General features: G+C 48.1%; 33 protein-coding genes. 15 read left to right on the plus strand and 18 right to left on the minus strand.

All coding sequences use genetic code 11. The features are described from left to right. Positions 1–104: 104 nt before the first annotated feature. The 3 genes from G459_RS0121950 to G459_RS0121960 form a co-directional block, all read right to left on the minus strand. Entirely contained in the window at positions 105–1,676 is a 1,572-nt protein-coding gene (locus G459_RS0121950) for an Rne/Rng family ribonuclease (protein ID WP_026969547.1), read from the minus strand. Positions 1,677–1,863: 187 nt separating this feature from the next. Beyond that, positions 1,864–2,691 carry a tetratricopeptide repeat protein gene (locus G459_RS0121955; RefSeq protein WP_026969548.1) on the minus strand — a complete coding sequence of 276 codons (828 nt, stop codon included), beginning with the start codon at positions 2,689–2,691 and terminating at the stop codon, positions 1,864–1,866. A 17-nt stretch (positions 2,692–2,708) separates the two neighbouring features. Next, complete coding sequence (locus G459_RS0121960) at positions 2,709–3,017, minus strand: HU family DNA-binding protein (protein ID WP_026969549.1); 309 nt, start codon at positions 3,015–3,017, stop codon at positions 2,709–2,711. A 145-nt stretch (positions 3,018–3,162) separates the two neighbouring features. Between G459_RS0121960 and mutY the strand changes: the two genes are divergently transcribed. From mutY to G459_RS0122005, 8 genes are all read left to right on the plus strand, one after another. Next, a complete protein-coding gene (gene mutY / locus G459_RS0121965) occupies positions 3,163–4,218 on the plus strand; it encodes an A/G-specific adenine glycosylase (RefSeq protein ID WP_026969550.1) in 1,056 nt (351 codons plus the stop codon). 44 nt (positions 4,219–4,262) lie between these two features. Continuing rightward, positions 4,263–4,727: a single-stranded DNA-binding protein gene (locus G459_RS0121970; RefSeq protein WP_026969551.1), complete on the plus strand. Its 465-nt coding sequence runs from the start codon at positions 4,263–4,265 to the stop codon at positions 4,725–4,727. A gap of 74 nt (positions 4,728–4,801) precedes the next feature. Further along, on the plus strand, positions 4,802–6,151 hold the full coding sequence (gldE, locus tag G459_RS0121975) for a gliding motility-associated protein GldE (RefSeq protein WP_026969552.1): 1,350 nt from the start codon (positions 4,802–4,804) through the stop codon (positions 6,149–6,151). A 395-nt stretch (positions 6,152–6,546) separates the two neighbouring features. Further along, positions 6,547–11,037 carry a glutamate synthase large subunit gene (gltB, locus tag G459_RS0121985; protein ID WP_026969553.1) on the plus strand — a complete coding sequence of 1,497 codons (4,491 nt, stop codon included), beginning with the start codon at positions 6,547–6,549 and terminating at the stop codon, positions 11,035–11,037. Between the two features lies 1 nt (position 11,038). Next, entirely contained in the window at positions 11,039–12,511 is a 1,473-nt protein-coding gene (locus G459_RS0121990) for a glutamate synthase subunit beta (RefSeq protein WP_026969554.1), read from the plus strand. Between the two features lie 424 nt (positions 12,512–12,935). Beyond that, entirely contained in the window at positions 12,936–16,370 is a 3,435-nt protein-coding gene (locus tag G459_RS0121995; protein ID WP_035456660.1) for a PVC-type heme-binding CxxCH protein, read from the plus strand. 2 nt (positions 16,371–16,372) lie between these two features. Further along, positions 16,373–17,233 carry a sugar phosphate isomerase/epimerase family protein gene (locus tag G459_RS0122000; RefSeq protein WP_026969556.1) on the plus strand — a complete coding sequence of 287 codons (861 nt, stop codon included), beginning with the start codon at positions 16,373–16,375 and terminating at the stop codon, positions 17,231–17,233. A gap of 90 nt (positions 17,234–17,323) precedes the next feature. Beyond that, positions 17,324–18,442, plus strand: coding sequence for a Gfo/Idh/MocA family protein (locus G459_RS0122005; protein ID WP_026969557.1), 1,119 nt, complete (start codon positions 17,324–17,326; stop codon positions 18,440–18,442). A gap of 74 nt (positions 18,443–18,516) precedes the next feature. On the opposite strand, the gene G459_RS28235 is transcribed toward G459_RS0122005, so the two are convergent. Next, complete coding sequence (locus G459_RS28235) at positions 18,517–18,918, minus strand: DUF4890 domain-containing protein (protein ID WP_051315364.1); 402 nt, start codon at positions 18,916–18,918, stop codon at positions 18,517–18,519. A gap of 85 nt (positions 18,919–19,003) precedes the next feature. After that, the gene (locus G459_RS0122015; RefSeq protein WP_026969558.1) at positions 19,004–20,347 is read right to left on the minus strand and encodes an NAD(P)/FAD-dependent oxidoreductase; all 1,344 of its coding nucleotides are present in this window, start codon (positions 20,345–20,347) and stop codon (positions 19,004–19,006) included. Between the two features lie 147 nt (positions 20,348–20,494). On the opposite strand from G459_RS0122015, the gene G459_RS0122020 reads away from it, so the two are divergent. Both G459_RS0122020 and yjjX read left to right on the plus strand, forming a co-directional pair. Further along, the gene (locus G459_RS0122020) at positions 20,495–21,202 is read left to right on the plus strand and encodes a YebC/PmpR family DNA-binding transcriptional regulator (protein WP_026969559.1); all 708 of its coding nucleotides are present in this window, start codon (positions 20,495–20,497) and stop codon (positions 21,200–21,202) included. A gap of 11 nt (positions 21,203–21,213) precedes the next feature. Then, entirely contained in the window at positions 21,214–21,780 is a 567-nt protein-coding gene (gene yjjX, locus G459_RS0122025) for an inosine/xanthosine triphosphatase (protein ID WP_026969560.1), read from the plus strand. Between the two features lie 201 nt (positions 21,781–21,981). Here the strand turns inward: yjjX and G459_RS0122030 are convergent, their stop codons facing one another. Continuing rightward, a complete protein-coding gene (locus G459_RS0122030; RefSeq protein ID WP_026969561.1) occupies positions 21,982–22,968 on the minus strand; it encodes a hypothetical protein in 987 nt (328 codons plus the stop codon). 69 nt (positions 22,969–23,037) lie between these two features. Between G459_RS0122030 and G459_RS0122035 the strand changes: the two genes are divergently transcribed. Further along, a complete protein-coding gene (locus G459_RS0122035) occupies positions 23,038–23,982 on the plus strand; it encodes a M28 family peptidase (protein ID WP_026969562.1) in 945 nt (314 codons plus the stop codon). Positions 23,983–24,093: 111 nt separating this feature from the next. After that, positions 24,094–25,803, plus strand: coding sequence for a chloride channel protein (locus G459_RS0122040; RefSeq protein ID WP_084454630.1), 1,710 nt, complete (start codon positions 24,094–24,096; stop codon positions 25,801–25,803). Between the two features lie 419 nt (positions 25,804–26,222). On the opposite strand, the gene mtgA is transcribed toward G459_RS0122040, so the two are convergent. Further along, a complete protein-coding gene (gene mtgA, locus G459_RS0122050) occupies positions 26,223–26,918 on the minus strand; it encodes a monofunctional biosynthetic peptidoglycan transglycosylase (protein WP_026969564.1) in 696 nt (231 codons plus the stop codon). A gap of 6 nt (positions 26,919–26,924) precedes the next feature. Further along, positions 26,925–27,719 (minus strand): class I SAM-dependent methyltransferase, encoded by a 795-nt coding sequence (locus tag G459_RS0122055; RefSeq protein WP_026969565.1) that lies wholly within the window; start codon positions 27,717–27,719, stop codon positions 26,925–26,927. Positions 27,720–28,003: 284 nt separating this feature from the next. Here G459_RS0122055 and G459_RS0122060 point away from each other — a divergent pair, with 284 nt between their 5' ends. Further along, positions 28,004–28,468 (plus strand): MaoC family dehydratase, encoded by a 465-nt coding sequence (locus tag G459_RS0122060; RefSeq protein WP_026969566.1) that lies wholly within the window; start codon positions 28,004–28,006, stop codon positions 28,466–28,468. A 143-nt stretch (positions 28,469–28,611) separates the two neighbouring features. On the opposite strand, the gene G459_RS0122065 is transcribed toward G459_RS0122060, so the two are convergent. From G459_RS0122065 to G459_RS0122080, 4 genes are all read right to left on the minus strand, one after another. Next, positions 28,612–31,050 (minus strand): outer membrane beta-barrel protein, encoded by a 2,439-nt coding sequence (locus G459_RS0122065; RefSeq protein WP_026969567.1) that lies wholly within the window; start codon positions 31,048–31,050, stop codon positions 28,612–28,614. Between the two features lie 213 nt (positions 31,051–31,263). Continuing rightward, complete coding sequence (locus G459_RS0122070) at positions 31,264–31,866, minus strand: superoxide dismutase (RefSeq protein ID WP_026969568.1); 603 nt, start codon at positions 31,864–31,866, stop codon at positions 31,264–31,266. A gap of 103 nt (positions 31,867–31,969) precedes the next feature. Beyond that, positions 31,970–32,413: a nucleoside deaminase gene (locus G459_RS0122075; protein ID WP_026969569.1), complete on the minus strand. Its 444-nt coding sequence runs from the start codon at positions 32,411–32,413 to the stop codon at positions 31,970–31,972. Between the two features lie 12 nt (positions 32,414–32,425). Continuing rightward, entirely contained in the window at positions 32,426–33,562 is a 1,137-nt protein-coding gene (locus G459_RS0122080; protein WP_026969570.1) for a hypothetical protein, read from the minus strand. 274 nt (positions 33,563–33,836) lie between these two features. Between G459_RS0122080 and G459_RS0122085 the strand changes: the two genes are divergently transcribed. Beyond that, positions 33,837–34,919, plus strand: coding sequence for a Na/Pi symporter (locus G459_RS0122085; RefSeq protein ID WP_245588228.1), 1,083 nt, complete (start codon positions 33,837–33,839; stop codon positions 34,917–34,919). Here the strand turns inward: G459_RS0122085 and deoC are convergent. From deoC to G459_RS0122120, 6 genes are all read right to left on the minus strand, one after another. Next, positions 34,916–35,584 (minus strand): deoxyribose-phosphate aldolase, encoded by a 669-nt coding sequence (deoC, locus tag G459_RS0122090; protein ID WP_035456658.1) that lies wholly within the window; start codon positions 35,582–35,584, stop codon positions 34,916–34,918. The two genes, G459_RS0122085 and deoC, sit on opposite strands and share 4 nt — an antisense overlap. Beyond that, on the minus strand, positions 35,577–36,800 hold the full coding sequence (locus tag G459_RS0122095) for an NAD(P)-dependent oxidoreductase (protein ID WP_026969573.1): 1,224 nt from the start codon (positions 36,798–36,800) through the stop codon (positions 35,577–35,579). Before G459_RS0122095 ends, deoC begins: the two co-directional genes overlap by 8 nt. A gap of 285 nt (positions 36,801–37,085) precedes the next feature. Further along, complete coding sequence (locus G459_RS0122105) at positions 37,086–37,634, minus strand: FKBP-type peptidyl-prolyl cis-trans isomerase (protein WP_026969574.1); 549 nt, start codon at positions 37,632–37,634, stop codon at positions 37,086–37,088. 2 nt (positions 37,635–37,636) lie between these two features. Further along, the gene (locus tag G459_RS0122110; RefSeq protein ID WP_026969575.1) at positions 37,637–38,203 is read right to left on the minus strand and encodes an FKBP-type peptidyl-prolyl cis-trans isomerase; all 567 of its coding nucleotides are present in this window, start codon (positions 38,201–38,203) and stop codon (positions 37,637–37,639) included. A 117-nt stretch (positions 38,204–38,320) separates the two neighbouring features. Then, positions 38,321–39,247 carry an FKBP-type peptidyl-prolyl cis-trans isomerase gene (locus tag G459_RS0122115; RefSeq protein WP_026969576.1) on the minus strand — a complete coding sequence of 309 codons (927 nt, stop codon included), beginning with the start codon at positions 39,245–39,247 and terminating at the stop codon, positions 38,321–38,323. 248 nt (positions 39,248–39,495) lie between these two features. Next, positions 39,496–40,533 (minus strand): DHH family phosphoesterase, encoded by a 1,038-nt coding sequence (locus tag G459_RS0122120; protein WP_026969577.1) that lies wholly within the window; start codon positions 40,531–40,533, stop codon positions 39,496–39,498. 186 nt (positions 40,534–40,719) lie between these two features. On the opposite strand from G459_RS0122120, the gene G459_RS0122125 reads away from it, so the two are divergent. Continuing rightward, positions 40,720–41,142 carry a nucleoside-diphosphate kinase gene (locus G459_RS0122125; RefSeq protein WP_026969578.1) on the plus strand — a complete coding sequence of 141 codons (423 nt, stop codon included), beginning with the start codon at positions 40,720–40,722 and terminating at the stop codon, positions 41,140–41,142. The last annotated feature ends 407 nt before the right edge of the window (positions 41,143–41,549 follow it).

The following is a 41,549-nucleotide window of genomic DNA, read 5'->3' on the forward strand; positions in this document are numbered from 1 at the left end:
ACGTAGAAAAAACTTTTCTCTAAAGAAAAAACTTAGCCAAAACTGATGTCCTGGAACAACTATGGGGTAAGCTAACCAGACTTTCAGAAAAAAAAAAGCGAGACTTACTCAGTCTCGCTTTTTACTTGTAGTTCGATTTCTTCACCAGATTCATCTAGAAATCTGTATTCCGTCACGGGTAGGGAAGAATCTCTGATCAGTTTTATCCATTTGTAATATTTGAAAAACCACCTCATCCGCTGGCTAATCAGGCCTTGGGTGAAGTATGCGTGCAGATAGGGATGCAGCCCAATTTGTATTTTCGCCACGTTCTGAATGGTGGCAATGTGCTGGAGATCGTGCTCCAACTTGTCGGCGATCAGGATCGAAGCCTGGATCTTGCCGGTACCGTTGCACGATGGGCAGGTTTCCTTGGTCACAATGTTGACCTCTGGTCTTACCCGCTGCCGGGTGATCTGCATGAGCCCAAATTTGCTCAGAGGCAATACGGTATGCTTGGACCTGTCAGTTTTCATCTCCTGCATCATCACTTCGTAGATCGCCTTTTTGTTTTCGGCCTTCTTCATGTCAATGAAGTCTACGACGATGATTCCCCCCATATCCCGGAGGCGGAGCTGTCTGGCAATTTCTTTAGCAGCGACCATGTTGGTTTTGAGTGCTGTAGATTCCTGGTCGCTTTCTTGGTTGGACTTATTGCCACTGTTTACGTCGATGACGTGCAGGGCCTCGGTATGTTCGATGATGACATAGCCGCCCTGAGGCAAGCTTACCGTCTGTCCAAACAGGCTTTTGATTTGCTTTTCGATTCCAAAGCTTTCAAACAGCTTCACTTTTCCGTGGTGCAGTTTGACAATTTTTTCTTTTTCAGGGGCTATTGACCTGATGTAGGATCTGATCTGATCGTAGGTAGATTCTTCTTCTACGGTGATTGCGTCGAATGATTCGTTGAGCAGGTCCCTGATTAGTGAGGAGGCCATGCTCATCTCTCCGATGATTTTATCCCGGCTTTTGGCCTTCAGCAATTTTTTCATCCCGCCTTCCCATGAATCGAGAAGGTTTCGAAGGTCTTTGTCAAGTTCCGTCACGGACTGTCCTTCGGCCACTGTTCGGATGATTACTCCGAAATTGGCAGGCTTGATTGAATTGATGAGTCTGAGAAGCCTTTTGCGTTCTTCGTTGCTGCGTATTTTCTTGGATACATTGACTGTATCGGAGAAAGGTACCAGCACCAAGTAACGTCCGGGCAGAGAGAGCTCGCAGGATAGTCGGGGGCCTTTGGTTGAAATGGGTTCTTTGACGACCTGTACCAACACTTGGTTGGTCTTGGATAGGACTTTCTCGATCTTGCCGATCTTGTCTATCTCAGGTTCGTTTTCGAATCCTTTCAGCAGATAATTCTGGTAGTTGTTGTTGCGCACCATCTTGGTGAACTTCAACATGGAATTGACATTTGGGCCAAGGTCCTGGTAGTGAAGAAAGGCGTCTTTCTCATAACCTACATCAATGAACGCAGCATTGAGTCCATTGACGATCTTGCGGACCGTGCCCAGATAGATGTCACCTACCTTAAACTGGTTGTCCATCCCTTCGGAATGAAGCTCAAGCAGTTGCTTATCTTGCAGCAGGGCAATCCGACTTCCGTTTTGAGCAGAATCGATTAACAATTCCGTACTCAAAATTTCGTCATGTAATAATATGTAAATGAACGTTTGTTGTTAAAAACAGGAAAAGAAGAAGTGTATTACTTCTTCTTATGTCTGTTTTTTCTAAGTCTCTTCTTACGCTTGTGCGTAGCGATCTTATGTCTCTTTCTTTTCTTACCGCAAGGCATAGTTTTTAGAATTTAAGTTGTGTAATACTGATTTATAGCTTGTCAAGGTAGGTTTGAACACTCTCCAAGATTACCGAATCCTGGGTCATCTTCTTCACTTCCTCAAACTGCGCTTTCGCTTTGTTTTTCTCTTTCGACTCGAAATAACTTACCGCCAGATAAAACTGCCCCTGCAGATTATCCGGATGGTACTTCACCAATTCTTCAAATCGTTCAGCCGCACGCTTGTACTGTCCTGACTGCATGGAGAGGACTCCCATGTTGAACAGCCCATCCTCATTTTGTGGATCTGCCTCGAGAATTTCTCTCATCATGGCAATTCCCTGCATTGGGTTGGCCGAAGATACATAAGTCATCGCCACTTTGGTCTTCAAATCCAATCGGCTCGGATCTTTTTCCAAAACCTGATTGAGATAAGTCCTGGTCTTTTCGGCTAGATTCTCCACTTTGGCTTTGTCCAAAGCAAAAGAATAAGCCTCATAGTAGGCCTTACCCGCTTCCTCGATCAACTCAAGATTTGTTGGATTTAGCACGACTACCTCCTCCAGGATGTAGGCTGCGCTGTCAAACATTCCCTCTTTCTGATAGATCGCCGCCAGAGATTTTCCAGCTGCACTTATCTCAGAAGGATCCTTGGCCGAGGCCAAAGTTGCTCTCAACTGATCCGCTTCTGAGCGATTTTCGGAAGAAAGCTCATTCTCATGCATTCCGGCGACGTCTGAGGCTGAGGTTTCCGGTGCGCTGGAATCTTCAACAGATGTCGTGCCCGCCTCATTGTCTACTACCACCTTTGGCAAGGCGTATAATCCGACAATGGTACAAACTCCTACAACGATGAGAATGAGCTGTGATTTTTTCATGTCAATCTGCCTAAGACTTAGTCTTGAGGAGCCAATTGCTTGATTTTTTTACTGTTCTTAATTTTCTCTACAAACACTTTAGATGGCTTAAATGCCGGGATGTAGTGCTCGTCGATTACGATCGCTGTATTTTTGGAGATGTTACGTGCAATTTTCTTAGCTCTCTTCTTATTGATGAAGCTACCGAATCCTCTCACATAGATGTTTTCTCCATCAGACATGGAATCCTTCACTACTTTGAAGAACGCCTCAATGGCTTGTGTCACATCATCCTTTTGGATTCCTGTCTTGTCTGAAATCTTGGTGATTACTTCTGCTTTAGTCACAGTGTTTTTAATTTAGAAATTACGAAATAAGCTTAACAACCTATTAACCAAGTGTTTTTGGGACTGCAAATGTACGATAACCAACTCAATTAAAAAACATTATCAAAAAAATTCCCTTGGTTTGCACCCGAAATATTTCATCCAAATGAATCTTAAAACCTCTGAAAATCAGGTATTTTCCGCTCATATAATTTCTTGGTATCGAGCCAATCCGAGGGATCTGCCTTGGAGAGGAACTGCCGATCCGTACAGAATATGGCTTTCAGAAATCATCCTCCAGCAAACCCGTGTGACCCAGGGATTACCTTATTATTACGCCTTCTCGGATGCCTACCCGACCGTAAGGGAGCTGGCTTTGGCTCCAGAGACCGAGGTGCTTCGCCTCTGGCAGGGATTGGGATATTATAGCCGGGCGCGAAATCTCCACGCATGTGCCAAGTACATCTGGCATGAATTGGGCGGCAACTTTCCAAATACGTATCAAAGTCTCCTCTTATTAAAAGGCGTGGGAAGCTATACCGCCGCAGCTATCTCCAGCTTTGCCTTTGGCGAGGCCAAAGCTGTGGTAGACGGCAACGTCTTTCGGGTGTTGGCACGGTACTTTGGGATTGCCACGGACATCGCCTCCGGCAAAGCAAAAAAAGAATTTGAAGCGCTGGCAAACGAACTGATCCCAAAGGATAATCCCGGAGAATTCAATCAGGCCATGATGGACTTTGGCTCCAGGCAATGCACTCCTCAAAATCCGGATTGCGAAAGCTGCCCGCTGAAGTCGTCTTGCTTCGCTTTTCAAAATGATCTCATTAAGGAGCTTCCTGTCAAGATCAATAAGACAAAAGTAAAGGAAAGGGACTTCCATTATTTTGTGATTCGATGCGGAGAAGACTGGGTTTGGAAAAAAAGAACCGCCGGAGATATCTGGGAGGGTCTTCATGATTTTCCCCAGTCAGAAAAAGCACCCGTTTCCATCTCAAAGATCTCAGAAGCCGAGCCCAGTCCTTTTCCAAAAAAATACCGACACATTCTGTCGCATCAAAAACTCAATGCAAGTTTTTCAGAGCTGCAAATTCCGATCGAAAGATACCCGGATCTTGCCGAATGGTGTGAAAATGAAGGATATATGCTGGTAGCAGAAAAGGAAATTGAGTATCTGGCCAAACCTAAATTAATCGTGAATTTTTTGAACGATCAGGGGATTTAGGTAACTTCAATCATTCATATTTTTCAACCTAAACAAACGCAATTATGGCTGGAGTAAACAAAGTAATATTGGTAGGAAACCTCGGGGCAGATCCAGAGGTAAAGTATCTCGAAGGAGACAAGGCCGTGGCAAAACTTAGACTGGCCACGACAGAGTCTTATAAAGACAAAAGCGGAAACCGGGTAGAGCAGACCGAATGGCATGATCTGGAGATGTGGGACGGCCAGGCAAAGATCGCCGAGCAATACCTCAAAAAAGGGTCACAGCTCTACGTAGAAGGGAAAATAAAGACAGACACTTGGCAGGACGACCAGGGGCAAAACCGGTACCGAACCAAAATTCGGGTACAGAGCTTCACCATGCTAGGCGGTAAGCCAGACGGGGCCGGTGGGAGCCAACCATCCGGAAACTCTGCTCCGGCTTATGCTAAACCCGCAGCCACTGCAAGCGCGGCAAATTCAGGCCCTGATTTGGTATTGGATGATTCAGACGATGATCTGCCATTTTAATTGATATCGAGTTCCCCTGAAGTTGATTTTCAGGGGAATTATTTATTTTTGCCTCAAACATCTTTTACTCCTTCATGGACGACCCCTACCCGAGTTACTACCTGATTGCACAGATTACCGAGCCATCATTTAGTTATTTCTTTATCAATGGATTGATTTTAGTCCTTCTCTTGATAGGGTCAGCCCTTGCCTCCGGCTCCGAGGTGGCATTTTTTTCCCTCAACAATGAAGAAATCGCGTCCCTTCAGGAATCAGATCCCGAAAGAGGCCGTCTCGTTGCCAATCTCCTTTCCAATCCAAAGAAGCTCCTCAGCACCATTCTGATTCTAAACAATCTGATCAATATTGCGATCGTCACCCTGACGACGTTTGTATCCTGGTCCGTATTTGGAATGAATGATACAGGTATAGTAGTGATCTTGGTTCAGACGGTGGGCGTTACGTTTGCGATTGTATTCTTCGGTGAGATCGTGCCAAAAGTGTATGCCAATCAGGCAAGAATGTCCTTTGCGCTTTCGTTGGCTCCGATTTTGGCCTTCTTTTCTTCGTTACTCAAGCCGGTCTCCTGGTTTCTCATGTCTTTCAGCAGTTTGATTGAAAAGCGGGTGGAACAAAGAGGGTATTCGCTGTCAGTCGGCGAATTGAATCAGGCGCTGGACCTTACCACCGAAGACACCCCTGACGAGGAAAAAGAAATTTTAAGAGGAATCGTGAATTTTGGGACGCTGTCGGTCAAGCAAGTGATGCGTAGCCGACTCGAAATCACCGCCGTGGACGTGGAGATGGATTTTCATGAGTTGATGGACAAGATCAACAAGAGCGGCTACTCCCGAATCCCCGTATTCGAGGAGACGATCGACAACATCCTGGGAGTCCTCTATATCAAAGATCTCCTACCCTACACCGACAAGGATGAAGACTTCCCCTGGAAGGATCTGATCCGAAAGAGCTTCTACGTCCCGGAAACCAAGAAGGTGGATTCACTTTTGAAGGACTTTCAAAAGATGCGTGTCCACATCGCGATCGTCGTGGACGAATACGGGGGAACGTCCGGCTTGGTCACCATGGAAGATTTGATCGAGGAGATCATCGGAGAGATTAACGACGAGTTTGACGACACCGACAATATCTTCTTTCAGGAGTTGGACAATGATACCTTTATTTTTGAAGGAAAGGTTTCCTTGAATGATTTTTGCAAAAAGCTGGAGCTGGACTCTCAACTCTTCGAAGAGGTGAAGGGTGAGAGTGAATCACTCGGAGGCCTCCTGCTGGAGCTAAACTCCAAGCTTCCTAAAAACGGCGCCAAAATACTGTTTGAGAACTTCGAGTTTACCGTATTGGCGGTAGATGCCCGCAAAATCAAGAAAGTCAAAGTACACCTCATCACGGGTGAAAAGGATAGCTCCAGCCATTTTTCTGACTAAACTGTAAATTTGCGATATTCTGTGTAATTTGAGTTTTACAGAATATTATTTCGACTTTTGAGATTAGATATACAATCCAACCTATCCCTCAATTTTTTTAAGGAATAAAAAATCAGAAAAAAATTTTCAAATTTTCTAAAAAATCCAGTTTCTCCACTTTTCCTGTGTTTTTCAGAAAAATTGGTTTGTTTTTCAACTCGAAGTGCGCTTTTTTATCCAATTAGTAGCGAATTTATTAGACTTTTTATCCAAAATTCCTTTTTGCTAAAAATCCAATAAAGCTCATCTTTATCATTGATACTTCATTTTTACACCTAGTTTATTGCCTAAATTTTAACAAAAGATTTTTTTTTTGTAATTTTTGGAAATTTTGAACCTATTTAAATCAAATAAGAATGCAAGAAGGTTTGTATCGATCGGAGTTTGAGCATGACTCCTGCGGTATAGGTGCGGTAGTAGATCTGAGCAACATACCTACTCATGAGACTATCAGCGATGCCTTATACATGCTTAGCAATATGGAGCATCGTGGCGGACGGGGATCAGACCCAAAGTCCGGAGACGGTGCCGGTATTTCTATTCAAGTCCCGCATCAGTTTCTAAGGGACGTCACAGCGCGTACGGAAATCAATCTGCCGGAGCCGGGATATTACGGTGTGGGCATGACCTTTTTCCCGAAAAACAAACAGCTCTATCATCGGTCAAAGGAACTCCTCAACACCCTAATTGAGGAAATGGGCTTCAATCTCATAGGCTATCGTGAGGTGCCTGTAGATGAGACCGTCCCTGGATCCGGAGCCTTGGAAGTAATGCCTAACATCGAGCAGCTGTTTGTCAGCCATAAGCAGGGCCTGACCGGGATTGAGCTCGAGCGAAAGCTGTATGTACTGAGAAATTTTGCCACCTCAGAGATCAACACCAAGATCCCGGGAGTAAACCACGCCTTTTACTTTGCCAGTCTGAGCAGCCTGACACTTGTATATAAAGGACAACTGAGGACAGATCAGGTTCTCGCCTTCTATAAGGATCTCCAAAATCCGAGAATCGAGTCGGCACTGGCCATCGTGCACTCGAGATTCTCCACCAATACCTTCCCCAATTGGAGACTGGCGCAGCCTTTCAGATTCCTGTCACATAATGGAGAGATCAACACCATTCGGGGTAACCTGAATAAGATGAAATCCAAAGAGGCATTGATGAAATCCAAGTTCTTCTCTGAAGAGGAACTGGCCAAGCTAATGCCGATTACCAACAAGCTCAACTCGGACTCTGCCAACCTTGATTCGATGGTGGAGTTGCTGACGCTGAGCGGCAGGTCTCTTCCGCATGCGATGATGATGCTCGTGCCGGAAGCCTGGCAGGACAATCAGGTCATGGACCGCGAGCGCAAAGCCTTCTATAAATTCCACGCGTCTTTGGTTGAGCCTTGGGACGGACCTGCAGCTTTGCTGTTCACTGACGGAAAATCAGTGGGCGCTACCCTTGACAGAAATGGACTCCGTCCACTCCGCTACTTCATTACCCGGGACAACCGACTGGTGCTTTCGTCTGAAGCCGGGGCATTGCCGATCCGGGAAGCAACGATTACAGAAAAAGGCCGAATCAGTCCAGGAAGGATGATGTGGGCTGACTTGGAAAAAGGCCGTGTGCTCTTTGACGAAGAGGTAAAAGGCGAAATCTGCAGCCGCCAGCCCTACGAAAAGTGGGTTAACGAAAACCGCACCAAGCTGCGGTTTGTCCCAGATCCCGAGGAGCTGGCACATCCCTATTCCATCGAAAACATCAAAAAGTGCCAGACAGTCTTTGGATATACTTCCGAAGAACTGAAGGTTATCCTCGCTCCGATGGGAGATACTGGCTACGAAGCAGTCGGATCCATGGGAGCAGATACGCCATTGGCCGTGCTTTCCAAGCAAAGTCAGCACATCTCCAACTACTTCAAACAGCTGTTTGCCCAGGTAAGCAATCCGCCTATCGATCCGATCAGAGAGCGCTTGGTGATGTCTTTGTTCACCCGAATAGGTGAGGGACACAACATTCTCGACGAAAGTCCGCAACATACAAAACAGATTCACATCTCTCAGCCGGTACTTTTGAATGAGGATTTGGAGAAAATCACCCGAATGGAGCATCTCGGCTATAGATCCAAGAAACTCTACGGGCATTTTGTCGCGGACCACAAGCCGGGTCGACTGCTGGAAGCCTTGGACAAACTGTGTCAGGAAGCAGAAGATGCCATCCATGAGGGCAAAAATGTGTTGATTCTCTCCGACAGAGAGAGTACAGAGGAGATGGCTCCGATACCTTCATTGCTTGCCATTGGTGCGGTTCATCAGCATTTGGTGAAAAAGAAAATCAGAACTCGAGCGGGAATTGTCCTCGAATCGGCTGATATCCGTGAGGTTCACCACTTCGCCACAGCGATCGGTTACGGTGTATCCGCCATCAATCCGTACCTCGCTCTTGAGTCACTGATGGAGTTGTTTGAAAAAGGTCAACTGCCAAAAGTCAAAGACCAGAAGACACTCTTCTCAAATTATCAGGATGCGGTAGGAAAAGGCCTGTTGAAAGTGCTTTCCAAGATGGGTATCTCCACCTTGCAATCTTATCAGGGTGCGCAAATATTCGAAGCGCTGGGCTTAGGACCGGATGTGATCGACCGATGCTTCAAAGGAACCATATCCAGAATCAGCGGGGTGTCATTTGACGAGCTGGCTGAGGAGATCTTGGTCCGTCATCACGCTGCATACGAAACTAACAGCCCAATCCTGGAAACAGGCGGAGTCTATCAGTGGAAGAGAAGAGGGGAAAAACACATGTTCAACCCCGAAACTATCCACCTGCTTCAGAAGTCCACCCGTCTGGGAGACTTTGAGCTATACAAAAAGTTCGCAGCCAAGATCAACGAGCAGACTAAGGATGCACTCACACTTCGGGGTCTTTTTGAATTCAAGAAAAGAATCAGCGTTCCGATCGAGGAAGTTGAGCCTGCAGAGAAAATCATGAGGCGATTTGCCACAGGCGCGATGTCTTTTGGATCTATCTCTCACGAAGCGCACAGCACCTTGGCGATCGCCATGAACCGCATCGGGGCAAAAAGCAACTCCGGTGAAGGAGGCGAGGACGAGATTCGCTACGACAAAAAGCCAAACGGCGACTGGGAGCGCTCTGCCATCAAGCAGGTAGCTTCAGGTCGATTCGGAGTGACCAGTCACTACTTGACCAACGCGGCTGAGCTTCAAATCAAGATGGCTCAAGGCGCCAAGCCAGGCGAAGGCGGTCAGCTCCCCGGACACAAAGTGGACGAATGGATCGGGCGCGTGCGACATTCCACTCCGGGAGTAGGATTGATCTCCCCTCCACCTCACCACGATATCTATTCGATCGAAGATTTGGCTCAGCTGATCTTCGATCTGAAAAATGCCAACAGAAAAGCCAGAATCAATGTGAAATTGGTTTCTCAGGCTGGGGTCGGTACAGTAGCGGCCGGTGTGGCCAAAGCTTCCGCTGACGTCATCTTGATTGCCGGAGCAGACGGCGGTACCGGAGCATCTCCACTGAGTTCAGTCCGCCACGCGGGCTTGCCATGGGAGCTTGGACTATCAGAAGCTCACCAGACTTTGGTGAAAAATAACTTGAGGAGCCGTGTCGTTCTCCAGACTGACGGCCAACTCAGAACAGGGCGTGATCTCGCAATCGCAACCCTCCTGGGAGCCGAAGAATGGGGAATCGCAACCGGCGCACTGGTAGTGGGTGGCTGTATCATGATGCGAAAGTGTCACCTCAACACCTGCCCGGTTGGCATCGCGACCCAAGATCCTGAACTTCGAAGACTATTTACCGGTGATCCGGATCACGTGGTTAACTACTTCAAATTCCTCGTGCAGGATTTGAGAGAAATCATGGCGTCATTGGGATTCCGTACCATCGACGAGATGGTTGGGCAAAGCCAGGTGCTTCAATCTACCGGTCACCTCAATCACTGGAAGTGGGACAAAGTTGACCTCTCTCCGATCTTTCATAAAGTGGAAGTACCGGATCATGTCGGAATCCACAAACAAATCGACCAGGAGTTTGAACTGAAAAAAGTACTGGATCGCCAGCTGATCAAAGCTGCAACGCCGGCTTTGGAACAAGCAATTCCGGTTTCCGGCAACTTCCAAATCAAAAATATCGACCGCTCTGTGGGCGCGATGCTTTCCAATGAAATCTCCAAAATCTACGGAGGCGTTGGCTTGCCGGAGGATACCGTTCACTTCAAGTTCAACGGTTCTGCCGGACAAACTTTCGGAGGATTCCTTGCAAAGGGGGTCAACTTCGAACTCGAAGGGGAAGCCAATGACTACTTTGGAAAGGGACTTTCCGGAGGAAAACTGATCGTCTACCCGAGCAGAAATGCCCGATTTGTCCCTGAGGAAAACATCATCATCGGCAACGTCGCCTTCTACGGAGCAACCTCCGGAGAAGCCTACATCAATGGCAAGGGCGGCGAGCGATTCTGTGTTAGAAACTCCGGCGTAAAAACGGTAGTCGAAGGAATCGGAGACCACGGATGTGAATACATGACCGGCGGACTTGTCATCAACTTGGGCGAAATCGGAAGAAACTTCGCGGCAGGTATGAGCGGAGGACTGGCCTATATCCTTAAGGATTACATCACGGAGATCAATACAGAAATGGTCGACCTTGATATCTTGGACGACGAAGATCTTGCTACAGTCAAAGCATTCCTCAAGCGGCATGTTAAACTGACCAACAGCGGTCTGGGCCAGCGATTCTTGGAAGATTGGGATCGAGCAAGAGAAAAGTTCGTCAAGGTAATTCCAAGAGACTACAAGGCCGTATTACTAAAAAGAGCACTAGAACAAGCTAAATCATTGGTGTAAGATGGGAGCGAAAGAAGGATTTATCCAATTCAAAAGAGAAACACCTGTAAGTCGTGATCCAAAAGAAAGAATCGGCGACTACAGAGAAATATATGAGCCTTTTTCGGGCGAAAGTTTAAACAATCAGGCAGCGCGTTGCATGGACTGCGGCGTACCATTTTGCCACAGCGGCTGTCCGCTTGGCAATGTCATTCCGGAGTTTAACGATGCAGTCTACAACAAGGAGTGGGGACAGGCAATCAGCATCTTGCGCAGCACCAACAACTTTCCGGAGTTCACGGGCAGAATCTGCCCGGCGCCCTGTGAAGCTAGCTGCGTGCTGGGAATCAACAAAGATCCCGTCGCGATCGAATTGATCGAGAAAAGCATCGCAGAGAAAGCCTACGAGCTTGGCCTGATCACAGCCAGTCCTCCTGCCAGCCGTACTGGAAAAAAAGTTGCAGTAGTTGGCTCTGGTCCTGCGGGACTTGCGGCAGCGGATCAGCTAAATCAGGCTGGTCACGAAGTTACCCTCTTCGAAAAAGACGCAAAAGTAGGAGGCCTACTCCGCTATGGCATCCCGGATTTCAAACTTGAAAAATGGGTTATTGACCGTCGTATAGAGCTTATGCGTGAGGAAGGGGTGATCTTTGCTACTAACACCGAGATCGGCAAAACGATCGAGGCAGACGAAATCCTGAAAAACTTCGATGCAGTGGTGCTTTCCACCGGTGCGCAACAGCCCCGTGGATTGAACATCAAAGGCGACAAGAACAAAGGCGTTCATTTTGCCATGGAGTTCCTTGGCAAACAAAATCAGGTGACAAGCGGCGAAGCCAGCGAAAACCACATCTCTGCCAAAGGCAAGCATGTGATTGTGATCGGCGGCGGTGACACCGGAAGCGACTGTATCGGCACATCCAACCGGCACGGTGCGGTTTCAATCACGCAGCTTGAGCTTCTACCTAAGCCTCCGAAGCAAAGAAACACGCTGAATCCATGGCCCGAATGGCCTATGACACTGAAAACCTCCAGCTCCCACGACGAAGGCGCTGAGCGGATATTTTCTATCCTGACCAAAGAATTTACGGGCAACGAAGCCGGGGAAGTTACCGGGCTGACGCTGGTAGATATCGAATGGAAAGAAAAGGGAGGCCGGATGACTTTCGAGGAGATTGAGGGTACGGAGAGAACCGTGCCTTGCGACTTGGCATTCATAGCCATCGGCTACATGGGTCCTGCCCAGAATGGGCTTCTGCAAGCTTTTGGCGCCGATACCATGGAAAACAGTCTTCCAAAATCAAAGAATTATCAAAGCACAAACCCGAAGGTATTTCTAGCCGGGGATATGCGAAGAGGTCAATCGCTGGTAGTTTGGGCGATCTCCGAAGGCAGAGAGACTGCCGTCAAAGTGGATGAGTATCTGATGGGATCATCAACTCTACCCCAGAAAGACGCGTCCTTCTTCCAAGTTGAAGAGCAAATCGCGGGATAATGTCAAGGCTATCCCCTCTGGGTTTGCCCTGACGTCCAATAGTACCCTGTTTAGTTGACCCACCTGCGATAGAAAGCCACCCACAAGGTGGCTTTCTTCATTTTCTGAACCGGCTCACTTTAAAAAGGCTAACGGCACCTTTCTCTTATGTGAGAACACGTGGCCAATAGTAAGATCCTCTCGGTGCAGGCGGTTGTCGCAGAGGTTTCTTGATGCATTCTTGCTGCTTTATTATACCAAAAGCTTGATCTGATCTAAGAATTTGACAAAATTCAGTCATTTATCAAGCTAAAACAGGTAAAATCGATCAAATTAAAACATGATTTTAGTAGCAAAAAAAAATTCGAATCCTCATATGATTTTCAAAAACCCAAAACTACCCAAGTCACCTTACGCATGTCTGGTGATTTTGCTGCTGGCCTTGATGGCTGGATGCGGCGGCAAAGGCAACAAAAACTTTCTTTCATCCTCCGATCCAAGACGTGTAGAAATACTCGTTCTCGGTCACGAAAGCGAGCATCACAATTCAGAGAAATTGATGATGTATTTGGAAACTCCCCTTTTCCAAAAAGGGATCAACCTCACCTACACCACGGACGTCAATGATCTCAACCTGGAAAAGCTGAACAACTACGACGGCTTGATGATCTATGCCAATCATGATCAGATCACGCCCGAGCAGGAAAGCGCGCTGACATCTTACGTGGAAAGCGGAAAAGCGTTGATTCCGATCCATTCGGCTTCTTTTTGTTTCCAAAATTCCCCTTGGTACATCGAGACAGTCGGCGGACAGTTCAGCACCCACGGCACGGGTGACTTCACGGCTACCATCGTCGATGCAACCCACCCGGTGATGCAGGGAATTGCAGAGTTTGAGACTTGGGATGAGACCTATGTCCACAGTCAGGTCAATCCCGACATGCACGTCCTGATGGAGCGCGTCGATGAAAAGGGCAAAGAGCCCTACACTTGGGTACGCGAGCAGGGCAACGGTCGCGTATTCTACACCGCGTACGGACACAATGAGAAAACTTGGGAGAAAAAAGACTTCCAAAACCTAGTGGCAAACGGAATCCTATGGGCGGTGGGAGATGATGTAAATGAGCTTTTAGCTGAATACAAAATCCCCCAGCCACAGTTTGAAGATGCAGATATTCCCAACTACGAAAAGCGGGACCCGGCACCGAGATTTCAGCTTCCGCTTTCTCCAGAAGAATCCATGAAATTGATCCAGGTTCCGGTAGGATTCGAGCTGGAACTGTTCGCTTCCGAGCCGATGATCATCAACCCGATGGCATTTGCTTGGGATGAGCGTGGTAGATTATTTGTGATCGAGACGACGGACTATCCAAATGAAATCCGCAAGGAAGGCGGCGACGACAAAATCAAGATTTTGGAAGACACCGACGGAGACGGCAAAGCCGATAAAGTGACTGTCTTTGCTGACAAATTGAATATCCCCACCTCGATCATGGCGGTCAATGGTGGAATCTTAATCTCGATGGCGCCTGATTTTGTGTTTCTAAAAGACACCGACGGTGACGATGTAGCAGACGTGCGGGAAGTAGTGATGACAGGCTGGGGCAAAAGCGACACACATGCCGGCCCGTCCAACCTGAAATATGGCTTTGACAATAAGATCTGGGGCGTATTGGGCTATTCAGGATTCAATGGTGAAGTGAGTGGGAAGCAGTTCAATTTCGGCCAAGGTGTTTACCGCTTTGAGCCTACCGGAGAAAATCTGGAATTTCTCGGACGCACGAGCAACAACACCTGGGGACTGGGATTCTCTGAAGATTTCGAAACGTTCATTTCCACCGCAAACGGCCAACACTCGGTTTACCTCGCTTTGGACAGCAAATACGCAAAGAGAACGGTCTACAAAGGCACGCCAAATACCGCTACAGGAATTGACTCGCACTACGACATGCCTCACATTACTCCGTTCCTGAGACAGGTCGACTGGCATGGAAGCTATACCGCAGCAGCCGGGCATAACCTCTATACGGCAAGAAATTTTCCAGAAGAATATTGGAACAAGATGGCTTTCGTAGCCGAACCGACCGGCCGGGTCCTCCACAATGCCCGACTGATCGAAGAAGGATCCGGATACAGAGAAAAAAATGCTTTCAACATCCTGGCCAGCTCTGACGAATGGTTTAGCCCCGTTCATGCCGAAGTTGGACCGGACGGTTCCCTTTGGGTGGCGGATTGGTACAACTTCATCATCCAACACAATCCTACCCCGCGTGGGTTTGAAAACGGAGAAGGAAACGCCTACATCAACCCAATGCGCGATAAGAAGCATGGCAGGATCTATCGACTCACCTACAAAGGCGGAGAATCCTCCAAGATGTTTGACCTGAAAGATGCGGATGCAGGTGACTTGCTCGTAGCTCTGAAAAGTGACAATATGTTTTGGCGACTGACCGCTCAGCGATTGATCGTGGAGAGTCAGAATAAAGAAGTATTGGATGGCCTGTATGAACTGATCAATGCTACTGACGTAGACTCGGCTGGCATCAATGGCCCCGCGATCAACGCGCTGTGGACTTTGAAAGGACTCGGCGAATTGGAAGGAACCAATGCTAAGGCACAAGAGGTAGTAGCCAAAGCTCTGAGCCATCCTTCGGCTGCGGTGAGAAAGAACGCCGTCAGAGTAATCCCGCGAAATCAAGCCGCTTTGGATGCGATTGTAGCAGCCAACCTGATGGAGGATGCTAATCTCCAGACCAGAAAAAATGCAATCCTGACTGTCTCTGAAATGCCTGCTTCAGACGAGATCTCCAAGAAACTTCTTGCAATCTCCGAGGATGATGCCAACTCAAAAGACGAGTATTTGCCACAGGCTATCTTCGCAGCTGCGCTGACACATCCGTCTGCGTTTGAGAGCAGAACTGCGGCACCTTCTACTGAGGCCGATTCTGTCATGAGTATCGCAGACCGTATCGCCAAAAGCTTGGTGTCCGAGTCATATACCATCAACCCGAGAAATTCACTCCTTTTCCCACCAGATCCTACCGGAAAGGAGATGACCATCGAGATGGAAGTTTCCCCTGGCAGAGAAGCGTTGGACGGAGTGTTGGTAGCGCAGGGAAACAGTACCAACGGCTACAGTCTGTATGTTTACAAAGACGCCATGCACTTTGCAGTCGCCCAAGACGGAGCCACCAAGATCATCAGCTCGCGTAAAAACCTGCCTTCCGAGAAATTCATCGTCAGCGCCACACTCCAAGAAGGCGGCAACATGACGCTGATGATCGACGGAAAAGAAGTGGCCAAGGGCAAGACAAAAGGTTTGTTCACCGGACCGCTCTCGCCTCAGAATGTTCGGGTAGGTCAGTTTGACTCCAACAACAATATTGGCGACTATCAAGGCAACTGGAGGTTCTCAGGAAGAATCGGCAATAACTCAAGCCTCGATCTCAAAAAGCCAGCCTCGGAGGAAGAGAAAAAAGAGGTAGCTACCGTTGAGACCGTGACAAACGGCCTGATCACGCTCACCGCTGTTCCCCATGAGATGAGATTTGACAAGCCAGCCTTCACTGTCAAGGCTGGCAGCAAACTGGTGGTGGACTTTGTCAACCCGGACTTTGTGCAGCACAACCTGATCATCGGCGCGATCAATTCCTTGGAAAAAATCGCTCAGGCCGCCGAAAAGATGGCCCAAAATCTGACCGGCATGGACAATAGCTTCGTGCCGGCCATCCCGGAAGTGCTTGCCTCGACTCAGTTGGTTTTCCCCAATACCACGGATTCCATCATTATGACTGTGCCAAGCCAAAAAGGTGACTATCCATTCGTTTGCACCCTTCCCAATCACTGGAAGCAGATGAACGGCGTCATGAGAGTGATATAAGGATGGCGCTTAACGTAAAGTTCGGAGTAAGCACATGGTTGTGGACTTCTCCTTTTTCCAATGATACGCTCAAGCTATTTCCAAAAATCAAAGAATTTGGGTACGACGCAGTCGAGATTCCGGTCGAAGATCCGGCACTGATCCATGTCGCTGACGTAAAAATGGCCCTGGCTGACCACGGGCTGGAAGCTGTGATCTGCGGAGCATTTGGCACCAGCCGGGATCTGACAAACGAAGACCCATCCTTTCACAGGACAAGCTTCGACTATCTGGATCGGTGCTTTGAGATCGCATCCGAGCTGGGCGCCAAATTCGTGGCCGGCCCCATGTATTCCGCGGTGGGAAAAGCCAGACTGGTATCCCCTGAGCAAAAGAAAGTCGAATGGGACCGTGCGGTCACTAACCTCCGGATCGTCTGCGAAAACGCCAGAAAATCCGGATTGGATATCGCATTAGAGACACTGAACAGATTCGAAACGGATCTGATCAACACCTGCGAGGAGCTGATGCGACTGATCGCAGACATCAATGAGCCCGAGGCGAAGGTGATCCTGGACGGCTTTCACATGAATATCGAGGAACCGAATCCAGAAGCCGCCATCCGACTTGCCGGGGACAAACTGATTCATTTCCAGGTCTCGGAAAACTACCGGGGAACCCCAGGCACTGGGCAGACTCCTTGGGATGCCTATAAGCGCGCATTGGAAGCGATCAATTATCAGGGAGTGATTTCTATCGAAAGCTTTACTCCCGAGGTAAAGGAGCTGGCAGGTGCGGTCTGCATCTGGAAGCCTTTGGTACCGAGCCAGGACGGCTTCGCCAAAGAAGGTCTGGAGTTTCTCAAGGCTTGGGCGGCGAAGTAAGTTGAAATTTGGGCAAAGCATGAACACCTGCTAAAAGCAAATGACTTTAAATTGAATAACCTTTTTTAAACCTTATTATTAAAAATCACCATGAGCAAAAGACCCTTGAATATAGCCATCGTCGGACTTGGATTCGGAGCCGAGTTTATTCCAATTTATCAGAAACATAAGCTGGCCAACATGTATGCGATCTGCCAGCGAAATAAAGAAAAGGCCGAAGAAATCGCCAAGGCTTTTGGCATCGAAAAAGTATACACAGACTACGATGAGCTGCTAGCAGATCCCAACGTAGACGCGGTACACATAAATACGCCGATCCAGAATCACGCAGAGCAATCGCTAAAAGCACTCAGAGCCGGCAAGCACGTGGCTTGCACTGTACCGATGGCGACTTCGGTGGAAGACTGTAAGGCAATCGTCGAGGAAGTTCAGCGCACCGGGCTGACCTACATGATGATGGAGACGGTGATCTACAGCCGTGAATTCCTGTTTGTGAAGGAAATGTACGAGAAGGGCGAGCTGGGCAAAATCCAGTTCCTGCGAGCGTCGCATCAACAGGAAATGGCCGGTTGGCCGGGTTATTGGGAGGGTCTTCCTCCGATGCACTACGCAACGCATTGTGTGGGGCCAGTTTTGGCTTTGCCAAAGGCGCAGGCCGAGTACGTCTCTTGCTTCGGGTCGGGTAGAATTGACGAGGAGTTGATTCCAAAGTACGGTTCGCCGTTCGCCATCGAGACCTGTCATATCAAATTCAAAGATTCTGATCTGTCTGCTGAAGTGACCAGGTCGCTTTTCAACACAGCCAGACAATACAGAGAGAGTTTCGATGTGTATGGTTCCAAAAAGTCGTTTGAATGGACGCTGGTCGAGCACGAGGATTCGGTGATCCACACCGGCGAAAGCCCTGAGCGGGTGAAAATCCCTGATTATGGACATTTGCTACCTGCGGAAATCGCCCCCTTCACGACGGCTGGCGTATACGACGGCGACGACAATCAGCACTTGTCGTTTATTCAAGGTTCCGGCCACGGCGGATCTCACCCACACCTGGTCAATGAATTCCTCAATGCATTGCACGAAGAAAGGGCTCCTTATCCCAACGCCAAAGAATCTGCAAACATCACCTGCGTGGGCATCCTCGCACACGAATCCGCCATGGAAGGTGGCAAAATCAAATACCTGCCAGCGTTCACGTTGATCGGACAGTGACAAATAGCTAAAAAAACGAGCAGCCTTAAAAATGAAAAAGCCAATCCTAGATGGACTGGCTTTTTTTATTTGGTTTAGTTTCCGTCTTTTTGTCGAGGCATGTCCTCCCGGCGATGAACCTCACCCCCAGGTCTTCTCTTCTCTCGTTGCTCCAGCTTGATCTCTTCCCATTTGGTACGCTGCTCTTCGGTAAGGATCGAGTTGACCTTTTCCTGATGAGCTTTCATTTCTGACCGCTGGGCCTCCCTTTCGGCCTTTTCCCGCTCCATTTCAGCTTGTCTCTGCTTCGCATGGTCTAGGTTAAGAGCAAGGATCTGGGCTTTCTGATCCTCCGAAAGTTCGAGTTCTGTCGCCATTTTCTCGGTTACCTTTTTAGCCCTTTCTTCCGGATTAGGCTGCTGTCTTTTTTCTTGTTGCGCCGCTACGCTCAAACTGGTAAATGCCAGGAGCACTGCGCCGATGATCCACTTTTTCATAGTTGTTTTGGTTTTGTTTCGGGAATTAGACCCGCCGAACCAAATCAGGTTTAATAGCGCTGCGAAAATGGATTGTTAAGGAATCTTAATCAGGCGAGCTCTTTTCTTCGATCAACTCCTTCCGCTCGGAAGCCCGAACGTATTTGGGTTTGATCAGCAGTCGCAGACTCGGGTCAAAACTGAGGTAGTTCCAAGACCAATCCAGAAAGATGACCAGCTTATTTTTCACCCCCAAGATGGCCATCAGGTGGACGAAAAGCCAAGTCAACCAAGCGAAAAAGCCCTGGAAGCTGTAGAACGGCAAGTCCACCACAGCCAACTTTCGCCCGACAGTCGCCATCGACCCGAGATCTTTGTATTTGAAGGGAGCCAAAGGTTGTCCCTTTTCCTGTCGGAAAAGATTCTTTGACAGGTTTTTGGCCTGCTGGATTGCCACCTGAGCCACCTGTGGATGTCCTTTGGGGAAATCACCTCCGGGTAAAAGACACTGATCTCCCAGCACAAACACTCCGGCCGACCCAACCAGCTGGTTGTATTCGTTCACCAGCATCCGCCCGTTTCCGGCATATTGGCTTGGATCAAATCCCTCAATTCGATTGGGCTTGATCCCCGCGGCCCAGAGCAAGGTTTGGGTTTGAATTGGCTCCTTTCCTTCCAGAGAGACTTCTTTGCCGTCGTAATCGAGCACCTTGGTTGCCAAGAAAACCTCCACGCCCAATTCCTGTAGGTAGTGGAGCGCGCTGCTCTGTGCCTGCTCCGACATCGCGCCAAGCAACTTTGGACCGGCCTCGATCAGTACCACCTTCATGTTCTTGAAGTTGAGCTCGGGATAGTCCTTAGGCAAGACATTGTTCCTCAGGTCAGCCATCGCGCCTGCCAGCTCCACCCCGGTTGGGCCTCCACCGACGATCACCATATTCATCAGGGACTTGCGATTCTCCACTTTTTCGATCGTGATCGCCCGCTCATAGTTGGAGATGATCTTGTTGCGGATGTAGAGCGCCTCGGATACGGTCTTCATGGGCGTGGAATAATACTCGATATTCTTTGCCCCGAAGTAGTTCGTATCTGCTCCCATCGCCAAAACCAAGTAATCATAGTCGATATAGCCAATATCAGTATACAATCTCTTCTCCTTCGCATCCACACCCTCGGCTTCGGCCATTCTGAAACTCATATTGGCGGCGCCGTGGAAGATTTTGCGAAGCGGAAACGAAATCGCACTCGGCTCCAAGCCTGCCGTGGCGACTTGGTAAAAGAGCGGCTGAAACTGGTGGTAATTGTTCTTGTCCAGAAGGATCACTTGAAAAGCGCTCTTACGGAGGCTCATGGCGAGCTTCAGTCCGGCAAAACCTCCTCCCACGATCACGACCTTGGGCAGGTCCAACATTGGGAGATTTGGAATGGGTTGATAGTTTGAGTAGTTCATTGGAAGGACGTTTTATTCGATACGGATTCGATAGGTTCCAAAGTCTAAAATTTCCGAAGAAGTGGTCGCTTTTTGATAAAAAGAACCGAGATTCCTCTTAGTAAAAAGATTTGCTATTTTTGCCCACCTCTAATATTCAGTATAACTATGGGAAGAGCATTTGAATTCCGAAAAGAAAGAAAGTTTAAGCGCTGGGACAAAATGTCCAAGGTTTTCACCCGGTTGGGGAAAGAAATTGTGATGGCAGTGAAGACAGGCGGCCCTGATCCCAACACCAACACCAAGCTAAGAACAGTCATTCAAAATGCGAAAGGTGCCCAAATGCCCAAAGATCGCATCGAAGCGGCAATCAAACGCGCCTCGAACAAGGACGAAAAGGATTACGAAGAAGTAGTATACGAAGGCTATGGCCCGTTTGGAATCGCTTTTATCGTGGAGACTTCCACTGACAATACGAACCGCACCGTCGCCAACACAAGATCCTACTTTGCAAAAGCGGGAGGAGCTCTCGGCACCTCAGGCTCGGTAAGCTTCATGTTTGACCGCAAGGCTGTATTCAGATTTGCCCAAGCAGCATATCAGTTGGACGAATTAGAGCTGGAGTTGATCGACTTTGGACTCACGGAGATCGCCGAAAACGAGGGAGAAATCTTCGCCTACACTGAGTTTGAAGACTTCGGTTCCATGCAGAAAGCACTGGAAGATCGTGGGATTGAAGTGATCTCAGCTGATTTCCAGCGATTCCCGACCACGCTCACTGAGCTGACAGAGGAACAGGAGGAGATCATCCACAAGCTCATCGACCGTCTCGAAGAGGACGACGATGTCAACCAGGTATTTACCAATATGGCCTAAGGGCCGGATTTATGAATTTTAAGAAAAGAGAGAACTTCCAAACCTCTGACAAACTTCTCATACTGGTCGGCAGCAAGAATCCGGTAAAAATTGCCTGTACGGAAGACGCCTTCACCCGGGCATTCAACAAAAGTTTTCTAGTAGAAGGCATCAACGCCGCTTCCGGAGTCTCCGATCAGCCGATTGGGGAAGCTGAGACGCACTTGGGCGCCAAAAACAGAGCCCACAATTCCCGCGAGGTGTTCCCGGAAGCCCACTATTGGGTCGGAATCGAAGGGGGTGTAGATGAGGACGAATACGGGATGTTTGCATTTGCCTGGATTTATATTCTGGCCAGGGACGGAAAAACCAGCCAATCCAAAACCGGCACTTTTTATCTGCCAAAAGCAGTGACTGAGTTGGTGAAAGAGGGAATGGAACTGGGAAAAGCCGACGATCAAGTATTCGATCAGGAGAATTCCAAGCAGCAGGGAGGCTCCGTGGGGATACTCACACATGGAGTCGTAGATCGAAATGAATATTATCGCCAGGCGATTATTCTTGCACTGATTCCATTTGTCAATGAAAATTTCTTTTAGCAAGAAGAAGATCTTGGAAAATTTAAACTAACGAAGGGTTGATTAAATATTTTTTGAAAGAAATTGTATTTATTAAATATTATTTCTTTTTTAGGGAATTAGAAGTACCAACATCTAATTTTCAATTGCAGTCTTGACAGTAAAAGTTGCACTAATCACCCCCACCCTAATCCAGTAAAAAAACCTCCTTCCGGGAGGTTTTTATTTTTTCAGATTGTCTAAGAAACCGGTCAACGCAACCTTCCAGTCCACATTTGCATCCCATTCAGGCCCGATGTACAACTCATCCCTCACGATGAGTTTGATGTAGTATTTCACGACTGTCTTCTGGCCTTCTTCTCCGAGAATAGGCTCAAGCCCCATACTCTGCATCAGATCTGTCTGTCTGCCTTCTACTTTGACAAGTAGGAATTGTACACGATCACTGACGAGTTCCTCGTTGGTTTTGGCTTCTGTAAGCCATTCGATTTGGTGGGGATAGAGATTCTCCATAATCGACTGAATCTGGGATTTTTGCGCAGCCTGCTCGGCGAGGATTGCCTCTTGCGATTTGCCCAAAAGATCGTATCGGAAGTAGCTCAGAGCACCGTTTTCGGCCGAGGAACCTTCGAGAGGAATCCCCAACTTGAATACTTCCAGGTTGAGTGGATTCTGAGGGAGGAATTTCTGCTCAGATCGGGCCGTCTCCTGACTGCTGATCTGGGGAAATTCCGGCACGTCGATGACCAGCAGATTTTTTGACCGGGTATTTTTCCCCGAAGCGGCAAGTTGTGAACCTGCTTCATTCCAATCTTTACCGGCTAAGCCAAAGAGCGCCGTTGTGGTGACGATTTTACCATCGCCGCTAAAAGCTCCGACGTGAATGCTCACACTTTCCTTCTTTCTAGTTACCAAAATGATGTTTTTGACTTGGCGCGTGGCAAAGGCTCTCGCGTAATCTGCCTGCCTCGCCTCGGAGAGAATCACCTGCTCCAGTTCAAAATAGGCGACCGGATCAGCGCCCGCCTCCACCAGATGTACGTGCACACTATCTGCCAGCTGCTGCCAGCTGAGGACGGGTCTGGAGCCCGGATCGGTAGAGACCAACACGACAGATTTCCCTTCAAAAAAACTCTCCGGGAGTCCCCCCTGAGCCAAAACTAAATTAACCGAAATAAAAAAAAGGAACGCGCAGCTGATATATTTCATCAAATTCAGACGTAGTGACGGTAAGCCTAGTATTTTTACGAATATACATAACGGATAACGGATCACCAGATGCATTTCAATTTCAATAAACACCTCTTTTCAATCATTTGCCTACTGATAACAAATATTTCTTTTGCTCAGAGCATTGACTCCAAAGACCTGTTGAAGCATCTCGAATTCCTTTCTTCCGATGCGCTGGCCGGGAGGAAGCCTCTGACTGCCGGTAGCATGGAGGCAAGATCCTACATCTTGAACGAACTGACCAGTCTGGAAAATGTCCAGGCGCTCTACCCTGATTTTATTCAGCGGTTTTCATTTACCGGGCGCAATAAGGCCCAGTATGAGGATGCGGCAAACCTGGTGGCCTTTATCCCCGGCAGCAGCTCGAGGAAGGTGATCGTCGTCACTGCCCACTACGACCATGTGGGTGTAGGAAAGCCCAATGCTGCCGGTGATTCCATCTACAACGGCGCCGACGACAACGCGTCCGGCACTGCTGCATTGCTGGAATTGGCTGAGTATTTCTCCAAAAACAGGCCACTTCACAGCATGATGTTTGTGGCTTTGGACGCGGAAGAATTGGGATTGAGAGGCGCAAAAGCACTCGTGGATGATTTCCCCTATCCGCTCGATCAGATCTTGCTCAACGTGAACATGGATATGATCGGCAGAAGTGACAAAAATGAACTGTATGCGTCTGGCACCCATTTCTACCCGTACCTCAAACCAATTCTGGAAAAAGCAGCCGCTGGCTCCGATCCCACATTGAGGTTTGGTCACGACACACCGGGAACGGGACGGGAGGATTGGACAAACCAATCAGATCAGGGTGCTTTTTTTGCAAAAAAGGTTCCCCATCTTTATTTTGGAGTGGAGGATCATGTGGACTATCACAAGCCTTCCGACGAATTCAAAAACATTCAACCCAAATTCTACAGCAACGCGGCAAATCTGATTCTGAAGTGTATTCTGGCATTGGACGCGGAACTAACCGACCAAAATAGCGGGCAATAACTGTTGCTGCAACGTATTAGACACACCAATTGATTTTTCATTTTGCCAAAACACGATCTAATAACTAGGTTTTTGATCTGGAGGCTCCGACATCTGAGCAATCAGGGATTTATGCTTATCCTGAGCGGATTGATCGGTATTTTTTCAGGTTTGGCGGCTGTGATACTTAAGTTCATGGTGCACTCAATCCAGGGATTTCTCACAGAGGGATTCTATAAGGAATACGCCAACTTCATGTACATTATTTATCCGTTGATAGGTATATCGGCGGCCTATCTGCTGGGAAGGTATATCCTCAATGACGTGGGTGGCCACGGGATCCCGGATGTACTGTTTAATATTTCCAAAAAAGCCAGTTTGATCCCGAGGATCAAGATTTTCAGCAGAGTGCTCACTTCTGCTTTGACGGTTGGTTTCGGAGGATCGGTGGGATTGGAAGCACCCATGGTGGTGACCGGCTCAGCGATCGGTTCCAACGTGGGCTTTTTGGTCCACCTCAATCCCAAAAAGAGGAGTCTCCTGATCGGCTGTGGCGCTGCAGGCGCAATATCCGCCATATTCGGAGCCCCGATTGGAGCAGTGATTTTCGCAATTGAAGTTATCCTACTCGAAATCAGCACTGCAGCTTTCATTCCGCTTCTGATCGCCTCTGTGATGGGATCCATCACCTCAATGGTCCTGATTGGTAAGGAGTTTCTTTTCAATTTCCAACTGAAAGAATCCTTCACTGCCTCGCACATGCCTTACTATCTGCTGCTGGGCATCATCTGCGGCCTTGTTTCGCTTTACTTCAGCCGAATGGTCTTGGCAACCGAAAAGGTCATCGAGGACATTGGCGACCAATGGATGAGAACAATGTACGGCGGCGCACTGCTGGGAGTCATGGTCTTTTTCCTTCCACCCATCTATGGAGAGGGATATAATACGCTGAACATCCTGATCGAGGGTGACTACTCCAAGATCCTGGACAACAGCATCTTCTTTTCTTCCATCGAAAACCCCGCCATGATCCTGATTTTCCTGGGCTTGATTGTGTTGGTAAAACCGATCGCTTCGGCCGTCACCATCGGATCAGGAGGCAGCGGCGGGATTTTCGCCCCATCGCTGTTTGTGGGGGGTATTGTGGGTTTCCTGTTCGCTTACTCCAATAACATGCTGGATCTCCACATTTCCCTGCCTGTGGCTCATTTTACACTGGTAGCCATGTGTGGGCTGATGGCCGGAGTCCAACATTCGCCCTTGTCGGCGATATTTTTGATTGCAGAGATTACGGGTGGCTATGAGCTTTTTGTTCCATTGATGTTCGTGTCGGCCATCGCGTACACCACTTCGGCACACTTCGAAAAAGACAGCATCTATAAGCTACAGCTCAAGGACCAGGGCAAGCATCTCCCGGAGACCAAAGACCAAGAGCTACTCGATACTATCAACATTTCGCATGTGATCGAGCGGGATCTACTTCCTATTCATCCCGATGCTCAATTACGAAACCTCATTGATCTGGTGAAAATTTCCAAAAGGAACATCTTTCCGGTAGTCGATCAGAACAAACTCCTGTGCGGGATCATCACTCTGGATGATTTCAGGGGAATCATGTTTGATCCCGAAAAGCAGGAGAAAGTAGTCATCCGACAGCTCATGCATAGTCCCCCAGAAATCCTATTGGCCACAGATAATATGCAATCTGCAATGGAAAAATTCGAAAGATCCGGCGCTTGGAATCTCCCGGTAGTTGAGGATGGGAGGTATCTAGGCTTCGTCTCCAAGTCAAGAATTTTCAACACCTATCGGAAAAGGCTCATCAGTCAAAAGCACGATTAGGGCCGAATTAGAATAAAATTTGGTATTCAAAATTATCCACCAGTCGCCTGTCTTTCGACACTCTTTTTCTTTCAGTTAGCGAAGATTATCCACAATTTCACCTTTTCTAAAGACCATCCAAGTTGCTGTATTTCAGTGATTTACTGCCGACCCAAAGGTCAGTGTGGATAAATAATTGAAATTGTGGATAAATTTCTCTTGTAAATTTTGATGTTAAAATTCAGCCCGTCAGGGGCATTTTTTTGAAAAATGAAAAAGTCATTGTGAACTGGAATTTCGCTATTGGCAAGCTTCAGTTTTGAAATAATCTTTGGATTTGGTTTCCTCGTCACACTATCTTCGGCTCTGTAATTTTAGAATTACATCCAAAAGCCCAATAAAAATAGATTTTTTACATTTTAACAGGCAAAGTCCAATCTCTATTGCCCGAAGCCTACAGGTGCAAGGTTGTTCATTTGCCTTAAAATCCAACTTTGCCTTCCCCGGATGTAACCGGTTGGCTTCGTTGGCGTCCAGCGTCGGGGATTGGGAAGAACGGCGGCAATCATAGCAGCCTGGCTTCGATTGAGCTTGAGTGCAGGTTTTTTGTAGTATGCCTGAGAAGCGGCTTCGATTCCATAGATCCCATCCCCCATTTCGATCACATTGAGGTACACTTCGATGATCCGCTCCTTAGACCACAAGAACTCCACCAGGACGGTGAAATAGGCCTCCAAGCCTTTTCTCAGGTAGCTTCGGGAAGGCCATAGAAAAACATTCTTGACCGTCTGCTGGGTGATCGTGCTGGCTCCCTTGACCCGCTTGCCTTTTTTGTTGTTTTCCCAGGCTTTCTCCATCGCTTCGAAGTCAAAACCTCTGTGGTCCAAAAACTTTTGATCCTCAGCAGCGATGACGGCTTGTGGTGCATTTTTGGAGATATTGGAAATAGGCTCCCAGTCTTTGTACAGTCTCACATCCTTCTTGGAATCAAACGCCTGTTCCACCACCCTGATCAACATCAGCGGCGTGATCGGCACCGGAACAAACCTGTAAACTATAACCAGACCGATAGAAATCCCTAAAAACCAAAGGGTTGTCTTCCAAATTAGTCTCCAAATCCAGCGAACTATCTTCATGCGTTGCTATACCGTTGCTTTTGCCTGCACAAATTGGTAGAAAAAAACTGCTTTTTCATCAGCGACAAGCTGATCCAGGTCACTTTCCATCGCATCAATGTCCGTTTGGTTAATGGCTCCCGAGTCCAGCAAACTCGGCGCGCCGCTTTTCATGAGAATTTTCCAGAACTCGACAAATCGCCTGAGTTCATCCGGTTGGCTTTGATCGAGGTGAAATCCGCTGCGGGAAAGCACGATTTCTTTAAACCCAGCGTGCGCCAGCAAATTCCCAAGCTGGGCACCTACGTCCGGATTTCCTCCAAAATCAATCTGCTGTTGATTGTAACTTTTGTAATACCGCTCCAGCGCCGGAGCTGCCGGCCGGTAATAAAAAGTCGAATTGAACACCTCGGTGATGTGCACTTTGGCTCCCGGCAAAAGGTGCGCTCGCAAGCGTTTCATAGCCGCAAGCGGATCAGGAATGTGCTCCAGTGCCCAACAGATAAAGGCCGAATCAAATTTCTCCTCCAAGTGCAACTCTTGAGCGTCTTGGTGTACCAGTGCCACCCTGTCGGCGAAGTCCTTCAAGTTCTCGGCAGCCGTAGCCAACTGAGCCTCTGAGAAATCCACCGAGGTAATCTGTAAGTCTGGAAACAACCCCAGCAAGACCGCGGTCTGGGCCCCAACTCCGCTTCCTATCTCGAGCAGCTTCTTACGACCGGTAAAGTCTACGGAAGGATAAATCAATGAAGCCAAAAACCCCGCCTGATCAATCAGACGCTGCTGCTCATCGGTGTTGTATCCATGGAGATATTGGCTCATGATTTTTTGTTAAAAATACGGCTGGCCTTGATGCTAAGCAAATCCCGATAGGATCTGAGATAATACCGGTGGCAGTATGCAATCTTGAGCCAATTCTCTCTGTACAGCCTGAAAAGCAGTAGAAAACATAATAGTGGTTTTACAAAATTGATTCTATTTTTGCGCAGATTTCAAGGATATATTTTTGGATTTTGTGCCAAAATACGTGGACTTCCGTCTGTCAAAGCCTTTTGGATTTCCAAGATAATCTCTGCTACTTTGGCGTTTTCAAATCCTATTTTACCATGAACCCAACAGTAATCGGCAGCTTTGAAGACTTTGAAAAGCACAACGGTCAAGAGCTCGGCACTTCGGAGTTTTTCAAAATCACTCAACCTCAGATCAATCTTTTTGCTGATGCCACCTATGATCACCAGTGGATTCACACCGATCCTGAGCGAGCCAAAGCCGAAGGGGCCTTTGGAAACACCATCGCTCACGGGTACTTAACGCTCAGCATTGTGCCACATCTTTGGGACCAAATCGTCCGTGTGGAAAATCTCAAGATGATGATCAACTATGGCATCGAAAATCTAAGATTCGCTCAGGCTGTCACCGTAGACAGCGAAGTAAGACTCGTCGCTAAGCTGAAAAATGTCGCCAATCTCCGCGGTACGGTGAAGGCCGAAGTTGAGGTCAAGCTGGAAATCAAAGACCAAAAGAAGCCCGCATTTACGGGAGTTTTGGTATTCCTCTATCATTTCCTGTAAGCTTTTCGCAAGATTCCGAAGTAAATCATCTCCAAAAACAAGCAAGGCCGGTCAGGTTTTGCAACCTCCGGCCTTGATTTAAGCTCTTCTCTAGCTTATTGAGTCCAGAAAAAACCCCTCCGCAGCACGGAGAGGCTTTCCTGTTAATCCAATCTATTTCGTTCTTCGGAGCTTCCCGAATTTGATTTTACGCCGAAACTTTCTCCTTTGGCAAAATTGTATTTCAGCGTAAATCTGATCCCTTGATTACTTCTGTATTGACGGAAGTGGGTGTCGATATCAGCAAATTCAATATCTGCATAGATTACCTGAGTGCGGAACAGGTCAGTGCCGTTGACGGAGATCGACAGCTTATCCTTCATTACTGACTTGGTCACCCCGGCATCGACCCAGCCAAATCCTCCGATCTGCCCCTGACCCCAAAGCTGCGGACCGATGTACATGCCCATCACTTCCATCTTGAATCCTTTTGGCAAGGTGAAATTCTGCTGTGACCGTACCATGTAGGAAACCTGCTCTACATCCAGCATATCTTCTCCGATCTGGCTCTGAAACTGATTGTAGTTCACTTGCAGCATATTGGATGTACTCCACCATTTTTTGATTTCCACCGGCACGATCGCGCGGAAGTTGGCGTTACGGGTCTGGTCAAAATTATCGGTGTAAGTCGTCGTGGTACGGTTTTCCTGATCCTGGACAAACACCTGCATGAAAGCATCTTCGGTCACGCTATAGCCCACTGTAAACTGGTAAGATCCGTTGACCACGTGATTCATCTCAAAGTTGGTCGAATACTGAGGGGTAAGATTTGGGTTTCCAGTCTCCGAGGTCAGCGGATCGATGTAGTACACAAATGGATTCAGCAAACGATAGTTAGGGCGAGTGATGCGTCGGTTGGCATTGTAGACGATCTGGTATTTCTCACTGACTTTTTGCTGGATAAAGAAGCTCGGGAACAGGTTGAAATAGTTCTGCTTGTTGACTTGATTGAGCGTCACAGAATTGCCCACGATGTCAGAATATTCACCTCTTAAGCCTGCCTGATAGCTCAGTTTCTCGTTGATCGAACCCTTAAAGGAACCATAGGCCGCCAGCACGTTTTCATTGTAGATAAAGCGATTGGAGTTGGGGTCCGGTTCATAGGGACCTTCCCCCTGAGCTTTGCTCATGTCCAGATTATTGTCTGACTCGACCCAACTTCCCTTCAGTCCCGCTTCCAGCGTTTTCCCGCCTTTCAGAGCTTTGGTGAAGTCTACTTTGGCTGTGAAAATGGTGTAGTACATATCATTCAGCGTCAGGATCTTGTCGGTATAAGCTGCTCCGGGATCATTATTACCTGACCAATAGCTATTGTCCAGAAGTGACGAGCTTTCGTTGTCCATGATTGTGTAGTCGACGTCCGCGGAGATCTTACTTCCCAGCGTATCCAACTTCGCATCGTAATGGAGGTTAGTAAACAGTCGATTTCTGGTCCCTCCTGATTCGTTGGTCGACCCGATGAAGTTGTTGTAGTCTTGACCTGGATTGCTCACTACAGTCTCAGATATGTTGTTGTTGGTATCGGTAGAGGTGGAAGCCTGTACATTCAATCCCAAATTTTGAGTAGGTGTTAATTCGTAATTGGCCGAACCGTTGAACGACGGGGTTTTGTATCTGGAATTGATTTGGGATTCTTGATTGAACATCGAAACACCCTCCTCCACTGTGAAGTTTCTGTTGATCTCCAGCTCATTGACCGCAGCGTACTCATTGTAGTTGAAAGTCCCGTTGGTGGAAAGCCTGCCCTTCTTCACGTTCAGCGTGATTCCTGCATTGGGAGCAAACTGGCCGTTGTATTGTCCGCCAACTTGGACGTTTCCAAACATCCCATCCACATTGTTCTTTTTCAGCTGGATATTAATCACCCCGGCAGAACCTTCTGCGTCAAATCTTGACGAAGGATTGTTGATCACCTCGATGCTTTTGATATTATCCGCGGACATCGATCGGAGAAAATTCGCCAGATCGGTCGCACTCATGTAGGTAGGACGATCATTGATCATCACTGTGACTCCTGTCCGGCCGTTTAAGTTGATGGTTCCCTCCTGATCTACATAGATCCCCGGAGATCTTCCGATCACATCCAGCGCATTGGCGCCTTCGGCCATCACAGTTCCTTCCACATTGATGATCGTCTTGTCGGGCTCGATGATAATCTCGGGCCGGGAAGCTTTGACAGTGACTTCATCCAATCCTGTCGTTTCATTGACTACGGATAGGCTCCCGAAGTCCTTGATCAACCCTGGAGCGAGATCAAAGGGCTCGGAGGAAAAGGACTGATACCCGATGGAGGATACGACGAGTTTTACTTTGGCTGTCTTGGTGGATTCAATCAGGAAGTTTCCGTTCTCATCAGAGACGGCACCATCCACCAGCGCGCCATCCATCTGGACGAGGGCGACGTTGGCGTACGGTACCGCTTCCCCGGATTGGTCGGCGATCTTTCCGGTGATTCTGGAGACTTCTTTTGGCGAAGCGGCGAGATTACTTACCCCCAGAAAATAGACAAGTAATGCTAAAAAGGGAAAGTTGGCAGTTTTCATTGATAATTGAGTTGGCTTTCTGATTCGTTATGCCACTCCCTATGAAAATGAAATGCCAAGGGTCTAAAATGCCCCAAAATCGCCGTAGATAGGCTTTTCTCGTATTCACCAACAACTAGCTGTCTCAAAACCGTACAGTTGATTTTCGGTTTTAGGACAAAAAAATCCCCGGAAGAGAAACGTCCGGGGATCTAAATCTTGATTGGGATTACCTTACTTGGCAGCAGCAAACAGCTTGCTTACCTCATCCCAGTTAACCAGGTTCCAGAAAGCCGCGATATAATCAGGTCTTCTGTTTTGGTAGTGCAGGTAGTACGCGTGCTCCCATACGTCCAAACCGAGAATAGGAGTTCCTTTGATCTCAGCCACATCCATCAGTGGATTGTCCTGATTAGGGGAAGATGCAACGGTAAGACCGCCATCGGTCACTACCAACCACGCCCAGCCTGAACCGAAACGGGTGGCACCGGCCTTGTTGAATTCTTCTTTGAATGCGTCAAAAGAACCGAATTTTGCGTCGATGGCTGCAGCCAGCTCACCGGTAGGAGCGCCTCCGCCAGTTGGAGAAAGGATCGTCCAGAAAAAGCTGTGGTTCCAGTGACCGCCGCCGTTGTTTCTGACAGCAGGCTTTGAGCCGGCCACTTGCAACAGTTCTTCGAGGGATTTGTTCTCCAGCTCTGTGCCGGCGATCGCATTGTTCAAGTTGGTCACATACGCGTTGTGGTGCTTACCGTGATGGATCTCCATAGTCTTCGCATCGATGTGCGGCTCCAGAGCGTCAAAAGCATAAGGTAAAGCGGGAAGTGTAAAAGCCATGATATAGAAATTTTGAGTTAAACATTAGTTCCAAATGAGTCCGTAAACTACAATTTGTCAACCAGTCTTTAAAAAAAAAGGTTCTCCAAGATCGAAAAATGCCTTAATCTCTCAGCTTTTTGAAAAAATCCAGCACCAGTCTCTCCGCCTCTGCAGCCATGGTCCCGGAAAAAATCTTCGTCTTGGGGTGTAGCATGTCAGGATTGCTCTGGCGAAAGCCTCTCCTCGGATCTGAGGCTGCAAAGTGAACTTCCCCAATCTGCGACCAAAAAAGAGCCCCCGCACACATCGGACAGGGTTCCAAAGTCACGTAAAGTCGGCAATCGACGAGGTATTTTGCTCCAAGGGTATTGGCAGCGGCTGTGATCGCCAGCATCTCGGCATGAGCGGTGACATCGTTGAGCCTTTCCGTTTGATTATAGGCTTTGGCAATGATCTTATTTTTGGACACTATGACGGCTCCGACCGGTATTTCTCCTTCTTCAAAGGCGTATTTGGCTTGCTTCAAAGCCTCATTCATGAAATACTCGTGCGTGTATAAGTCCAAATTTTGGAAAGATTATTGGAAAAAGGCGACGATTTCATCCCGCACGCCTTTGTTGATAATCACGGCAAGGATGAGGGATACCACGAGACCAGCAGTGGCTTTGAGGACGTCCTTTCTCGCTAGTCGGAAGGCTCTAACCAACCAGGCATTTCGCTTCTTGGCCTTTCCATGTTTGCCCAAAGCTATGGCCAACTCTCTACCTGCCAACAGACCTATGAACACCCAAGTGGTACTCATCGGCACGTTGTTGTACATCTTGAAGTAGAAAAGGATAACTGCATAGACCAAATCCACAATAGTCGCTGCACGGACGTCTGTGACGTTTGATTTTTCATTGACAATATCCTGGATTTTGTCCCCTTTCATGTAAAACAGGAATCCTAGGCCAAGAAACACAAACCCTGCATACACGGAGAATTCAAAGACATCTAACTGGCGGGGAAGAAAGACCGCAATGTTGGCCGCATCCTGCATGATCCAGACGGACCACAATATTCCGGAAGTAATCCACTGCAGATAGATCCAGTAGGGCTTTGCCTGACCTTTGAGGTAATTCTTGACAAATCGCTCCAGAACAAACCAAACAATAATCGCCAATACAAATGCCAAAATGTAGCCGACGAAGCTTTTGAACATCACTTCAACGATGGTCCCGGCCTTGTAGGTGAACACATTGAGCAAGAGAAAGGTCGTCGAAACCGGCATCCGGAGCCTGGTCATAACCAGGAGAACAATGGGCGCAGCGAGCTGAAGAAAAACAAAACTTTCTGGGGCTTTTTCCAGTCCCGGTACATTCAGCCGCTCATAAGTCACGTCACCAGCATAGTAGAACCAGCTATAGCCAACTGTACCCAACCAAATCAGTCCCATGAAAAGCCAAAGAAGATACCAAGGCTGCTTGCTGTTTGAGGCTATAAACGTTCCGATTGTCTGGATACTGTCATTGGCGATGGCAGAGTAGGCAGCGAGCGCAAACCCAAACCACATCGCCGCATAAGTATAAGGCGTAATCAGCCCCGCAATGGATATGAGGATACAGACTGTAATCAGGAAAGGCCGTTCACTTTTGGTAAAATCAAAGATAGAATAGGTCTTCTTGGAAAGTTTTTCCTGATTGATATTCTGGTCAATAGCTTTTTTCTTGGCCATGATAAGGCTTGTGGGAGATCGGCTGCAAAAATATACAAGAATATACCAACCAATGTTAACAAATTGTTAACTAAGCGAAAAACCTTTTCCCGAAACCCTTTTTCAGCTTGCAAATCCTGAAAAAATTTCAACTTTTACCTCTTATTCTCATTAAAATTCTGAGTTCCTTCCCAAGTTTGGTTTACCCTACTAATAGCATCAGGATTGCCAAGATACCAATTGACCAGAAGGACTTCAGTGCAGTTGAATGGAAGATATCGGAAAAGAAAAAACTATGCTCAGTAAGGTCAGAAGCTATCTGATCGTCTTGTTTGCGCTGCTGCTATTCATCTTTGCCATCGATTTGTTGACCGTGGCTATGGGTCAGCTAAACAGTGGCTTGGCCAGAGATATCATTCAGGCGACCCGAAATCCATTTATCAGCCTCTTTGTGGGACTTTTGGTGACCGCATTGATCCAAAGCAGCTCCACGGTCACCGCCAGCATCGTAGCGATCGTCGCCTCTGGCAATATGACGCTACAGCAGGCCGTGCCAATGGTGCTCGGCGCCAACATTGGCACTACCCTGACTTCTACGCTGGTCTCTCTGACCTTCATCAACAAGAAAAAGGAATTCAGCCGGGCTCTTTCTGCCGGAATCTCTCATGACATGTTCAATATTCTGAATGTGATCATCCTTTTTCCGCTCGAATTGTATTTCAATTTCCTTTCAAAAGGATCTCAAAAAATCGCAGCGCTTTTTGCCAATGACAATCCCGCGTCCGCAGATTTCGAATACAATCGTATGTTCACCCGGAATCTGACCGAATGGATCGTCGAGAATATCAATATCCCATTCCTATCCACTGCATTGGCCATTTTTCTGGTATTCTTTTCGATCAAAATACTGACGACCTCAGTCTATAAGACCTTCGTCCTTGACTCCTTCGAAGACATCAGCAAGGCTATCTTCAAAAACACCGGCTTATCCTTTCTCTACGGGATGTTTTTCACCGCTGCAGTTCAATCCAGCACGGTCACTACCTCGCTGGTGGTGCCGCTGGTAGCCAACCGGAAGGTCAGCCTTGCCAAGTCGTTTCCCTTTATCATTGGAGCCAATATCGGCACCACGATCACCGCCGTGATAGCGGCCATGTACAAGACAGAGGCAGCGATTGCGTTGGCCTTCGTCCATGTCTTGTTTAATGCATTGGGAGCCTTGATCTTTTTACCGTTCCCGGAGATTCGGCAGATTCCGGTCAAACTGGCGGAGTTTATGGGAAAGACCTCGGTTAAATACCGTGTTTTCGGCTTTGCCTACATCCTGCTGACCTTCTTCATCATCCCCTTTCTGCTGATCTATTTCAGCCGGGACTAAGCCTGAGATCCTGCCCGATGCGCTTCCATGATGGCCTTGGCAGAGCTGGTACCGATCCGGTCTGCTCCCGCCGAGATCAACTCCAGGGCAAAATCCAGCGTCTTGATTCCTCCGCTGGCTTTGATCCCAACAATGGAGGGAAGCGTCTCCCGCATCAGCACGATATCTTCCACTCTGGCTCCGGTAGGCGCATAGCCGGTGGAGGTTTTTACAAAATCGGCTCCGGCATCCTGGCAGATCAGGCAGGCCTCTCGGATCTGTTCGGGACTGAGATAGGCCGTCTCGATGATTACCTTGAGAATTCGCTCTTCCGCGTGGCAAAGCTTTGCAATTTGGGCTATTTCGATCTTTGGCCAGTTCATGTCGGAGTGAAAGGCCGTCTGTGACCAGACCAGATCCAATTCATCCGCACCCTGTTTGATCGCCTCTTCGGTCTGGGCGACCTTGGTCGCGGTATCTTCAAATCCGAAGGGAAAACCAATCACCGTCACCACTTGAATATCTTCTTCCTTTAGGTCCCGCTTGGCTTTTTTTACCCAAAATGGGGGAACACAAACTCCCACAAACTGCTCCTCAATGGCATCTGCTAGGAGCTGCTCAACGTCCTTGGCAGTCATCGTGGGACGAAGTAGCGTAGACTCCAAGTATCTGTTTAGCTTATTCATTGCCCAAATCTTCTTCAGAATACACAAAATCCATCAGGTACATAAATTCCAGTGTCAAGTCCCCATCCCGGGCGATGGTAGCCCCTTCAAGAATTGGCGCGTGCTCTTCGAGCAAAGCAGGAATCACCCACTGAACCAGCTGTTTGCCAAACTCCTCCGAGGATTCCCGGGGAAGTTCGCAGGGCAGATTGTCAATCGCCATCACGGAAATACTGCTTTGGCTCCCAAAAGCCCGGATCTCCGCGCCGCCGTCACGAACCACATCGTACACAGGATCGGCAATCGTCGAGGAGCGGAGCGTCGTCGGTATGGAACCGCAGATGTCGCACGTGATGTCAGAGATCACAGACAGTCCAAAATCAACCGAATTGATATCCTCAATTCTAAACAAAGGAGGCGCGCCAGGATTCCAAAAAGCGCCTGCAATCAGCATCTCCCCGGCCTCGGCAAACTTGAGAAAATGGCTCTCGTACTTCTCCGGATGGGAGTAAAATTCCTCCCGGTCAAATCCCCCGTCGCTCTTCCGCCGATTGTAGTCCTCCGAACTCAAGACGGTGTAGACCGGCTCTTCAAAATACATATGAAGGAATTCATGCGACTCTACCTCCGGGATAGATAATTCGTCCAAAACTTCTCTGATGCCCTTACCCACCCTACCTGCACCGGTCACCACGATCTTGATCGGCGGAAGCTGGACCTTCTTCAACTCAGTTCTTAACTCCTCCAAGTCCCTGCATTCCGAAGCTCGCTTGATATCATAGAGGGCAGTCTTCTGGCCATACGTCCAGAAGGCATTGTACGCTCCCACGATCCCCGCCCATCTGCCAAACGCGACCACCCGCTCTCCGGCTGGATTTTTCAGCATTTCGTAGTCAATAAGGCGGATACCTTTGTCCAGGATGGCACGAAGTAGGCCTCTGTTACGGGTCTGTCTTTTGATCGTGTGGGAGAAAAAGAAGTAGGTTTTGTCCGGGATCAACTGGGCTACCGGCACCTCTTTGACCCCAAAGAGAAGATCAGCTTGGGAGATGTTCTCTGTCACCTCGACGCCTGCATCCCGGTATTCAGCATCCGAGAAGCACCTTACCTCGCTGGACTCGACCAAAAAAGTAAGCTGATCCGGATAGCGTTCGCGGAGGGCCCTCAATTGGTCTGGAGAAAAAGGTGCCCTTCTGTCTGCTGGGGTTTTACCCTCGCGGATGATTCCGATTTTCATAAAAGCTATTTTTTCCGGGTATGGTGCAGAAAAATCTGGACTCCTCTAAGACCTGAGTCTCTATACTTGTCGCCAGTTATTTCCTTCTTCCAAGTTAAAAAGAATTCTGAAGGTGGACCGATCACTGGATTACAAATCGGAGGAATCGCTCCATCGAAAGATGCCAGGGCAGTATCTGAAGCCCTCCCTGCTTCAGTCGTCTGTGAAGCGCGAAGTCAAAAAAAACTCTCCAAAGATCTCAATCTTTGGAGAGTTGACAATACTAAGTAAGAACAAATTCCTTTCTTAATCGATTCCGAGAAAATCCACGTCAAAACGAAGGACGGAATTGGCTGGTATCCGGCTGTTATTAGGCTGGTCTTGATAACCATACGGTGAAGGTATCACCAACACGGCCTTGGATCCAGGCCGTAGTCTGCGAAACGCAATCTCCCAGCCTCGAATCACCCTTTGCGCATCCATCACAAATGGATAGGGTAAATAATCATCGCCTTCCACCCACAGATCGTTTGTCCGGGCCACACTTTCGACCGTGGTATCAAATACCGTCCCGTCCTCCATCAACGACCCGGTATAGTTGGTGTACACAACCGTCCCGGTTGTTGGGCGGGAACCAACTCCCTCCTCCTGCACAATGATCACCACGCCGCTGGGATCATGGATCCGATAGAGGCTGTCGATCTGCGCGGTATCCAGGTAGGCTACGATCTTGACACTGTCAATCTTCAGGTTACCGGCGCCATCATAGGCGGGCCCTGTATCGTAGGGATTATTTGTTTCACAGGCTGAAAGGCCTATCAGGGCAAGGAAAAGTATGATGACGAGGTTTCGCATTCTTATTGGTGGTTTGGCCCGTTTTTTACTTCTACCAACTCGAGTTCGAAGACTAAGGGGCTATTTACGGGTATACCCGGTGGTGGCGAAGAAGCATAGCCTAGGCGAGAAGGGAAAATTACCGTTGCCTTTTCGCCGACCCGCATCAACGACACGGCAAATTCAAATCCCGGGATGGCCCCCATTCTAGGACTGCTTAAGGCCAGTTCTATGGGACCATAGGTTCTTCTGGAATCATACACCCCATTGTCCTTGGCCACTTGTTCGATTGAGCTGTCAAAGACCTCATCTGTCAACAAAGAGCCAATGTAGTTGACTTTAACAGTATCCAACTTTAAGATCTGATCGTTAACTTCCGGATCAACTGAAACCTCCCAAAATACATAAATCGAATTGTTTTCATCTTTGAATTCCTTTGCAGAGGGCATTGCATTGTCTTCAAGGTAGGCTTCGATTTCTTCCTTGTCCTGCTGGTCAATCACTTCATTGCTTTCACCTTCATCGATACAGGAGACAAAAGAAGCTGCGCCCAACAATAAAGCTGCAGATGCAATCAATCGGTATTTCATAAGAATGGTATTTGTTTTTCTATCATATGGAATCTCGCATGGCAAACATCATTTTGTGACGTGGAGCCATGCGCGATTTCATAGGTTTTGGTTTATTTTACGCTAATCTGGGTACTCTTACTTCTGCACGTCAGTCACTTCCACGTCGAAGACCAGGATGGAGTTGCCCGGAATCAAAGCACCCGCTCCAGCCTCTCCGTATGCCAAAGGAGAAGGAATGATGAATTTAGCTTTGGAGCCTTTCTTCAAAAGCAACAAACCCTCATCCCATCCCGGGATCACCTGGCCCATCCCGACGTTAACCGGAAGCGGCTCGTAAGGTCTGTCTTCGTTGAAGATGTTGTTTGCTTTCGCTACTTCAGGTAGCGAGGTGTCAAACAAGGTTCCGTCAAGAAGGTAGCCCGCATAGTTCACATGCATGGTGGTACCTGGAGTGGTCGCTTCGCCCGTGCCTTCCTGCTCGATGACGTAGTAGAGGCCGTTTTCTGTCTTAGACGCGGTCAAGCCTTTGTCCGCTACATAGGCTTCGATAGTTTTTGCTTCTTCTACCAAAAGCGTCTTAGCTCTCTCTGCACTCTTCGCCTGCTCAGCCATCATTGCTTCCTGATAGAAAGCCTGCATTGCGGAGTCAGTCTTCACATCAAATGCACCCAACTTCACTTTTACCATGTCGTCTTCTTTCAAGAAGGCGGGTTGGTTGCCGTTGAAGATCACCTTGGCAGTAGATTGGAAATTGATGGAGTCACCTTTTCTCAAAGAAAGGAAGATCTCGTCCATGCCGTTTTGGGGAGTCAGGGTATCATTGGCCATCAGGTAGCCTGGGAAAGGCTGATCGATGGTAGTGTAGATGATCGAATCTGTGGAGGTGGCGATTTCCAGATTGTAAAGGACAAAGTTCCCGTTAGGAGCTTTCTCCGAACCTTCTTCGATGTAGGTGTACTCGATCGCGTCCTTTTCGGTAGTCTTTGTTTTCTGACAAGAGGACATTGTGCTCGCTCCAAACGTCAGAACGAGGATTGCCAAAAGGCTTTTGTTGTTTTTCATATGATGATAATTTGTCTTTTAAAGGGCACATAGCTTGTCCCGAACTTGATTCGGGAGAATCTCGCATAGACCATAGTCACGGATCTGTGTGTCGTTTGGGACCTGCTCGATTTCATGTGTTTATAATTGTTTTTTTAAGGGCACATGGAATCTCGCATAGACCATAGTCATGGATCTGTGGGTCGTGTAGGACATGCTCGATTTCATAAAGGTGTAGTGAATTTTTTGGGTAAATTTTCTGCAATGCCCTATTCGGCAGTTAAGGTCTCGGTTTGAAACAGCTCATCCTGGGTTTTTTCGACAAGTGATTCAAACAGCTCTACGGTTTCTTTCAGGCCAAGTGCAGACTTTCCTCCGGCGGCATTTTTATGCCCTCCTCCGTTGAAGTAGGCCGCGGCGAACTTGTTTACCGCTACATCACTGCTGGATCGGAAGGAAATCTTGATTCCGTCCTCCCGCTCTGAAAACAAAGCGGCAAGCTTGATGCCATCCAAAGATAAAGCATAATTGACCAATCCTTCGGTGTCGCCTGTTTGGCTTTGATATTTTTTAAGATCTTTTTTGCTGATCGCAAAGTAGGCCATGTGGAGGTCTTCACGCACCACCAATCTTCGGGTGATGGCAAATCCGATGAACTTGAGTCGGTTTACCGAGTTGGAGTCGTAGATCCAGTTCGATATCTGGGAGCTGTCGGCTCCTTTGTCGATCAGTTCGGCGACCACGAGGTGGACGTTTTTGGTGGTATTGGGATGACGAAATCCACCCGTATCGGTCATGATGCCCGCATAGAGACATTCTGCGATGTCTTTGTCGATGACGTCCTTGTCTCCCAGTTCATCCACGATGAGCTCATAGATCAGTTCACAGGTGGCGGCAGCTTTGGTGCTCCAATACCTGAGGTCTGCGAAATCCTCCGGATCCTGATGGTGGTCAATGTTGACTATGAAGGCCTTGGACTTTCGGATCATTTCCCCGAGCTCATTGACTCTGCCGAGTACGGAGAAGTCCAGGCAAAAGACCAGATCGGCCTCTTCGAGCCTGAGTGTGGCTAGGGCCCTGTCTTCCGGCTTACTGAAATCCAGAACAGAATCGTTGCCTTTCATCCAGGAGAGAAAGGAGGGATAGTCTGACGGAGTCACGACCGACACCTCGTGTCCTTTTTTGAGAAGGTAATTCGACAAGCCCAGGGAAGAGCCCAGTGCATCTGCATCAGGCTTCACATGGGTCGTGATGAATATTTTCTTGGGAGAGGAAAGTTCTTTTTTAAGCGAGGCTAAAGCTTCCATTAATATCATTAAGCGGCTCTTTTGGCTCTAGTAGCCTGCAAAGGTCTGCAATTTTTCCAGAAATCCCAAGGAACACATTTCGCTGATTCTAAGCGTCCTAGACTAGAATTACCGGGGCTTAGCGATAAAGTGACTGAAAAAACTCTATTTTTGCGCCCGAATTAAACCAAGATAAAACAACATCCCATGGCAAGTAACAGAACATTCACGATGATCAAGCCGGACGCTTTCGAAGCCGGAAACTCAGGCGCTATCCTGAAAATGATCGAAGAGGCAGGCTTTAAAATCATCGCGGTGAAAGCTACTCAACTGACTCCGGAACTGGCTGGCAAATTCTACGAAGTACACGCAGCAAGACCGTTCTACGCGGATCTTTGCAAGTATATGTCCTCTGGGCCGATCATTGCAGCTATTTTGGAAAAAGAAAACGCAGTGGAGGATTTCCGCACGCTGATCGGAGCGACCAATCCAGCCAACGCTGCTGAAGGTACCATCAGAAAGATTTTTGCAAAGTCCATCGAAGCCAATGCGGTTCACGGATCTGACTCGGACGAAAACGCAGCCATCGAAGGCAGCTTCTACTTCTCGCAGTTTGAAAGAATAAGTTAATTAGACAAAATTTACTCTTTCAATAAAAAAATGCGCCCCAAACAGGGCGCATTTTTTTTCTGAAAGTCTGGTTAGCTTACCCCATAGTTGTTCCAGGACATCAGTTTTGGCTAAGTTTTTTCTTTAGAGAAAAGTTTTTTCTACGTGCTCTTAGGCAACAGCTGTGGGTGCTTAGCGTCTGATATCAGTTTTATGCTCGGGGTATAGTCCACCAAAAAAAAGACGACCTTTTCTAGTTGGACGCTAATGATTTAAGTTTTTGGAGCCTTTTTTCTAGGCGCTCCATTTCCGCTTTTCTTCGTTCATCAATGATCTCCTGCCTGAGTTGAGGTTCTTTATAAGGGGTATTGTCCCTGAGAATATGATAGGCGGCTTTGAGTATTTCGTGTCCGATGGCCATCGCGGCT

This window comes from Algoriphagus terrigena DSM 22685, from assembly GCF_000429445.1.
GTDB lineage: Bacteria > Bacteroidota > Bacteroidia > Cytophagales > Cyclobacteriaceae > Algoriphagus > Algoriphagus terrigena.

What these genes read in the sequence shown, in the direction of transcription:
- G459_RS0122020 (WP_026969559.1), top strand. Translation starts at nt 20,495, where the DNA reads ATGGGAAGAGCATTTGAATTCCGAAAAGAAAGAAAGTTTAAGCGCTGG.
- G459_RS28235 (WP_051315364.1), bottom strand. Translation starts at nt 18,918, where the DNA reads ATGAAAAAGTGGATCATCGGCGCAGTGCTCCTGGCATTTACCAGTTTG.
- G459_RS0122060 (WP_026969566.1), top strand. Translation starts at nt 28,004, where the DNA reads ATGAACCCAACAGTAATCGGCAGCTTTGAAGACTTTGAAAAGCACAAC.
- G459_RS0122110 (WP_026969575.1), bottom strand. Translation starts at nt 38,203, where the DNA reads ATGAAATACCGATTGATTGCATCTGCAGCTTTATTGTTGGGCGCAGCT.
- G459_RS0122005 (WP_026969557.1), top strand. Translation starts at nt 17,324, where the DNA reads ATGAGCAAAAGACCCTTGAATATAGCCATCGTCGGACTTGGATTCGGA.
- mtgA (WP_026969564.1), bottom strand. Translation starts at nt 26,918, where the DNA reads ATGAAGATAGTTCGCTGGATTTGGAGACTAATTTGGAAGACAACCCTT.
- G459_RS0122080 (WP_026969570.1), bottom strand. Translation starts at nt 33,562, where the DNA reads ATGGCCAAGAAAAAAGCTATTGACCAGAATATCAATCAGGAAAAACTT.
- mutY (WP_026969550.1), top strand. Translation starts at nt 3,163, where the DNA reads ATGAATCTTAAAACCTCTGAAAATCAGGTATTTTCCGCTCATATAATT.
- yjjX (WP_026969560.1), top strand. Translation starts at nt 21,214, where the DNA reads ATGAATTTTAAGAAAAGAGAGAACTTCCAAACCTCTGACAAACTTCTC.
- G459_RS0122070 (WP_026969568.1), bottom strand. Translation starts at nt 31,866, where the DNA reads ATGGCTTTTACACTTCCCGCTTTACCTTATGCTTTTGACGCTCTGGAG.
- G459_RS0122065 (WP_026969567.1), bottom strand. Translation starts at nt 31,050, where the DNA reads ATGAAAACTGCCAACTTTCCCTTTTTAGCATTACTTGTCTATTTTCTG.
- G459_RS0122040 (WP_084454630.1), top strand. Translation starts at nt 24,094, where the DNA reads ATGCTTATCCTGAGCGGATTGATCGGTATTTTTTCAGGTTTGGCGGCT.
- G459_RS0121970 (WP_026969551.1), top strand. Translation starts at nt 4,263, where the DNA reads ATGGCTGGAGTAAACAAAGTAATATTGGTAGGAAACCTCGGGGCAGAT.
- gltB (WP_026969553.1), top strand. Translation starts at nt 6,547, where the DNA reads ATGCAAGAAGGTTTGTATCGATCGGAGTTTGAGCATGACTCCTGCGGT.
- G459_RS0121995 (WP_035456660.1), top strand. Translation starts at nt 12,936, where the DNA reads ATGGCTGGATGCGGCGGCAAAGGCAACAAAAACTTTCTTTCATCCTCC.
- deoC (WP_035456658.1), bottom strand. Translation starts at nt 35,584, where the DNA reads ATGAATAAGCTAAACAGATACTTGGAGTCTACGCTACTTCGTCCCACG.
- G459_RS0121955 (WP_026969548.1), bottom strand. Translation starts at nt 2,691, where the DNA reads ATGAAAAAATCACAGCTCATTCTCATCGTTGTAGGAGTTTGTACCATT.
- G459_RS0122055 (WP_026969565.1), bottom strand. Translation starts at nt 27,719, where the DNA reads ATGAGCCAATATCTCCATGGATACAACACCGATGAGCAGCAGCGTCTG.
- G459_RS0122125 (WP_026969578.1), top strand. Translation starts at nt 40,720, where the DNA reads ATGGCAAGTAACAGAACATTCACGATGATCAAGCCGGACGCTTTCGAA.
- G459_RS0121990 (WP_026969554.1), top strand. Translation starts at nt 11,039, where the DNA reads ATGGGAGCGAAAGAAGGATTTATCCAATTCAAAAGAGAAACACCTGTA.
- G459_RS0122000 (WP_026969556.1), top strand. Translation starts at nt 16,373, where the DNA reads ATGGCGCTTAACGTAAAGTTCGGAGTAAGCACATGGTTGTGGACTTCT.
- G459_RS0122105 (WP_026969574.1), bottom strand. Translation starts at nt 37,634, where the DNA reads ATGCGAAACCTCGTCATCATACTTTTCCTTGCCCTGATAGGCCTTTCA.
- G459_RS0122035 (WP_026969562.1), top strand. Translation starts at nt 23,038, where the DNA reads ATGCATTTCAATTTCAATAAACACCTCTTTTCAATCATTTGCCTACTG.
- G459_RS0122015 (WP_026969558.1), bottom strand. Translation starts at nt 20,347, where the DNA reads ATGAACTACTCAAACTATCAACCCATTCCAAATCTCCCAATGTTGGAC.
- G459_RS0122085 (WP_245588228.1), top strand. Translation starts at nt 33,837, where the DNA reads ATGCTCAGTAAGGTCAGAAGCTATCTGATCGTCTTGTTTGCGCTGCTG.
- gldE (WP_026969552.1), top strand. Translation starts at nt 4,802, where the DNA reads ATGGACGACCCCTACCCGAGTTACTACCTGATTGCACAGATTACCGAG.
- G459_RS0122095 (WP_026969573.1), bottom strand. Translation starts at nt 36,800, where the DNA reads ATGAAAATCGGAATCATCCGCGAGGGTAAAACCCCAGCAGACAGAAGG.
- G459_RS0122120 (WP_026969577.1), bottom strand. Translation starts at nt 40,533, where the DNA reads ATGGAAGCTTTAGCCTCGCTTAAAAAAGAACTTTCCTCTCCCAAGAAA.
- G459_RS0122030 (WP_026969561.1), bottom strand. Translation starts at nt 22,968, where the DNA reads ATGAAATATATCAGCTGCGCGTTCCTTTTTTTTATTTCGGTTAATTTA.
- G459_RS0122115 (WP_026969576.1), bottom strand. Translation starts at nt 39,247, where the DNA reads ATGAAAAACAACAAAAGCCTTTTGGCAATCCTCGTTCTGACGTTTGGA.